Annotated in this window: 53 protein-coding genes (2 of these 53 running past the window's edge); 9 read left to right on the top strand and 44 right to left on the bottom strand. The window is 63.7% G+C overall.

The window, feature by feature from the left end; all coding sequences use genetic code 11:
• The 9 genes from paaK to paaA form a co-directional block, all read right to left on the bottom strand.
• Positions 1–520, bottom strand: partial view of a phenylacetate--CoA ligase PaaK gene (gene paaK / locus AC6LJY_RS09595; protein WP_046802761.1) — the beginning only. It extends 800 nt beyond the left edge of the window; only the first 520 of its 1,320 coding nucleotides appear in the window; the start codon lies at positions 518–520; the stop codon falls past the left edge of the window.
• A 101-nt stretch (positions 521–621) separates the two neighbouring features.
• On the bottom strand, positions 622–1,092 hold the full coding sequence (paaI, locus tag AC6LJY_RS09590) for a hydroxyphenylacetyl-CoA thioesterase PaaI (protein ID WP_046802881.1): 471 nt from the start codon (positions 1,090–1,092) through the stop codon (positions 622–624).
• Entirely contained in the window at positions 1,092–1,880 is a 789-nt protein-coding gene (gene paaG, locus AC6LJY_RS09585; protein ID WP_046802760.1) for a 2-(1,2-epoxy-1,2-dihydrophenyl)acetyl-CoA isomerase PaaG, read from the bottom strand. The genes paaI and paaG overlap by 1 nt, the downstream gene beginning before the upstream one ends.
• A 14-nt stretch (positions 1,881–1,894) precedes the next feature.
• Entirely contained in the window at positions 1,895–3,559 is a 1,665-nt protein-coding gene (paaN, locus tag AC6LJY_RS09580) for a phenylacetic acid degradation protein PaaN (RefSeq protein ID WP_104143163.1), read from the bottom strand.
• A 47-nt stretch (positions 3,560–3,606) separates the two neighbouring features.
• Positions 3,607–4,692 (bottom strand): 1,2-phenylacetyl-CoA epoxidase subunit PaaE, encoded by a 1,086-nt coding sequence (gene paaE / locus AC6LJY_RS09575; RefSeq protein ID WP_046802758.1) that lies wholly within the window; start codon positions 4,690–4,692, stop codon positions 3,607–3,609.
• A 13-nt stretch (positions 4,693–4,705) separates the two neighbouring features.
• Positions 4,706–5,212 carry a 1,2-phenylacetyl-CoA epoxidase subunit PaaD gene (gene paaD / locus AC6LJY_RS09570; RefSeq protein WP_046802757.1) on the bottom strand — a complete coding sequence of 169 codons (507 nt, stop codon included), beginning with the start codon at positions 5,210–5,212 and terminating at the stop codon, positions 4,706–4,708.
• Positions 5,209–5,973 (bottom strand): 1,2-phenylacetyl-CoA epoxidase subunit PaaC, encoded by a 765-nt coding sequence (gene paaC, locus AC6LJY_RS09565; protein WP_498135816.1) that lies wholly within the window; start codon positions 5,971–5,973, stop codon positions 5,209–5,211. Before paaC ends, paaD begins: the two co-directional genes overlap by 4 nt.
• Before the next feature lie 14 nt (positions 5,974–5,987).
• The gene (paaB, locus tag AC6LJY_RS09560; RefSeq protein WP_006218245.1) at positions 5,988–6,272 is read right to left on the bottom strand and encodes a 1,2-phenylacetyl-CoA epoxidase subunit PaaB; all 285 of its coding nucleotides are present in this window, start codon (positions 6,270–6,272) and stop codon (positions 5,988–5,990) included.
• 147 nt (positions 6,273–6,419) lie between these two features.
• Complete coding sequence (gene paaA / locus AC6LJY_RS09555) at positions 6,420–7,409, bottom strand: 1,2-phenylacetyl-CoA epoxidase subunit PaaA (RefSeq protein WP_050447890.1); 990 nt, start codon at positions 7,407–7,409, stop codon at positions 6,420–6,422.
• 172 nt (positions 7,410–7,581) lie between these two features.
• Between paaA and paaX the strand changes: the two genes are divergently transcribed.
• A complete protein-coding gene (gene paaX, locus AC6LJY_RS09550) occupies positions 7,582–8,511 on the top strand; it encodes a phenylacetic acid degradation operon negative regulatory protein PaaX (protein ID WP_104143160.1) in 930 nt (309 codons plus the stop codon).
• A gap of 151 nt (positions 8,512–8,662) precedes the next feature.
• On the opposite strand, the gene orn is transcribed toward paaX, so the two are convergent.
• Positions 8,663–9,208, bottom strand: coding sequence for an oligoribonuclease (gene orn / locus AC6LJY_RS09545; RefSeq protein ID WP_046802753.1), 546 nt, complete (start codon positions 9,206–9,208; stop codon positions 8,663–8,665).
• 60 nt (positions 9,209–9,268) lie between these two features.
• Between orn and AC6LJY_RS09540 the strand changes: the two genes are divergently transcribed.
• Positions 9,269–10,519, top strand: a complete 1,251-nt coding sequence (locus tag AC6LJY_RS09540) for a M48 family metalloprotease (protein WP_314361030.1) — start codon at positions 9,269–9,271, stop codon at positions 10,517–10,519.
• Between the two features lie 38 nt (positions 10,520–10,557).
• On the top strand, positions 10,558–11,472 hold the full coding sequence (gene rsgA / locus AC6LJY_RS09535) for a ribosome small subunit-dependent GTPase A (protein ID WP_104143357.1): 915 nt from the start codon (positions 10,558–10,560) through the stop codon (positions 11,470–11,472).
• Positions 11,473–11,596: 124 nt separating this feature from the next.
• Here rsgA and AC6LJY_RS09530 read toward each other — a convergent pair whose 3' ends face one another.
• Together AC6LJY_RS09530 and rplS are read right to left on the bottom strand one after the other, a co-directional pair.
• On the bottom strand, positions 11,597–12,328 hold the full coding sequence (locus AC6LJY_RS09530) for a CoA pyrophosphatase (protein WP_046802751.1): 732 nt from the start codon (positions 12,326–12,328) through the stop codon (positions 11,597–11,599).
• 123 nt (positions 12,329–12,451) lie between these two features.
• Positions 12,452–12,832, bottom strand: coding sequence for a 50S ribosomal protein L19 (rplS, locus tag AC6LJY_RS09525; RefSeq protein WP_006218237.1), 381 nt, complete (start codon positions 12,830–12,832; stop codon positions 12,452–12,454).
• Between the two features lie 218 nt (positions 12,833–13,050).
• Between rplS and AC6LJY_RS09520 the strand changes: the two genes are divergently transcribed.
• Positions 13,051–13,923, top strand: coding sequence for an EamA family transporter (locus AC6LJY_RS09520; protein WP_314361012.1), 873 nt, complete (start codon positions 13,051–13,053; stop codon positions 13,921–13,923).
• Between the two features lie 104 nt (positions 13,924–14,027).
• On the opposite strand, the gene AC6LJY_RS09515 is transcribed toward AC6LJY_RS09520, so the two are convergent.
• The 17 genes from AC6LJY_RS09515 to AC6LJY_RS09435 form a co-directional block, all read right to left on the bottom strand.
• Positions 14,028–14,525, bottom strand: coding sequence for a hypothetical protein (locus AC6LJY_RS09515; protein WP_498135815.1), 498 nt, complete (start codon positions 14,523–14,525; stop codon positions 14,028–14,030).
• Positions 14,526–14,587: 62 nt separating this feature from the next.
• On the bottom strand, positions 14,588–16,141 hold the full coding sequence (locus tag AC6LJY_RS09510) for a PA0069 family radical SAM protein (protein ID WP_498135814.1): 1,554 nt from the start codon (positions 16,139–16,141) through the stop codon (positions 14,588–14,590).
• A 212-nt stretch (positions 16,142–16,353) separates the two neighbouring features.
• Positions 16,354–17,652: a sulfate adenylyltransferase subunit 1 gene (locus AC6LJY_RS09505; protein ID WP_485804026.1), complete on the bottom strand. Its 1,299-nt coding sequence runs from the start codon at positions 17,650–17,652 to the stop codon at positions 16,354–16,356.
• Between the two features lie 40 nt (positions 17,653–17,692).
• Entirely contained in the window at positions 17,693–18,601 is a 909-nt protein-coding gene (gene cysD / locus AC6LJY_RS09500) for a sulfate adenylyltransferase subunit CysD (protein WP_120154436.1), read from the bottom strand.
• A 41-nt stretch (positions 18,602–18,642) separates the two neighbouring features.
• Positions 18,643–19,389 (bottom strand): phosphoadenylyl-sulfate reductase, encoded by a 747-nt coding sequence (locus AC6LJY_RS09495; RefSeq protein ID WP_498135813.1) that lies wholly within the window; start codon positions 19,387–19,389, stop codon positions 18,643–18,645.
• Between the two features lie 2 nt (positions 19,390–19,391).
• Complete coding sequence (locus AC6LJY_RS09490) at positions 19,392–20,456, bottom strand: sulfate/molybdate ABC transporter ATP-binding protein (RefSeq protein WP_046802744.1); 1,065 nt, start codon at positions 20,454–20,456, stop codon at positions 19,392–19,394.
• A gap of 27 nt (positions 20,457–20,483) precedes the next feature.
• Complete coding sequence (cysW, locus tag AC6LJY_RS09485) at positions 20,484–21,386, bottom strand: sulfate ABC transporter permease subunit CysW (protein WP_046802743.1); 903 nt, start codon at positions 21,384–21,386, stop codon at positions 20,484–20,486.
• A complete protein-coding gene (gene cysT / locus AC6LJY_RS09480) occupies positions 21,383–22,273 on the bottom strand; it encodes a sulfate ABC transporter permease subunit CysT (protein WP_332610468.1) in 891 nt (296 codons plus the stop codon). Before cysT ends, cysW begins: the two co-directional genes overlap by 4 nt.
• A 24-nt stretch (positions 22,274–22,297) precedes the next feature.
• Positions 22,298–23,326 (bottom strand): sulfate ABC transporter substrate-binding protein, encoded by a 1,029-nt coding sequence (locus AC6LJY_RS09475; protein ID WP_104143150.1) that lies wholly within the window; start codon positions 23,324–23,326, stop codon positions 22,298–22,300.
• 213 nt (positions 23,327–23,539) lie between these two features.
• A complete protein-coding gene (locus tag AC6LJY_RS09470; protein WP_046802740.1) occupies positions 23,540–24,181 on the bottom strand; it encodes a peroxiredoxin in 642 nt (213 codons plus the stop codon).
• Positions 24,182–24,332: 151 nt separating this feature from the next.
• Positions 24,333–26,159 (bottom strand): acyl-CoA dehydrogenase, encoded by a 1,827-nt coding sequence (locus AC6LJY_RS09465; protein WP_104143149.1) that lies wholly within the window; start codon positions 26,157–26,159, stop codon positions 24,333–24,335.
• Positions 26,160–26,231: 72 nt separating this feature from the next.
• Positions 26,232–27,932: an aspartate-alanine antiporter gene (gene aspT, locus AC6LJY_RS09460; protein ID WP_498135812.1), complete on the bottom strand. Its 1,701-nt coding sequence runs from the start codon at positions 27,930–27,932 to the stop codon at positions 26,232–26,234.
• A 22-nt stretch (positions 27,933–27,954) separates the two neighbouring features.
• Positions 27,955–29,781: a bifunctional aspartate transaminase/aspartate 4-decarboxylase gene (locus AC6LJY_RS09455; RefSeq protein ID WP_046802737.1), complete on the bottom strand. Its 1,827-nt coding sequence runs from the start codon at positions 29,779–29,781 to the stop codon at positions 27,955–27,957.
• A 115-nt stretch (positions 29,782–29,896) separates the two neighbouring features.
• Positions 29,897–31,588: an aspartate-alanine antiporter gene (gene aspT, locus AC6LJY_RS09450; RefSeq protein WP_314360996.1), complete on the bottom strand. Its 1,692-nt coding sequence runs from the start codon at positions 31,586–31,588 to the stop codon at positions 29,897–29,899.
• A gap of 198 nt (positions 31,589–31,786) precedes the next feature.
• Positions 31,787–32,716 (bottom strand): electron transfer flavoprotein subunit alpha/FixB family protein, encoded by a 930-nt coding sequence (locus tag AC6LJY_RS09445; RefSeq protein ID WP_046802735.1) that lies wholly within the window; start codon positions 32,714–32,716, stop codon positions 31,787–31,789.
• A 2-nt stretch (positions 32,717–32,718) separates the two neighbouring features.
• On the bottom strand, positions 32,719–33,468 hold the full coding sequence (locus AC6LJY_RS09440) for an electron transfer flavoprotein subunit beta/FixA family protein (RefSeq protein ID WP_046802734.1): 750 nt from the start codon (positions 33,466–33,468) through the stop codon (positions 32,719–32,721).
• 70 nt (positions 33,469–33,538) lie between these two features.
• Positions 33,539–34,462, bottom strand: coding sequence for a histone deacetylase family protein (locus AC6LJY_RS09435; RefSeq protein WP_082134324.1), 924 nt, complete (start codon positions 34,460–34,462; stop codon positions 33,539–33,541).
• Positions 34,463–34,472: 10 nt separating this feature from the next.
• Here AC6LJY_RS09435 and mltB point away from each other — a divergent pair, with 10 nt between their 5' ends.
• On the top strand, positions 34,473–35,627 hold the full coding sequence (mltB, locus tag AC6LJY_RS09430; RefSeq protein ID WP_046802733.1) for a lytic murein transglycosylase B: 1,155 nt from the start codon (positions 34,473–34,475) through the stop codon (positions 35,625–35,627).
• A gap of 92 nt (positions 35,628–35,719) precedes the next feature.
• Here the strand turns inward: mltB and cysM are convergent, their stop codons facing one another.
• The 15 genes from cysM to gyrA form a co-directional block, all read right to left on the bottom strand.
• Positions 35,720–36,628 (bottom strand): cysteine synthase CysM, encoded by a 909-nt coding sequence (gene cysM, locus AC6LJY_RS09425; protein ID WP_046802732.1) that lies wholly within the window; start codon positions 36,626–36,628, stop codon positions 35,720–35,722.
• Between the two features lie 81 nt (positions 36,629–36,709).
• Complete coding sequence (locus tag AC6LJY_RS09420) at positions 36,710–37,204, bottom strand: ComEA family DNA-binding protein (protein WP_498135811.1); 495 nt, start codon at positions 37,202–37,204, stop codon at positions 36,710–36,712.
• Between the two features lie 193 nt (positions 37,205–37,397).
• The gene (gene rfaD / locus AC6LJY_RS09415; protein ID WP_485857547.1) at positions 37,398–38,387 is read right to left on the bottom strand and encodes an ADP-glyceromanno-heptose 6-epimerase; all 990 of its coding nucleotides are present in this window, start codon (positions 38,385–38,387) and stop codon (positions 37,398–37,400) included.
• Positions 38,384–39,325 carry a D-glycero-beta-D-manno-heptose-7-phosphate kinase gene (gene rfaE1 / locus AC6LJY_RS09410; protein WP_498135810.1) on the bottom strand — a complete coding sequence of 314 codons (942 nt, stop codon included), beginning with the start codon at positions 39,323–39,325 and terminating at the stop codon, positions 38,384–38,386. Before rfaE1 ends, rfaD begins: the two co-directional genes overlap by 4 nt.
• Complete coding sequence (lapB, locus tag AC6LJY_RS09405) at positions 39,322–40,536, bottom strand: lipopolysaccharide assembly protein LapB (RefSeq protein WP_314360978.1); 1,215 nt, start codon at positions 40,534–40,536, stop codon at positions 39,322–39,324. The genes rfaE1 and lapB overlap by 4 nt, the downstream gene beginning before the upstream one ends.
• A 66-nt stretch (positions 40,537–40,602) precedes the next feature.
• On the bottom strand, positions 40,603–40,917 hold the full coding sequence (locus AC6LJY_RS09400; RefSeq protein WP_006225143.1) for a LapA family protein: 315 nt from the start codon (positions 40,915–40,917) through the stop codon (positions 40,603–40,605).
• Between the two features lie 177 nt (positions 40,918–41,094).
• Positions 41,095–41,454, bottom strand: a complete 360-nt coding sequence (locus AC6LJY_RS09395; protein ID WP_046802728.1) for an integration host factor subunit beta — start codon at positions 41,452–41,454, stop codon at positions 41,095–41,097.
• 3 nt (positions 41,455–41,457) lie between these two features.
• Complete coding sequence (gene rpsA, locus AC6LJY_RS09390) at positions 41,458–43,170, bottom strand: 30S ribosomal protein S1 (RefSeq protein WP_046802876.1); 1,713 nt, start codon at positions 43,168–43,170, stop codon at positions 41,458–41,460.
• Between the two features lie 251 nt (positions 43,171–43,421).
• On the bottom strand, positions 43,422–44,117 hold the full coding sequence (gene cmk / locus AC6LJY_RS09385; protein ID WP_104143140.1) for a (d)CMP kinase: 696 nt from the start codon (positions 44,115–44,117) through the stop codon (positions 43,422–43,424).
• 12 nt (positions 44,118–44,129) lie between these two features.
• The gene (gene aroA, locus AC6LJY_RS09380; RefSeq protein WP_046802726.1) at positions 44,130–45,452 is read right to left on the bottom strand and encodes a 3-phosphoshikimate 1-carboxyvinyltransferase; all 1,323 of its coding nucleotides are present in this window, start codon (positions 45,450–45,452) and stop codon (positions 44,130–44,132) included.
• Between the two features lie 5 nt (positions 45,453–45,457).
• On the bottom strand, positions 45,458–46,360 hold the full coding sequence (locus AC6LJY_RS09375; protein WP_498135809.1) for a prephenate dehydrogenase: 903 nt from the start codon (positions 46,358–46,360) through the stop codon (positions 45,458–45,460).
• A complete protein-coding gene (gene hisC / locus AC6LJY_RS09370) occupies positions 46,357–47,478 on the bottom strand; it encodes a histidinol-phosphate transaminase (RefSeq protein WP_046802724.1) in 1,122 nt (373 codons plus the stop codon). Before hisC ends, AC6LJY_RS09375 begins: the two co-directional genes overlap by 4 nt.
• A 9-nt stretch (positions 47,479–47,487) precedes the next feature.
• Positions 47,488–48,573 carry a prephenate dehydratase gene (gene pheA, locus AC6LJY_RS09365; protein ID WP_046802723.1) on the bottom strand — a complete coding sequence of 362 codons (1,086 nt, stop codon included), beginning with the start codon at positions 48,571–48,573 and terminating at the stop codon, positions 47,488–47,490.
• Positions 48,566–49,696: a 3-phosphoserine/phosphohydroxythreonine transaminase gene (gene serC, locus AC6LJY_RS09360; RefSeq protein WP_498135808.1), complete on the bottom strand. Its 1,131-nt coding sequence runs from the start codon at positions 49,694–49,696 to the stop codon at positions 48,566–48,568. The genes pheA and serC overlap by 8 nt, the downstream gene beginning before the upstream one ends.
• Entirely contained in the window at positions 49,696–52,380 is a 2,685-nt protein-coding gene (gyrA, locus tag AC6LJY_RS09355; protein ID WP_046802721.1) for a DNA gyrase subunit A, read from the bottom strand. Before gyrA ends, serC begins: the two co-directional genes overlap by 1 nt.
• Positions 52,381–52,793: 413 nt before the next feature.
• On the opposite strand from gyrA, the gene ompA reads away from it, so the two are divergent.
• The 4 genes from ompA to AC6LJY_RS09335 form a co-directional block, all read left to right on the top strand.
• The gene (gene ompA, locus AC6LJY_RS09350) at positions 52,794–53,375 is read left to right on the top strand and encodes an outer membrane protein OmpA (RefSeq protein WP_006225153.1); all 582 of its coding nucleotides are present in this window, start codon (positions 52,794–52,796) and stop codon (positions 53,373–53,375) included.
• A 154-nt stretch (positions 53,376–53,529) separates the two neighbouring features.
• A complete protein-coding gene (ubiG, locus tag AC6LJY_RS09345; protein ID WP_046802720.1) occupies positions 53,530–54,258 on the top strand; it encodes a bifunctional 2-polyprenyl-6-hydroxyphenol methylase/3-demethylubiquinol 3-O-methyltransferase UbiG in 729 nt (242 codons plus the stop codon).
• The gene (locus AC6LJY_RS09340; RefSeq protein WP_120154420.1) at positions 54,255–54,929 is read left to right on the top strand and encodes an HAD-IA family hydrolase; all 675 of its coding nucleotides are present in this window, start codon (positions 54,255–54,257) and stop codon (positions 54,927–54,929) included. The genes ubiG and AC6LJY_RS09340 overlap by 4 nt, the downstream gene beginning before the upstream one ends.
• 684 nt (positions 54,930–55,613) lie before the next feature.
• Positions 55,614–56,712, top strand: partial view of an MFS transporter gene (locus AC6LJY_RS09335; protein WP_498135807.1) — the 5' portion only. Its footprint extends 80 nt past the window's final position; 1,099 of the gene's 1,179 nt are visible here — the first part of the coding sequence; it begins with the start codon at positions 55,614–55,616; its stop codon lies beyond the right edge, outside the window.

Below are 56,712 nucleotides of genomic sequence, written 5' to 3'. Positions count from 1 at the left end.
GCACCTGCTTTTCGGTTTGCCCGCCCGACATCGGGATGACCGTGCAACCCAGGCGCTCGGCGCCGTAATGCGCGCCCAGCCCGCCGGTGAACAGGCCATAGCCATAGGCGATGTGCACCGTGTCGCCCGGCTTGCCGCCGGCCGCGCGAATCGAGCGCGCCACCAGGTTCGCCCAGTTGTCCAGGTCGCCCTTGGTGTAGCCCACCACCGTCGGTTTTCCCGTGGTGCCGCTGGACGCGTGAACGCGCGAAATGCGCTCGCGCGGCACGGCAAACATGCCGAACGGATAGTTGTCGCGCAGTTCCTTCTTGGTCGTGAAAGGAAACTTCGAAATATCGGACAGCTGCTTCAGGTCGTCGGGATGCACGCCCGCTTCGTCGAACGCTTTCTTGTAATGCGCAACATTGTCGTACGCATGCTTGAGCGACCACTTGAGGCGCTCGAGCTGCAGCGCGCGCAGCTCGTCCTGGCTGGCATGCTCGATGGGGTCCAGCCCCGGCTTGCTCATGGTGTTGGACATGGTTATCTCTCTCCTGAATTTCTCTTTACGCCGGTCCGCTCGGCGCGCGGGTTCTATCTTTGTTGGATGACGAATGTTCTAGTGGCGTTGGACCGTCATCCTCAGCCTTCGGCGGGAACCCCCACGATCTGGCCCTTGATGCGATAGGACCGCCCGCGAAACAGGGCGACATTGCGGCCGTCCTGGTTGGTAACGGTGACGTCGTACACGCCCGTGCGGCCGGCCAGCGAGCGCTCTTGCGCCACTGCCGTCAGCAAGTCGCCTTCGAAACCCGGCGCCAGGTAATCAATGGTGCAGCCCGACGCCACGGTGCTGACATTGCGGGAATTGCACGAGAACGCGAACGCGCTGTCGGCCAGCGCAAAGATAAAGCCGCCGTGGCAGGTCTTGTGGCCGTTCAGCATGTCGCCGCGCACGCGCATCGTCAGCCGCGCATAGCCGGGCGCCATTTCCTCGACCTTCATGTCCAGGCCTTGCGAGGCCGCGTCGCCCGCGTACATCACGGTGCCAACGGCCTGCGCCAATTCCTGCGGATCGCTGGGCGCTTCAATGGGGGGAACGTGCACGGTCATCATTGCCCCTTGAATTGCGGTTCGCGCTTGCCCAGGAACGCGGCCACGCCTTCGGCGTAGTCAGCGCTACGGCCCAGTTCGCGCATCATGTCGCGTTCCAGATCCAGCTGCGTCGACAGATCATTGCCCAGGCTGGCCTGCATGGCCCGCTTGGTGTATGCCAGGCCCTTGGTGGGTGCCGTGGAAAAGTGCTGCGCCAACCGTTCCAGGGTGGCGTCGAATTCCTCGTCCGCCACGCACTGCCAGATCAGGCCCCATTCCTCGGCCTGCTTGGCGCTGAGCTTGTCGCCCAGCATCGCCAGGCCCATGGCGCGCGCGCGGCCCACCAGTCGCGGCAGCGCAAACGTGCCGCCGGTGTCGGGGATCAAGCCCAGGCGGCAGAACGACTGAATGAAATTGGCCGACGCCTTGGCGATAACGATGTCGCCCGCGAACGCCAAGTTGGCGCCCGCCCCCGCCGCCACGCCGTTCACGCCGACCACAACCGGCATCGGCAAGGCGTTCAAGCGGCGCACCAGCGGCGCGTAGAACTTGTCGACGGTTTCGCCCAGGTCCGGCGGCGTACCGTCTTCGGCGGGCTTGCGCTCGCTTAAGTCTTGCCCCGCGCAAAAGCCCCGCCCCGCGCCGGTCAGCACCAACACGCGCGCGCCTTCGGTTTCCACGCGCGTCAACGCGTCGGCCACTTCGGCGTGCATGTTCGCGGTGAAGCTGTTCAGCTTGTCCGGGCGGTTCAGCGTCAGTCGGGCGATGCCGCCCGACAAATCAAATTGAATATCCTGATAGCTCATAAGCGTCGCCCTGCTTAGACGTGACGGCGGGTTTGCACCACGCGGAAGCGGTTCGACACGAAGGCGGTGTCGGACAGCGCGGCGTTGGCGGCCGGGTTGGCGCCGGTGCCGTGGAAGTCGCTGAAGGCCGCGGTCTGGTTGACGAACACCGCGCCCGTCAGGTTCAGCGACAGCGACACGCCGGACACTTCGGCCGCGTCCTGCACCTGGTCGGCCACTTGCGGGTCGGTGGTGTAGGCGGACAGCGACAGCGCACCGTGCTGAATGACGCTGTCACGCGCCAGCTGAACGCTGTGGGCGGTGGAATCCGTAGCCACCACGAAGGCGATCGGGCCAAACCATTCCTGGCTGATGGCGGCATTGCCGGCTTCCGTACGCAGCAGCAGCGGCGTGCGCACGCGGGCATTTTCAAACTGCGGGTGCGTCAGCGCCTTGCTGTCGGCCACCACCGGCAGGCCCAGCGCGCGGGCCTTTTCGATGCGCTCGACGATGCCGTCGTTCTGGATGGCGCCCGTCAATTCCACGGCGCGGGCGGCGTCGGCGCCCAGCTTCTCCAGCGCCACGCCCAGGGCGGCAGCGACGTCGTCAAAACTGACGCGGCCTTCCGGCGTGTTGATGCCGTCGCGCGGCACGTAGATGTTTTGCGGCGCCGTGCACATCTGGCCCGAGTACAACGCCAGCGAGAACGCCAGGTTGCGCGCCACGCCCTTCAGGTCGTCGGTGGAATCGATGATGACCTGGTTGACGCCGGCCTTCTCGGTGTAGACCAGCGCCTGGCGCGCGTTGTCTTCCAGCCAGTTGCCGTTGGCGGTGCTGCCGGTAAAGTCCACGATCTTGACGGCCGGGTCCAGCGCCAGCTTCTGCGCCGTGTCGTCGCCGGCTTCGTGCGCGGCCAACAACACCACATCGGGATCAAAGCCGGCTTCTTGCAGCACTTCGCGCGCGACCTTCACCGTGATGGCCAGCGGCAGGATCGCGCCCGGGTGCGGCTTGACGATAACGGTGTTGCCCGTGGCCAGGCTGGCGAACATGCCGGGGTAGCCGTTCCACGTTGGGAACGTCGAGCAACCGATCACCAGCGCCACGCCACGCGGCACCACGGTGAACTGCTTTTCCATGCGGATGGGGTCATTTTTGCCTTGCGGCTTTTCCCACATCGCCACGCCCGGAATGCGCGACATTTCCTGCCAGGCGTAGGTCACGGCTTCAAAGCCGCGGTCTTGCGCGTGCGGGCCGCCGGCCTGAAAGGCCATCATGAAGCCCTGGCCGGTGGTGTGCTGCACGGCGTAGGCAATTTCAAAACTCAGCTTGTTCAAGCGCGCCAGGATTTCCAGCGACACGCCCACCCAGGCTTGCGGACCGGCACGGCGCCAATCTTCCAGCGCGCGCTTGGACGCGCCGATCAGCTTGTCGACCGGCACATGCGGGTACGTAATGCCTAGGTCGAAACCGTAGGGCGATTTCTCGCCGCCCACCGTGCCGTCGGCGTCGTGCAGGTTCAGGGGAAACGGTTTGCCCTTGAGCGCTTCGAAGGCGGCGCGGCCGTCGTCGTTGGCGGTTTCGCCATAGTTGCGCGGGCTGGGCGATTCGGCAAACGGGCTCCAGTAGCCGCGCAGCGCGGCAGCCGCCAGGGATTGTTCCAGCACGGGCTGGTGACGCTCGAAGAATTTTTGGGACACGCTTGTCTCTCCAATGAATTAGGGGTGTCTGACCGGCACGGGCCGCGTCAGGTTTCCTGGTCGAAGTCGATGACCAGGCGGTCGCTGACCGGAAAGCTCTGGCAGCTCAGTACGAAACCGCGCGCCACTTCGTAGTCTTCCAGGGCGAAGTTGGCATCCATGTCCACTTCGCCTTCGATGACCTTGCAGCGGCAGGTGGAACACACGCCGCCCTTGCACGAATAGGGCAGCTCGATTCCCTGCGCCAGCGCCGAGTCCAGCACGCTGTCTTTATTCTTATCAATCACGAACATGCGGCTGTGGCCGTCTTGCACCACGGTCACTTCGCACTGGCCCTTGCCTGGCGCCTGCGGGGCGTCGTGGCCGGTACGCAGTGCGCGCGGCCCCTTGGGCGCGCCGAACAGTTCAAATTTGATGTTCGCCTTGGGAATGCCGCGCGCTTGCAGCCGCTCGACCACGCTTTCCGTCATGGTTTGCGGACCACAGACAAAAGCGTAATCGATGTCTTCGGGGCTCATCCAGGCCGACATCAGCTGGTCGACCTTATCGCCGTCCAGGCGGCCGTTGAACAGTTCAATGTCTTGCGTCTCGCGGCTCATGACGTAGACCAGCGAGAAGCGCTCCATGTACAGGTTTTTCAGGTCTTCGATTTCTTCGCGGAACAGCACGGCCGACGACGCACGGTTGCCAAAGAACAGCGTGAACTTGCTGCGCGGCTCGATCGACAGCGCGGTTTTCACCAGCGAGAACACCGGCGTGATGCCGCTGCCCACCGCGAAGGCCACGTAATGGCGCTGGTTCTCGGGCGAGAAATCCACCGTGAAGTTGCCGGCGGGCGCCATCACTTCCAGCGTCTGGCCGGGTTGCAGTTCATGGTTGGCCCAGCTGGAGAACGCGCCTTCGTCGACCTTCTTGATGGCCACGCGCAGCAGCTTGTCGTGCGGCGCGGAACAGATCGAGTACGAGCGGCGCAGCTCTTCGCCGTTCAGCTGCGTGCGCAGGGTCAGGTACTGCCCCGGCAGGAAGGCAAACTCGTCGGTCAGCGTGTCGGGCAGGTCAAAGGTCACCACCACGGCATCGCGCGTGTTGCGCGCCACCGAGGCCACCTTCAAGGAATGAAATTGGTTGCTCATCTTGAAACCGCTCTCAGTGAGTCTTGAAATAATCGAAGGGTTCGCGGCAAGACACGCAGCGATACAGCGCCTTGCACGACGTGGACCCAAAGTTGCTGACCATCCGCGTATCGCGAGAGCCGCAGCGCGGGCACGCGATGGCGGGCGCGACAGCGCGGCGGCTGATGCCCGAAATGTCGATGGCGCGCTCGGCGGGCGCGGCGATGCCGTAACCCTTGAGCGCTTCGCGGCCCTTTTCGCTCATCCAGTCGGTCGTCCAGGCGGGCGCCAGGCGGGTGTCGACACGGACGTCGGCCACGCCATGGCGGGCCAGCGTCTGTTGGATGTCCTGCGTGATTTCTCGCATGGCCGGGCAGCCGGAATACGTGGGGGTGATGACGACGACACAGGTGTCGCCTTCCCAATTCACCTCACGCACCACGCCCAGGTCCACCACGGACAGCACGGGGATCTCCGGGTCGGGGACCTCGTGCAGCCAGGCGTAGACCTGGTCGGCGGAAACGGGCGCCAGCGCGTTCACCAGGTGGCTCGCGGGTAGGCGCGCGGCAGGTACTGCATTTCGGCCAGCACGTAGCCCAGCTCTTCGGTGTGCTTGCCCTGGCGACCGCCCCGGTAGGCCAGATGGTTGGCCGCGGTTTCATCGGGAACGGTCAGCGTGGCTTCTTCCAGCACTTCGCGCACGTGCGCAAGCCACGGTTCGCGCAGCGCGGCCAGTTCACAGCCGATGCCGCGCGCGGCCACGTCCTGGTCCACGGCGTCGTCGGCGAACAGTTCGCCGGTAAAGCGCCAGGCGTCGTCGATGGCGGCCTGCATCTTGGCGTGGCTTTCGTCGGTGCCGTCGCCCAGGCGCACGACCAGGTCCGACGAGCGGCGCACGTGGTAAGTGACTTCCTTGATGGACTTGGCGGCGATGGCGGCCACGCGTTCGTCGGAGGATTGTTCCAGGCGTTGCAGCAGGAAGTAGTGCCAGACGTCGAACAGGAACTGGCGCGCCATGGTGTCGGCATAGTTGCCATTGGCGCGTTCAACCAGCAACACGTTATGGAACTGGTGAGCGTCGCGGTGATAGGCCAGCGCGTCTTCATCGCGGCCCGCGCCTTCGACTTCACCCGCCAGCGTCAGCCACATGCGCGCCTGCCCCAGCAGGTCCAGCGCGGTATTGGTCAGCGCCAGGTCCTCTTCCAGGATGGGGCCGTGCCCGGTCCACGCGCCCAGCCGCTGCGACAGGATGAGCGACGAATCGCCCAGGCGCAGCAGGTATTCAAACAAAGTCTTGTCCATGTCCGCCTGCCGCCTTACATGTGCTTGATTTCTTCGGGCATCGGGAAAAACGTGGGATGCCGGTAGACCTTGCTGTTGGCCGGCTCGAACAAGGGTTCCTTGTCGCCGGGGCTGCTGGCCGAGATGTCCGAGGCGCGCACGACCCAGATGCTCAGACCTTCGTTGCGGCGCGTGTAGACGTCACGCGCGTGATTGATCGCCATTTCGGCGTCCGGGGCATGCAGGCTGCCGACGTGCTTGTGGGCCAGGCCGTGCTGGCTGCGGATGAACACTTCCCACAAAGGCCAGTCTTTGCTCATGATGGATATCCTTGAAATGCCGGGCGCGCGCGGCGCGCACCGGTATGCAGTGAAGGTTGCGGTATGGGTTGCAGCAAGGGTTGCGGCGCGGGATGCGGACGCGGGTTGCAGGCGCGGGTTGCAGGCGGGCAGGCGTTGCAGACCGCTTCAAGCGGCCTTGCGTTGCGCCTTCTTGTCCGCGTAAGCGACCAATGCGTCGCGCACCCAGGCGCCGTCTTCGTGCGCCTTGACGCGCGCGGCCAGGCGTTCGCGGTTGCACGGCCCATTGCCTTTGAGCACGGCGTAGAACTCGCTCCAGTCGATCTCGCCGAAGTCGTAGTGGCCGCGTTCCGCGTTCCACTTCAGGTCGGGGTCCGGCACGGTCAGGCCCAGGTATTCGGCCTGCGGCACGGTCTGGTCCACCATCTTCTGGCGCAGCTCGTCGTTGGAGAAAAGCTTGATCTTCCAGGCCATCGATTGCGCGCTGTTGGGCGAATCGGCGTCCGACGGGCCGAACATCATCAGCGCCGGCCACCACCAGCGGTTCAGCGAATCCTGCACCATCGCCTTTTGCTCGGGTGTGCCATGCAGGCACATCTGCATCAACAGGTCATAGCCCTGGCGCTGGTGGAAGGACTCTTCCTTACAGACGCGCACCATGGCGCGCGCGTAGGGGCCGTAGGAACAGCGGCACAGCGGAATCTGGTTGATGATGGCCGAGCCATCGACCAGCCAACCGATCATGCCGATGTCCGCCCAGCTAAGGGTCGGGTAATTGAAGATGCTGGAGTACTTGGCGCGGCCCGCGTGCAGGTCGTCGATCAGGTCATCGCGCGACACGCCCAGCGTCTCGGCGGCGCTGTACAGATACAGCCCGTGGCCGGCCTCGTCCTGCACCTTGGCCAGCAGGATCGCCTTGCGCTTGAGCGACGGGGCCCGCGTGATCCAGTTGCCTTCGGGCAGCATGCCGACGATTTCCGAGTGCGCGTGCTGCGAGATCTGGCGCACCAGCGTCTTGCGGTAGGCATCGGGCATCCAGTCCTTGGCCTCGATGCGCACGCCATCGTCTATGCGGCGCTGGAACGTCTGTTCGGGGCCTTCAAGCTGGTCGGCGGTTTTGACCTGCTTGACGCCGGTTTCGACGAGTTGAGCGTACATGTTTGTCTCCTTGAGACGGTTTGCGAAATCGCAAGGCAAACGTTCCGCAGCGCCGTCATGTCATAGGCGGATTATTTAATACAAAAAAACCATTGTCAAACGCAAAGCTGTATCACATTGGATTTATGTATCATATTGCGGATCCTGATATCGGCCGCATGCGGCCCCCCTTATGGCAAACCCTACGTCGCCTTTGGACCGTTTCCTGTCCCGCTTGTTGAAAAGCGACCCGCCTCGCGCCAAATCGCTGTGCGTCAGCTTGCTGGGGGACGCGTTGGCCCCTCACGGGGGCGCCATCTGGCTGGGCGACCTGATCGAATTGCTGGCCCCGCTTGGTATCAATGAACGCCTGCTGCGCACCAGCGTTTTCCGGCTGGTGGCGCAAAACTGGCTGCAATCGGAACGACATGGCCGGCGCAGTCTGTACCTGATTTCGGAACAGGGGCTGCGACATACCGCACATGCCTCGCAGCGCATCTACGAAGGTGCAACGCAGGACTGGAACGGGGAATGGACCCTGGTGGCGCTACCGCGCACGGGCAACGGGCTAGCCGAGCGCGCCGAGTTGCGTCGGGAATTGGTCTGGGAAGGGTTCGGGATGATCGCGCCGGGCCTGTTCGCCCACCCGCACACCGAGGCGCGGGCCGCGCACGACATTCTTGAAAAGCTGGGTATCCCGGATCGGGCGCTGGTGCTGTCCGCCCGGGATCTGGCCGGCGCGGGCGGCCTGCCGATCGCCAGCCTGGCGTCGCAATGCTGGAACCTGGACGACGTGGCCGAGCAGTACCGCCAGTTCTCCCGCAACTTTGGCCCGCTGGAAAAATTGCTGGATGACGCGCCGCCGCCCGCCGACGCGTTCGTCGTGCGGGTCATGCTGCTGCACAATTGGCGCCGGATCGTTCTACACGACCCGCAGCTGCCCGGCCCGATGCTGCCCGACAACTGGCCGGGCCACGCCGCCCGCGCGCTGTGCGGAAGAATCTACTGGAAGGTTTTCGACGCGTCGGAGACGCATCTGAACGCGCGCGCCGGGCAAGATAATGCGCGCTATACGCCGCTGACGGCCGAGGTGGAATCCCGTTTCGGTGGTCGGCCGGCCTGACAGGTGTGGCGGCGGGCGGGTCAAGGACCCTGCCCGGTGCAGGCGGCCGAGTGAATGCAGGCCGAGTGAATGCAGGCCGAGTGAATGCAGGCCGATGAATGCGGCCCACTGCATCCGGCCCGATACATGCGCCCCCTGAAAACCGCCTGGCTTACACCTTCAGCAGGTGCTCGCGGTAGTACTTGAGTTCGTCGATGGACTCATAGATATCAGCCAGCGCTTCGTGGCGGCTCTTTTTCTCAAAGCCCTTGTACACGGCCGGCGCCCAGCGGCGCGCCAATTCCTTCAGCGTGCTGACATCCAGGTTGCGGTAGTGGAAAAACTGCTCCAGGCGCGGCATGTACGCAAACATGAAGCGGCGATCCTGGCTGATGGTATTGCCGCACAGCGGCGATTTACCCGCCGGCACATGCTGCGCCAAAAACGCCAAGAGCGTATCCTCTGCCTGCGCTTCGGACACCGTGGACGCGCGCACCTTGTCGATCAGGCCGCTTTTGCCGTGGGTGGATTTATTCCAGTTGTCCATGGCGTCAAGCAGGCTGTCAGGCTGGTGGACGACCAGCACCGGGCCTTCGGCCACGACCGTCAGGTCGGGTTCCGTCACCACGACGGCCACCTCGATGATGCGTTCTTTCTCGGGATCCAGCCCGGTCATTTCCATGTCGAGCCAGACCAGGCGATTTTCGTTCACAGCCATATAATTTGCCTATAAAACACGCGATTTTCGCACATCCCTACTGAGCAAAACGCTTCGCCCATGTTCACACTGCTGTTCGTTGCTTTCCTGCTGGCCGATATTGCCGTGCGCCTGTGGCTGGCCGGTCGCCAGATCCGCCACGTGGCGCGTAACCGCGATCGCGTGCCGGATGAATTTTCGCCTCGCATCGGCCTGACCAGCCATCAGCGCGCGGCCGATTACACCATCGCCCGCGTCAAACTAGGCATGCTTGAACGCACCTACGACGCCATTTTGCTGGTCTGCCTGACGTTGATGGGCGGCTTGCAATTCATCGACCTGATGGTTGGGCAGCTTACCAGCAATGATTTTTTGCGCCAGATGCTTTTGCTGGTCGTAGTGGCGCTGGTGCTTGGCGTGCTGGGCCTGCCTTTCACGCTGTGGCGGCAGTTCAAGCTTGAGGCGCGTTTTGGCTTCAACCGGATGACGCCCGAGCTATTCATTGCCGACACGGCCAAGGGCCTGCTGGTTGCCGCCGTGCTGGGCCTACCGCTGGCCGCGGCCGTGCTGTGGTTGATGGGCAGCGCGGGCGCCTACTGGTGGGTCTGGGCGTGGGCGCTGTGGACGGTGTTCAACCTGGCGCTGCTGATCGTCTACCCCATGTTCATTGCCCCGCTTTTCAATAAATTCACGCCGCTGTCCGACCCGGACCTGGCCGGCCGCATTCAACGGCTGGCGCAGCGCTGCGGCTTCGCGCTGAACGGCCTGTTCGTGATGGACGGCTCGCGCCGGTCCGCGCACGGCAATGCCTATTTCACCGGCTTTGGAAGGTCGCGCCGCATCGTGTTTTTCGACACCCTGCTGGCGCGCCTGAACGGCGATGAAATTGAAGCGGTGTTGGCCCACGAACTGGGTCATTTCGCCAAGCGTCATATCATCAAGCGCGTTGTGTTCAGCTTTGGCGCCGCGCTGGCCTTTTTTGCCATCCTGGGCTGGGTATCGCAACAACCCTGGTTCTACATGGACCTGGGTGTGGTGCCCCAACTGGGCGGACGCAACGACGCGATGGCGTTGCTGCTGTTCTTCCTGGTCATTCCCGTTTTTACTTTCATGTTCACGCCGTTGGCCAGCTGGTACTCGCGTCGCGACGAATTCGAAGCGGACCGCTATGCGGCCGAGCAGAGTTCGCCGCAACATCTGGTGTCCGCGCTGGTCAAACTCTACGACGACAACGCCGCTACGCTGACTCCCGACCCTGTGCATTCCGCCTTCTACGATAGCCATCCCCCCGCCGCCGAGCGCATCCGCCACCTGATGGCGCCCACCGCATGAGCGCCCCGCGCAATGCCAGAAACGGCGTGGCAGCGCCCATGACCGACGCCGTGGACGGCCAGCTGGACGGCCGCATCATCGCCGCGCACGGACGCCACTACACCGTTGAGCTTGCCGACGGATCGCTGCGCAAGTGCTTCCCCCGCGGCAAAAAGGCCGGCGCCGCCGTCGGCGACCGCGTGCGCATTGCCCCCCAAGGCAAGGACGAAGGCGCGATCGACGCGATCCTGCCGCGCACCAACCTGCTGTACCGGTCCGACGAGATGCGGTCCAAGCAGTTCGCCTCCAACGTCGACCAGTTGTTGATCGTGATCGCGGTGCAGCCGACCTTCTCCGACGACCTGACCGGGCGAGCCCTGGCCGGCGCCTGGAGCGCAGGCATCTCGCCGCTGATCGTCTTGAACAAGACCGACCTGACGGAAGAATTGCCCGCCGCCCGCGCCCGCCTGGCGCCGATTGCGGCGTTGGGCGTGCCCGTGGTCGAGCTCAGCGCGCTGGAACCTGAAAAGGTGCACACGCTGCTGGCGCCTCGTCTGGCCGGCCGCACCAACCTGCTGCTGGGTCAAAGCGGCATGGGCAAGTCCACGCTGCTTAACGCGTTGATCCCGGATGCGCGCGCGGCCACGCGCGAACATTCCACCGCGTTGGACATGGGCAAGCACACCACGACCAGCACGCGGCTTTATCACCTGCCCGATCCCGGCGGTGACCTGATCGATTCGCCCGGGTTCCAGGCGTTCGGCTTGCAACACCTGACGCGCGACGACATCATCCGCGGCTTCCCTGAATTTGCGCAGCCTATCGAGGAATGCCGCTTCTACAATTGCACGCACCGCCGTGAACCGGGCTGCGGCGTAGTGGCCGCCTTGCAGGCAGGCAAGATCAACCCGCTGCGCTACGCGCTATACGAGCGCATTCTTGAAGAGAATCTGGCGGGTCAGCAGCGCTATTGATTTTGGGCTGCTCGCGAACGCCGCGATGGCCATAAAGGCCACGGCAACAAAAACGGCCCGCAAGGGCCGTTTTCTATTGCACGGACAAAGAGCGCCATTGTCTGGCCCGCTTTCGGCCATACCGTCAGCGCGGCTGCAATCCGTGGCGCAGCAGGTGATAGAGGTTGCGCAACATGCCCGCCGTTGCCCCCCAGATGAAATGCTTGCCGTAGGGCATCCCGTAGTAATTGCGTACGCGCCCGTCATCCAGCCTGGCCTCGTACAGCCGATGATTGGCCGGGTCCATCAGGAACGACAACGGCACTTCAAACACTTCAGCTACCTCGAACGCGTCGGGCGCCAGTTCAAAACCGGGCCGTACCAACGACACCACCGGAATGATCGAAAAACCCGTCGCCGTCAGGTAGGGCGGCATGCTGCCCAACACTTCCACATGGTCTTCCGGCAGTCCGGTTTCTTCCTGCGCTTCGCGCAAGGCAGCGGCCACGGGCGTAGGGTCGCTGGTTTCGATGCGGCCACCTGGAAAGCTGATCTGCCCCGCGTGGTCATGCAGATGCGCGGCGCGCTGGGTCAGCATGATGTGTACGCCGTCGTCGCGCGTGACCAGCGGAATCAACACGGCCGCGGGCACCGGTGTGCCCTCGCGGCCGGGGTATCGCAGATCGTTGTCGCGCGAAAGCTCCAGCGTCCAGGTGGATGGCTGGTTCAGCGTGCCCCGCAGGCGATCCGGGGTCAACAGGCTGGCAGGTACGGCCGGCAGAGAATCATTGGCCACTACCCACGGTTGCGTTGCCGGATCGAAGCCCGGGCGCACAAGCGGCCGTCGAGGCCGCGCAGAATACGAGGAATCAGACATACGGCTTTGCTAAAAGAAAAAGGCACCCTCGCAGGTGCCTTTTTAACCCGGAAACCCGTGCCGGACGGAAACGCTGAATGGCGCGAACGTCCGACACTGGTAGGGCCGTGTGCCGATAAGCGATCAAGCCGCCGAGGCTTGCTTGCTGACCAGCTTTTCCTTGATACGTGCCGACTTGCCCGAGCGGTTGCGCAGGTAGTACAGCTTGGCGCGGCGCACGTCGCCGCGGCGCTTGACTTCGATGCCGGCGATTTGCGGCGAGTACAGCTGGAACGTACGTTCCACGGCTTCACCCGACGAAATCTTGCGCACGGTGAACGCGGAGTTCAGGCCGCGATTGCGCTTGGCGATAACAACGCCTTCGAAAGCCTGCACGCGCTTGCGGGTGCCTTCAACGACGTTCACGCTCACGATGACGGTGTCACCAGGAGCAAATTCAGGCTTGGCTTGGCCGCCGGTCAGACGGGCAATTTCTTCCTGTTCCAGGATAGCGATAAGGTTCATGAGAACTCCTAGATCATCATGTCTTTGCGGGCTAAAACTTTTGCCGTTCGTTTTTTACCGATGTTGTTACTGGTGCCGCAAGCAGAGGATGAGATTTGGCAAACCAATGATTCTACACCAAAAGTTGGCTAGGCCGTCGAGTAGAATGGCGCCCTTCCGGCAGCTTGCTGTACCCTAGCGGCTTCTGTAACAAACACGTCATTCGGCGCTGTTCCCTCATGTCGTATACGTCCCTGATATTGGTCGTCCTGGCGGCGATGGCCCACGCTACGTGGAACCTGCTTGCCAAGCGCGCGGCCATGGTGGGCGCGCCTTTTGTGTTTGCCTACGGGCTGTGCGCCTCGTTGCTGTACGCCCCCTGGGTCATCTGGGTGCTGATCCACGACGGCATGACATGGACGTGGCCCGTCGTCGGCGCCATCCTGACATCCAGCCTGTTGCATCTGGGCTACAGCCTTTGCCTGCAACGCGGCTATCAGGTTGCCGACCTGTCCGTGGTGTATCCCATTGCGCGAGGCACCGGCCCGCTGCTTTCCACGACGGGGGCATTCCTGCTGCTGGGCGAACCCGCCACCGGCACCGGCATTGTCGGCATGCTGTGCGTGGTGATCGGCGTGCTGATGATCGCCACCCAAGGGCGTCTGACCATCTTCAAGCAGGCCCAAGCGTGGATCGGCGTGCGCTGGGGCGTCGTGATCGGCCTGTTCATCGCCGCCTACACCGTGGTGGACGCCTATGGCGTGAAGGTTCTGTTGATCAGCCCCGTGCTGTTCGATTGGTTCACATGCGTAACGCGCACCGCAATGATGACGCCCCACATGATGGGCCGGCGCGCACAAGCCTGGCAGTCCATGCGCGGGCACTGGCACCTGGCGCTGGCCGTGGGCCTGCTGTCTCCGTTGGGGTACATCCTGGTGCTATATGCGCTGCGCAACGGCGCGCCATTAAGCCTGGTGGCGCCTGCCCGCGAAATGTCGATGATGCTGGGCACCCTGGCCGGCATGTTCCTGCTGCGCGAAAAGGTCGGGCCGGGCCGGTTGGCCGGTTGCATATCCATTCTGGTGGGCGTGGTGCTGCTGGGCTCCAGCTAAGCCTGCCACGCTGAGCTCGCCGACGTGAAGCTTGGCGCTCGCCTAGCCTGCCGTGGCCGTTCAATGTATCAGTCGTGATTGTTTGAAAATCGAGCCCGGGCGATTCAGAAGCCAGCGGCGGCTCCAAGCCACATCAGGCCGGGGATGATTGCCCCCCACGCCAACACCATCACCACATCCAGCACCATGGCCTTCATGGTGACTTGCGCCGTTACGGGTTCAACGGTGGCGTTGCCCAGACTGCGCTCGCGTACCGCCGACACCGGCAAAGCGGGGGCCATGGCAGGTGACACGGCGGGCGCCATCGTGGGGGTGACGGCAGGCACCGGCAACGGTGTCACGACCGATGGGATCCCGCGCGTTGCCGCGCGCTCGACCAAGCCGCCCTCTTGGGCCGGCGTGGGCGGGAACGGCCAGCGCGCGGGAGACGTGCCCGAGCGGCTGCGCTGGCGCGGTTCGTCACCGGCGGACGCGGTATTCCACGGCATGGCCAGGCCCGCCAGCTTGGCGCAAGCGGCGCGGGCTCGATACGCGCCACGGCGCAGCGGGTTCAACGAGACGATGAGCTCATCTGACAAAACGGAAAAATCAGCGGTGTTCATGAGAACTCCTTGAAGAAACGATTCCACGCCGCCGCAGCGGCCGACACGGCGAGCGGCCGTGATCAATCGAACAGCGACAACTGGCCGGCGGCCAGCGCCTGCAACTGGCGCGCCCCACGGCCATAGCCGCCGGAAACTGCCGGCAGGCCGTCAGAAAGGGGGACCCCTGAAGACGCTTGCGCGCCAACCGGGGATAGGAAAGCGGTAGAGGAAGGGGTAGCGGGCACAGTCACCGCAGAGCCGGCCGACGACGCCACTGCTGCGGACACAACCGAAGACGCCGCGCCCTGCCCTGCAAGCGGGCCCGCCGAAAACAGAGACGGCGTGGCGCCCGCCGCCAGCGGCGGCTGGAAGCGATCGCAGTCCAGCGCGAGCCTGTGGCGGTTCAGCCCGAGCTTGCGGGTCGCGACGGCGAAGCGCTGGCGCAGCAAGTCTGCCCAGATGCCGGTGCCACGCATGCGCGAGCCAAAATTAGGGTCATTGCGGCGACCGTTGCGCAGGTCTTCTATGCGGTGCAGCACGCGCTGGGCGCGGTCGGGGTAATGGGCGTTAAGCCAATCCTCGAACAGGGTTTTGACCTCCCAGGGCAGGCGCAAGACGGTGTAGCTGGCGTAATGCACGCCGGCCGCCTTGGATTCCTGGAGGATGTGTTCCATGGATTCATCATTGATGAACGGGATGACGGGCGCCACCAGCACGCCGACCGGCACGCCGGCATCCGTAAGGCTGCGCACGGCTTCCAGCCGCCGCCACGGCGCTGCGGCACGCGGCTCCAGCGTGCGCGCCATGCCGGCGTCCAGCGTGGTGATGCTGATATAGACCACCACCAGATTCTGCTCAGCCAGCGCTGCAAGCAGATCGAGATCCCGGGCGACCAGCGCGTTTTTCGTGACGATGGTGACGGGATGCCGGGTTTCCAGCATCAGTTCCAGCATGCCGCGCGTCAGCCGCCAATCGCGTTCGATGGGCTGGTAAGCGTCAGTGGCGGAACCGATATTGATGGGCGACGGCTTGTAGCCAGGGCGCCCGAGTTCAGCGCGCAGCGCATCCACGGCGTTTGCCTTGGCCACCAGGCGGGTTTCGAAGTCCAGCCCGGGCGACATGCCCAAATACGAATGCGTGGGCCGCGCATAGCAGTACACGCAGCCGTGCTCGCATCCGCGATACGGGTTTACCGCAACGTCGAAGGGGATATCGGGCGAGTCATTGCGCGACAGCATCTTGCGCGCTTCTTCGGCCGTGACGGTTGTCTTGGGTGCGGGCGGAGCCAGCCGCGTATCAGGAATGATGGGGATGACCGTGGCGCCAGGGCGCGCGCCAGCCACCGGCGCGTGCGCGGACCCGGATCCGGACCCGGACCCGGACCCGGCTTCAGGCGAATCCCCAGAAGCGGAATCCGTGAATGTATCGGAAAAGGAGTCGGAGAAAGAGTCGGGGACGGATTCTACGAAATCCGCCGGCAGGCCTGAACCGGACCAACCGTCGTCGACCTGCACACGGTCATCGCGCTGAAAGCGATGCCGAACATTAGTAACCGCACCCCGACCGCGCAAGGCGGCGGGGGCGGCAGCCGGGGACCCAGAACCGGCGGGAAAAGAATGATCGGTGCGTGCCATAAAAACTACTGTACAAAAACACAGTGGTTTTGACAAGCACCAAAAGCCTTTCCGTAAGACAGCCCCACTTTACCGCAAGACGCGAGGCGCGTCTGAACAAATCGATTTCATCAGGCGATATCGCCCGCAAACCCGCACCAGCATTAGGTTTGGAAGAAATACAACATCAAAAATCGGGCCGAAAGTCCGTTGTTTTCCGGCCCGATTCCAACCTAGCGCAACATACCCGCCGCAGCCGTCTGATGCGTGGCTTCATCGATCAGAATGAAGGCGCCGGTCGTTGGCACATCAGCGTATCGATCCACCGCCAGCGCCTCGCGCGTGGTGAACGTCACGCGACCGATGTCGTTCATCCGCAAGGTGCCTTCGGTGTTCTCGACTTCCTGCAATTCGTGGATGTCGCGATGCGAGAGCACCGCGCGAATCTTTGCCGACGTAAGCCGCGTGCCCGACTTCAACAGATACTTGCGCGCCGGGTTCAATGCTTGCGCATCCAGCCAGCACAGCTCGGCTTCGAACTCGCGCGTGACTTGCGCCGGCGCCGCCGTGTGCACGATGACATCACCGCGCGACACGTCGACATCGCGATCCAACACCACCGTGACCGAGTCGCCCGCCACCGCCTCGTCCAGCACGCGGTCAAAGACGCGGACTTCGCGCACCACCGCACTGACGCCCGACGGTTGCACGGTGATGGCGTCGCCCGCGCGCAGCACGCCGCTGGCCAACCGGCCGGCATAACCGCGAAAGTCTTCTTTCTGATCTCCCCCGTGCCGCGCCACCCACTGCACGGGAAAGCGCAGCGGCAAGGCACGGCCGTCACTGGCAAGGTCCAACGATTCCAGCAGCGCCAGCAAAGGCTGGCCCTCGTACCAGGGCGTCTTGGGTGACAGCGTCACGACGTTGTCGCCGTTCAGTGCCGACAGCGGCAGCGCATCGAAATGTGCGATGCCAAGCTTGGCGGCGAGTTCGGCATACGCATCGCGAATGCGCTCGAACACGGCGCGATCCCAATCGACCAGGTCCATCTTGTTCACGGCCACCACGATGTGGCGGATACCCAGCAGCCGCGCAATGGTGCTGTGCCGCTTGGTCTGCGGCAGCAGCTTGCCGTCGGCCGCGCGCGTGGCGTCGATGAGGATCACGGCCACGTCCGCCGTGGACGCGCCCGTGACCATATTGCGCGTGTATTGCTCGTGGCCGGGCGCATCGGCAATGATGAATTTGCGCGCGGGTGTAGAAAAGTACCGGTAGGCCACGTCAATCGTGATGCCCTGCTCGCGCTCGGCTTCGAGCCCGTCGGTCAAGAGGGAAAAGTCGATGCCGTCGCCCGCCACGCGCTTGTGCTTGGCGCGCGAGATCGCATCCAGCTGGTCGGCGAATACGCCCTTGCTGTCGTACAGCAGGCGGCCGATCAGCGTGGATTTGCCATCGTCGACGGAGCCCGCCGTGATCAAGCGCAGCACGCCCGTGCCGGCGCCGGAAAGGAAAGAATCGTTCAGTGCGTTCATGGTGCGTCCCCTGCCGCCGGCCGCAGCCGGCGTTTTGCATTCAGAAATAGCCTTCCTTCTTGCGGCGCTCCATCGAGGCCTCGGAAGTCTGGTCGTCCATGCGCGTGGCGCCGCGCTCGGTGATGTCGGTCACCGCCGTCTCGGCGATGATGGCGTAGGTGTCGGCGGCGTCGGAAGCCACCGGGCAGGTGCACGAAATATCGCCCACCGTGCGAAAGCGCACCGGCATCCGCTCGACCTGCTCGCCGTCTTGCGGCGGCGTCAGGCGGGTCACCGGCACCAGCAGGCCCTTGCGCCGGACCACCTCGCGCTGGTGGCTGAAGTAGATCGACGGCAACGCCAGCTGCTCGCGCTGGATGTATTGCCAGACGTCCAGTTCCGTCCAGTTCGAAATCGGGAAGACGCGCATGTTCTCGCCGCGATGCACGCGCGTGTTGAACAGGTTCCACAGTTCAGGGCGCTGTGCCTTGGGGTCCCATTGGCCGAATTCATCGCGGAACGAAAAGATGCGTTCCTTGGCGCGGGCCTTTTCCTCGTCGCGGCGCGCTCCGCCGATGCAGGCGTCAAAGCCGAATTCCTCGATGGCTTCCAGCAGCGTCACCGCCTGCGCCGCATTGCGCGAGTCGGTTTCGCGCCGCAGCACCACGCTGCCACGCTTGATGGAGTCCTCGACACTGCGCACGATCAGGGTCTCGCCCAGTTCGGCTGCGCGCTGATCGCGAAAGGCGATGACTTCATCAAAGTTGTGGCCCGTGTCGATGTGCATTAGCGGGAAGGGAAAGCGGCCCGGGCGAAACGCCTTTTCCGCCAGGCGCAGCAGCACCACGGAGTCCTTGCCGCCCGAGAACAGCAGCACGGGCTTTTCGCTTTCGGCGGCCACCTCGCGCATGATGAATATCGCTTCCGATTCCAGCCAATCCAGGTGGCTGCGTTGGATCACAGCAGACATAGGTTATTCCCCTAAGACAGAATTTGAATTCATGGACGGCGTCATTCGCCGCGCGTCACGACACTGATGACGCGGTTGCCCGCGTGCAGACCGCATTCCTTGGAATCCGACGATTCCCACCACCATCTTCCGGCGCGCACGTCCTCGCCCGGCCGGATGGCGCGCGTACAGGGCTCGCAGCCGATGGACGGGTAGCCCTGGTCGTGCAGGGGGTTGTAGGGCACATCCAGCGCACGGATCACTGCCCACACGTCGTCCTCGCTCCATTCGGCCAGCGGGTTGAACTTGGTCAGGCCGAACACGGGGTCTTGCTCTTGCAAGGGCAGTTCGCCGCGCGTGGTGGATTGCTGGCGCCGCTGCCCGGTGACCCAGGCGCTGCGCCCGGCCAGCGCGCGTCGCAGCGGCTCGACCTTGCGAATCTGGCAACAGGCTTTGCGCAGGTCCACGCTTTCATAGAATGCATAGGCGCCATGCTGGGCAACGTGCTGCTCCACCGCCGCCGCCACGGGCCGGTACACCGTGACATCGCGCCCATAGCGCGCGCGAACGGCGTCCAGCACACCCAGCGTTTCCGCATGCAAGCGGCCCGTATCCAGCGTGAACACTTCCAGGTCCAGGCCCGAGTCGTAGATGGCATGCGTCAACAACATGTCTTCAGCGGCCAGCGACGACGCCAGCGCGGCGTCCGGGTGACGCTGCTGAATATCGGCCAGACGCCGCACCAGCGCCTGCCAACGCTGCGCCAGCGCGGCGTCCTGGATGGAAGGAAAATCAACAGAGGTTGTCATGGTCATGGTTGCACCGCGAAGATCCGGGCGCGCCGGGGACGCGCCAACAACGTATCGCCATCGCGCAGGTCCAGTTCCCGATACAGGTGCTCGGGCACTTCCGCTTCGATGATGGCGTCGGAATCCTGGCGCGCCAGTTCCAGATAGGCGCTGGGGCCGGCCAGATAGGCGTGCGACAGGCGCACCGCAATGCCCTGCCCGCCCGCGCGATAACGCTCGATCTCGAACTCGTGCGGACGAACGTAAGCGGTGGCGCGCTGCGCATGGGCTTGCGCCAGGTCAGGCGCCGGCAGCGACAAGCCGGCGCCTTCCCAGACACCGCCCGTCGCCACGCCTTGCAGCTGGTTCACATCGCCAAGAAAGCCGTACACAAACGGCGTCGCGGGCTGCTCCCAGACTTCACGCGGCGTGCCCACCTGCTCGATACGGCCGGCGTTCATCAGCACCACGCGGTCCGCGACCTCAAGCGCCTCTTCCTGGTCGTGCGTCACAAACACGCTGGCCACGTTCAGCTCGTCATGCAGCCGGCGCAACCAACGACGCAGTTCCTTGCGTACCTTGGCGTCCAGCGCGCCGAACGGCTCGTCAAGCAGCAACACGCGCGGCTCGACGGCCAGCGCGCGTGCCAGGGCGATACGCTGACGCTGGCCGCCGGACAGCTGCGCCGGATAACGATCCGCCAGCCAATCCAGCTGCACCAGCGTCAGCAGGTCATGCACCTTGCGCTGGATCTGGTCTTCGGACGGGCGCTGCGACCGGTGCTTCACGCGCAGGCCGAACGCCACGTTCTCGAACACCGTCATGTGCTTGAACAGCGCGTAATGCTGGAATACGAATCCCACCTGGCGCTGGCGCACGTCCACGTCCGTGGCGTCTTCGCCGCCGAACAGGACGCTGCCCGAATCCGGCAATTCCAGCCCGGCGATGATGCGCAACAGCGACGTCTTGCCGCAGCCGGACGGCCCCAGCAACGCCACCAGTTCGCCGGTTTCGATATGCAGCGACACGTCATTCAGCGCCTGGAACTGGCCGAAGCGCTTGGATAGATTACGTACTTCGATACTCATGCCTGTCTCCGTCTGGGCCGTCGCGCGTTACGCGATGGCCGGCTTGATCGTTGCGGCCGCTGCACCGGGATACTCGACCGGCAGGTCGGCGGCGCGCAGCATGCGCGCGTTGCGCCACTCGACCAGGTTTTTCGCCACCAGCGTCACCAGCGCCAGCAGAGCCAGCAACGAGGCCACGGCGAACGCGGCCGAGTACTGGTATTCGTTGTAGAGAATTTCCACGTGCAGGGTCATGGTGTTGGTCAGCCCGCGCACCTGGCCGGACACCACCGACACCGCGCCAAATTCACCCATTGCCCGCGCGTTGCACAAGATGGCGCCGTACAGCAGGCCCCACTTGATATTGGGCAGCGTCACGCGCCAGAAGATCTGCCAGCCGCTGGCGCCCAGCGTCAGCGCCGCCTGTTCTTCTTCGCTGCCTTGCGCCTGCATCAACGGGATCAGCTCACGCGCCACAAACGGAAAGGTCACGAACAGCGTGGCCAGGATGATGCCGGGCACGGCGTAGACGATCTTCCAGTCGTGGTCCTGCAACCAGCCGCCCAGCCATCCTTGCGTGCCGAACAACAGAATGAAAACCAGGCCGGCCACCACGGGCGATACCGAGAACGGCAGGTCGATCAACGTGATCAGGAACTGCTTGCCGCGAAACTGGAACTTGGTGATGGCCCATGCCGCCGCCACGCCAAACACCAGGTTCACCGGCAACGCGATGGCAGCGACCAGCAAGGTCAGCCGGATGGCGGACAGCGCATCGGGTTCCACGATGGCATCCAGATACAGCTGCCAGCCTTTCTTGAAGGCCTCGGCGAACACTGCCGCCAGCGGCACCAGCAGGAACAGGGTCAGGAATGCCAGCGCAACAAACAGCAAGATGCCGCGCACCCAGCGCGGTTCGGTCAAATGGGCGGGACGATCCGCTGCGCTCATGCCAGCCTCCCAAGGTTGCGGCGGGCTTGCCAGCCTTGCAGCAGATTGATGACCAACAGCATGACGAAGGACAGCACCAGCATCACGGTCGCGATGGCGGCGGCGCCGGCGTAGTCGAATTGTTCCAACTTGGAAATGATCAGCAGCGGCGTGATCTCGGACACCATCGGCATGTTGCCGGCAATGAAAACCACCGACCCGTACTCGCCGACCGCCCGCGCGAACGCCAGCGCAAAGCCCGTCATCAACGCCGGCACCACGGTGGGCAGCAGCACGCGGCGGATGGTCTGCCAGCGGCTGGCACCCAGGCTGGCCGCCGCCTCTTCGATTTCGCGTTCTACGTCTTCCAGCACCGGCTGCACCGTGCGCACCACGAAGGGCACGCCGATGAAGATCAGCGCAATCACGATGCCCAGCGGCGTGAACGCCACCTTCCATCCAAACCATTCGGACAGCGGCCCGCCCAGCCAGCCTTTTTGCGAATACAGCGCGGTCAGCGCAATGCCCGCCACCGCTGTGGGCAATGCGAAGGGCAGGTCCACCAGAGCGTCCAGGATCTTCTTGCCGGGAAAGCGATAGCGCACCAGCACCCAGGCCACCACGGACCCGAACACCAGGTTGACCAGCGCAGCGATCAGCGAGGCGCCAAAGGTCAGTTGATACGACGCCATCACGCGTGGCGCCGTCACGGTGTCCCAAAACCCTTGCCACCCGAGTTCGGCGCTTTTGATGGGCAGCGCAGCCAGGGGAATCAGCACAAGCACGCTTAGGTACAGCACGGCGTAGCCCATGGAAATACCGAATCCGGGCAGCACGCCCGGGCTGTTGCGCCGAACGGCAAAAGGCGCTTGCGCGCCGATTGCCGTCGGGGGGGAGGCAGTTGTCATAGCCGTCGTCCGAAGGTCGTGTCGTTATTTCTTTTGCGGCAGGTAGATCTGGTCGAAGGTGCCGCCATCACTGAAGTGATCTTTCTGCGCCTTGCGCCAGCCGCCAAAGATCTTGTCGTCGATGGTGACGAGCTTGACCTTGGGGAACTTGCTTTCGTACTTGGCGGCCACCGTCTTGTCGATGGGCCGGTAATAGTTCTTGGCGATGATTTCCTGCGCGGCGGGCGTGTACAGGAATTCCAGATACGCCTGGGCGGCGGCGCGCGTTCCCTTCTTGTCCACGATCTTGTCCACGACGGCCACCGGTGGTTCGGCCAGGATGGACAGGGACGGCACCACGATGTCGAACTTGTCGGGACCCAGTTCTTCAAGCGCCAGGAAGGCTTCGTTTTCCCAGGCCAGCAGCACGTCGCCCACGCCGCGTTCCACGAACGTGGTCGTGGCGCCGCGTGCACCGGTGTCCAGCACCGGCACGTGCTTGAGCAGGTCGCCGACATAGGCGCGAGCCTTCTCTTCGCTGCCGCCGTTCTTTTCCAACGCGTAGGCCCAGGCAGCCAGATAGTTCCAGCGCGCGCCGCCGGAAGTCTTCGGGTTGGGCGTGATGACCTGCACGCCGTCCTTGATCAGGTCGTCCCAGTCCTTGATGCCCTTGGGGTTGCCCTTGCGCACCAGGAACACAATGGTGGACGTATAGGGCGAACTGTTCTGCGGCAGGCGAGACTGCCAGTTTTCGGGAATGAGCCCCCGGTCGGCAATGGCGTCGATGTCATACGCCAGCGCCAGCGTCACCACATCGGCTTCCAGCCCATCGATGACCGAGCGCGCCTGGCGACCCGATCCGCCGTGCGACTGGCGTATGGTCAGATCGACGCCGGCCTTGTCCTTGTACTGCTTGATGAAGGCATCGTCGATGGCGCGATACAGCTCGCGCGTGGGGTCATAAGACACGTTCAACAGCGTTTGCTTTTGCTGCGCTTGCGCCGGCGCCACGGCCGTCAGAGATACCGCCACCGCTGCCAGCGCGGCCAACCAACCCGCTTTTCCGAAAGACATCCCTTGCTCCCTGTATTTTCAATATGGAAGCAAGTGTGCTGGCTGCGCATTCTGAACGGAACGAATCATTATTTGATTGCTCATCGCTCGCAGGCATATAGGACCGCCGTCCCAGCCATGAAAAAACCGCCGCGTTCTCCTATGGAGAAGGCGGCGGTTCGGGCGGCTCAACGCCGCGTTTTTTACCGGGAGGCTACCCCCCGGAATTCGAATTTACTTATTCGGTTGGGGCGTGATGCGCAGGTAAGGACGCACGGCCTTGTAGCCTTTGGGGAACTTCTCTTTGATGACGGCCTCGTCCTGCAGGGACGGAACAATGATCACGTCGTCGCCATCTTCCCAGTTGACCGGCGTGGCCACGCTGTGGCTGTCGGTCAATTGCAGCGAGTCAATGACGCGCAGGATTTCATTGAAGTTGCGGCCCGTGCTGGCCGGATACGTGATGATCAGCCGCACCTTCTTGTTCGGGTCGATGATGAACACCGAACGCACCGTCAAGGTGGCGTTGGCGTTCGGGTGGATCATGTCGTAAAGCTCGGAGACCTTGCGATCCTTGTCGGCCAGGATCGGAAAGTTGACCTTGGTGGACTGCGTGTCGTTGATGTCTTCGATCCACTTCGAATGCGAATCGGCGCCGTCCACCGACAGGGCCAGCACCTTCACATTGCGCTTGGCGAATTCGTCAGCGAGCTTGGCCGTGTAACCCAGCTCGGTCGTGCACACCGGCGTGAAGTCGGCCGGATGCGAAAAAAGCACCCCCCAGCTATTGCCCAGGTATTCGTGGAAGCGAATGGGACCGGCCGAGGAATCCTGTTCGAAATCGGGGGCGGTATCGCCCAGACGTAGATGACTCATGGTGTCTCCTATTTGAGGATTCAGTGGGGAGGAACTGGCCGCCCGCCTTGCAGGGGGCAGCGCAGGATGGCGTTTCAAAGCCGAGCTTACTGCTTGCGAAACGATTCTTCCATCAAACCTTCGGTCGAGGAAATACGCAAGCCATATAACCTTATGCAATATCCGCGGCCGCCCCGCAGGCGTCCGCGACCACGCCCGCGCGCACCGCCGCCGACAGCGCCAGGGCGCGCGGAAGGATGTGGGCGGCATAGAACAGCCCGGTCGCGATCTTGGTTTTGTAAAACGGGTCTGACGAACCGGCAGCGATATGCCGACGGCACGCCAATACGGCGCGTGCCATCTGCCAGCCGCCATGCACCACGCCGGCCAGCATCAGGTATGGCACGCTGCTGGAAAACACCGCACGCACGTTGGCGGCGGATTGCTCAAGAATGAAACCCACGCCGGCCTCATAGGCCTGGATGGCGCCATCCAGGTTGTCGCGCAACAGGCGTAGCGCATCGCGTTCCGGCGCTGCCGCGCGCGTGGACTCGGCCTCGACGGCGCGCAAGGTCTCGCGCATGGCGGCGATGGCCGCGTAGGCGGTGGCGCCGCCGTCGCGCTGCGTCTTTCGACCCACCAGGTCGTTGGCCTGGATGGCGGTGGTGCCTTCGTAGATCGGCAGAATGCGGGCATCCCGGTAAAACTGCGCCGCCCCCGTTTCCTCGATGAAGCCCATGCCGCCATGCACCTGGATGCCCAGCGAGGCGACCTCAACGGCGATTTCGGTCGAGTAGCCCTTCACCACGGGCACCATGTATTCATAGAACGCGCGGTTGCGCGAGCGCTGTTCGGGGTCGGGGTGATGCGTGCCCTTGTCGTGGGCGGCGGCCGTCACGTAGGACACGGCACGCGCCGCCTCGGTCAGGGCCTTCATGGTCAGCAGCATGCGCTGCACGTCCGGATGGCGCACGATGGCCACCGGCCCCGCCGAGCCTTCCACCGCGCGGCCCTGCACGCGTTCACGCGCATAGGCCAGCGCATGCTGGTAGGCGCGTTCGGATACGCCGATGCCCTGCTGCCCCACCGAATAGCGCGCCGCGTTCATCATGATGAACATGTATTCCAGGCCGCGATTCAGTTCGCCGACCTGATAACCGACGGCGCCCTCGCCGACATCGCCCTTGCCCGAGCCATACAACAACACGGCGGTGGGGCTGCCATGGATGCCCAGCTTGTGCTCCAGCGAGGCGCACCAGACATCGTTGCGCTTGCCCACGGCGCCGTTGGCGTCGACCAGGAACTTGGGCACGATGAACAGCGAAATTCCCTTTACGCCGGCGGGCGCGTCCGGCGTGCGGGCCAGCACCAGGTGGATGATGTTTTCAGCCAGATCATGTTCGCCGAAGGTAATGAAGATCTTCTGGCCGAACAGGCGGAACGTGCCGTCGTCCTGGCGCACGGCGCGTGTGGCGACCTGCGCCAGATCCGAACCCGCCTGCGGCTCGGTCAGGTTCATGGTGCCCGTCCATTTGCCCGCGATCAGGTTCGGCACGTACTCGCGGCGTTGCGCGTCCGAGCCCACGGTCAGCAGGGCTTCGATCACCCCGTCCGTCAGCATGGGGCACAAGGAAAATGCCAGGCTGGCGGCCTGGATGTTTTCACCCGGCGCGGCGGCGACCAGCTTGGGCAGGCCTTGCCCGCCCCACTCTTGCGGATGCTGCAAGCCCTGCCAGCCGCCGGCGGCGTAGTCCTTGAAGCCCTGCGCATAACCGGGCGTGGTCGTGACATGGCCGTCTTTCCACACAGGCGGCTGCGTGTCGCCGGGCACATTCAAGGGCGCGACGGCCTGCTCCACAAACCGGCCGTTCTCTTGCAGAATGGCGTCAACCAGATCGGGCGTGACGTCACCGAAGCCGGGCAATGCAAGGATGTCGTCCAGGCCGGCCAGTTCGTTCAGCGTAAAGCGGAACTCCTGTAGCGGGGTTACGTAGGGCATGATGTCTCCGTGTGCAAAACGACAGCGAGGCGCCAAGCGCCTCGCCTCTGCTGCGTCTTTCAGATACGCGTCTTAACTCAGATGGTACGCCAACGACACAATGATGGGTCCCAGCACGGGCAGCAGCACGTTGGCGATGGCATAGGTCACGGTGTAACCCAGCAGCGGCACGGAGCTGCCGCTGGAGTTCAAGATGGCGCTGATGGCGGGCGTGCTGACGTGCTGCCCGGCAATGGCGCCCACCAGCAGCGGGCCTTCAATCTTCAGTATCTTGTGGCCCACCCACAATGACAGGCTGGCAGGCCCCAGCGAAACCAGCAAGCCGATCAATGGCAGCACGGCGCCGTGTTCGCGGATCAGCGATACGGCTTCCGGTCCGGCCGACAAGCCCACGCAGGCCACAAACACCGCCAGCCCCAGGTCCTTCAACAGCTGCACGGCGTGGTCCGGAATGTGGCCCAGCGACGGCCGCTTGGCATTGATCCAGCCACACACCAACCCGCTGACGAGCGCCCCGCCGCCGCTACCCAGCGACACCGGGATGCCCCACATGCGCGCACTGAGGCTGCCGATCATCAAGCCCGCCAGAATGCCGAAGGCCAGGAACACCAGATCGGTGACACCGCTGCGGCGCAGCTCGCTGCCCAGGGCTGCGCCCGCCTGCGCCAGCTCGGGTTCGGCGCCCACCAGCGTGACCAGGTCACCGTATTGCACGATAGTGGCCGGCGTCAACGGCAAGGCGTGCCCAGACCGCATGATCGACTGCACGAAGACGCCACGCGCCCGCTTGGCGCCCGGGCGCTTGCCCAGCTCGCCCATGGTGATTCCATTGACGTTCTTTTTGTTGACGATGACCGCAAGCTCGCGCATTTGCAGATCATCGGCGTGCGCTTCCGGCAACTGAATTTCTGGCCCGACCACCGCGCCCGCCCGCAACGCAAAACGGCGCAAGCCCAGCACTACCACGATGTCGCCCGTGGCAAGCGTGTCCTCGGGGGTAACGTCCAGCGCCGCGCCGTTGCGCAGGATGCGGCTGATCACGGTACGGCCACCCAACTGGGCCTCGACGTCGCCCACCTTCATGCCGTCGGCGTCCTTGACCACGTGGGCACGCCCCACCAGACGCGGCAAGGTGGGCAGGTTGATGTCTTCGTCTTCACCGGACGCGACGCCCAGCTTGGCCTCCAGCGCCTTGGACGCCTGGCGCAAGTTGATGCGCAACAACGCCGGGGCCACCTGACTGGTAAAAAACACAATGCTGATCAAGCCCACCAGATAGGTCAGCGTGTAGGCCGTGGCGATGTTGGCCTCCATGCGCTGCACCTCTGCATCCGGCAAGCCCAGGTGCTTGAGCGCTTCGGCAGCGGTGCCGACCACCGCCGATTCGGTTGCCGCGCCTGCCGCCAGCCCCGCCGCCGTGCCGGCATCCAGGCCAAACAGCGGCACGGCCGACAACACGATGGTCAGCACCAGCAACGCTTCAATGATGGGCAGCGCGATATAGCGCAGGCTGGAACGATTCAGGTTGGCAAAGAACTGCGGGCCGCCCGAATAGCCCATGGCGAAGATGAACAGCGCGAAGGCCACCTCTTTCAGGTCCCCGCGCATCTGGCAGCCCGTCTGGCCGATCAGCAGGGCGACGATCAGCGTGCCGCACACGCCGCCCAACTGAATCGGCCCGACCTTGAGCTTGCCGATCAGGTATCCCAAACCCACCGTGACGAACAACACCGCGATGGGGACACTATTGAAAAACCCGATCGAGCACGTCATAGCTCATGTCGCCTGTGGTTGCCTACTTGCGGGCGGTCGCCTTCTTGGCGGATTTGGCCGCCGTGTCCGCTTGCTTGACGGCTTTCTTCACCGCCTTCTTGGCGACCTTCTTCGTGGCCGTCTTTGCCGCGCGCTTGGCCGCGCCGGCTTTCACCGTCTGGCCCTTGCCGGCAGTCGGACCCGAACGCACCAGTTCGGACGCCTTCCATGCCTCGACGTACTCGGTCGCGCACTCGACCATGTACTTGCCGATCTTGGCATAATCGGCATCATCCAGGTTGGCCAGCGAGATACGGATCGACCAGGGCGGCCCGCCGAAGCCGCCGCCATCCATCAGCACCACGCCCGTCTTCTCGGCCAGGCGGAACAGGAAGTCCACGGGCTCGTAGTTCGACGTCATGTACTTGCAGAAGGCATCGCCATACATGACCTTGGCCCAGACCATGAAGTCCAGTTCCACGTAATACCAGGCGCGCATGGGATCTTCCGGGGGCACCGGGATACCCAGCCCGCTCCACAGCGAGTCGCGGCGCGCACGCACGATCTCCATCGTCAGGTGCTTGTAGGCGTCCTTCAGGTCCAGCAAGTGGGACAGCGCAAAAAAGCACATCTGCACCTGCTGCGGCAGGGACAGGCCCGCCGTGTGGTTCAGCGCCACGTTGCGGCTGTCGGCCACCATGCGGTCGATGAACTTGAGCTTTTCCGGCTCCATCGTCATGGCGCCGTAGCGCTTGTTCAGACGCTGCTTCCACGCCGCGGGCAGTTCGGCGATGCGCCGGTCCATGGTGTTTTTCTCGTGCGTGGCAATCACGCCCAGACGCCAGCCCGTGCAACCGAAGTTCTTGGAAAAGGAGTAGACGCAGATGGTGTTGTGCGGCACTTCGGCCATCAGCGAACGGAAGTTCGGCACGAACGTGCCGTACACATCGTCCGTGACCAGCACCAGATCGGGATTCTTGCGGATCAGGCGCACGATCTGCTTCATTTCGACCGGGCTGAATGCCACCGATGGCGGATTGCTGGGGTTCACCGTCACGGCCAGCTTGATCTTGGGATTTTCCAGCTTGGCAATTTCAGAGGCGGGATAGTGCCAGTCGTGCGTGCCGTCGGCCCGCAGGCTGCTGGCGTTGATGGCAACGATCTTGAACTGGAAACGCTCAAGGTGCGCGATTTCGATATAGGGCGTGAAGGTCGGCAGGAACAGCGCGATAGTGTCGCCCTGCTTCAACAGGCCGTTCTGCATCATCGAGTCGAAGATGTAGCACATGGCGGCCGTGCCACCCTCAACCGGGAACAGGTCGAACTTGCCCTTGGGCGGCCGGCCGTCGCACATTTCCTTGATCAGGTAGTCGTGCACGATCTGTTCGGTGTGCACCAGCGCGCGCGGCGGCACGGGGTAGTTGTCCCCGATGATGCTGTCGGTCAGTTCATGGATCCATTCGTCGGGGTCGAAACTCTTGACCTTGACGCCGTATTCAAGCACGCCAACCAGGAAGTCGTAGCCGTCCTCGCCCTTGTGCTTGGACAAGAACTTTCGCAGGCGGTCGGCGCAGCCTTTCTTGGCGGGCATGCCCGCCAGGATGGCGTCATCACGCACTCGACGCGCCTCTTTCATGGCGAACTGGCCCATCAGGAAGAAGGCGTCGCGCGGCTCGGTGGCGATCCAATTCGGGTTGCCGCGACCGGCGTTCAACATGGTCAAGGCGGCCGTGTGCTGATTCTCCTTGGCCAAGGTAATCAGATAATCCTTCAATTCGAAGGGCGACAGCTGTTCAAGGTCGCGTTGACGCGAGCGGGTTGTCTTCAAGGCGGAAGCCAGACTGACAGTGAGAGGCGCGGTGGAAGCCATTTTTAGGTACTCCTGGTTTGCGTTTTGACAAGCGCTGGCGGAGCGGCGCGGGCGGGTACGCCCGCCGCCACGATGTGCTGCCCGCAAGCCCTGAACAGGCTTGCGGGGCGTCCCACTAAGTCATCAGCATGACAATGACAATGCCCCAGATAATGAGCAGGGTATTGCCGATTGCATAGGGCACCGTGTAGCCCAGGGCGGGCACCTGGCTTTTCGCCGTCTCGGTGATTTGGCCGATCGCCGCCGTCGTGGTGCGGGCGCCAGCGCAGACGCCCAGCACGATGGCGGGATGGAATTTGAAGACATATCGGGCGATGAACACGCCCAGGATCATCGGCACGCTGGTGGCGATGATGCCGGCCACGAAAAGCTTGGCGCCCAATTGTTGGAAGCCCTGCACGAAGCCCGGCCCGGAGGTGATGCCCACCACCGCCACAAACGCCGTCAGCCCGACAGACGTCAGGAACCAATGCACCGGTTCCGGCACGCGGCCGAAGGTGGGATGCACGGATCGCAGGTACCCGAAGACCAGGCCCGATATCAGCGCACCGCCGGACGTCGACAAGGTAATGGGAATGCCGCTGACCGTCAGCACCAGCGAGCCGAACAACCCGCCCAGCAAGATGCCGAAGCCGACGAACACCATGTCGGTCTGCTCGGTGGCCCGGTCCACATAGCCCAGCTTGGCCACGACGCGCTCGACGTCGCGCTTGGCGCCCAGCACGAACAGGCGATCGCCGCGGTCCAGTTTCAGCCCCCAATTGACCGGCATGTCGTGACCGCCGCGCACAACCTTGCGCAGGAACACGCCCCGGCCCAGCTGACGCACGGTTTCGTTTTCGGCCAATTCCTTAAGCGTCTTGCCGGCCACATTCTTGTTGGTCAGCACCACCTCGACAATCTCGGCGGGCAGGTTGATGACGTCCCTGTCCTCGACTTCATTGCCGATGATGCCGCCGGCCTGCAACACCAGCGCGTCGTGGCGCCCCGTCACGCCCAGCACATCGCCCGCCTGCAGCACGGTGCTGGAATCGTTATCGATGATCTGGTCGCCGCGGCGGATGCGTTCCACAAACACGCGCGCGTCGACAAAGCGCGCTTCCAGATCGCCCACCGTCTTGCCCACCAGATCGGTGTGATCCAGCTTGTAGGCGCGGGCCGTGAACTTGCGGTAGCCGGACAGTTCCATGGAATCGGCGCCACCGGACATCTTGGCTTCGTATTCCTTGCACTCTTTGACGATGTCCACGCGCATCAGCTTGGGGCCCAGCGAGGCCAGCAACCAGGCGCTGCCGACCGTGCCGAAGATGTAGCAGACGGCGTAGGCCACCGGGATGCTGTCAATCCACTTCTTCTTCGTCGCGGCGTCCACGCCCAGCCCGTTGATCGTGTCCGTGGCCACGCCCATTACCGCCGAAATGGTTTGTGCGCCGGCCAACAGCCCGGCGCCGGTACCGGCGTCAAAGCCAAATCCGACGGCGGTGGCCCAGGTGACCAGCAAGCAGATGACGCAGATGATGACCGCGAAGATGACCTGGGGAAGGCCGTCGCTTTTCATGCCGCGGAAGAATTGTGGCCCGACGCCGTAGCCAAGACCAAAAAGAAAAAGCAGGAAGAACACCTGCTTGAGAATCGGGGCAATGGTGATATCAAGTTGGCCGACCAACACACCTACCAACAACGTGCCTGTTACTGCGCCCAGATTAAAGCCAAAAATTTTTTTCGCTCCGATCCAGTAGCCCAATCCAAGGGTTAGAAAGACCGCCAACTCTGGGTACTTCCGCAATGTGTCAAAGAACCATTCCATCCCGAATCTCCTTCGTTCTGTACAGGTCGAGCACGTACGCGAAAAATCCTGCTGCGCGCGGAACACATTATCAGAATCTTTCAGAAATTCAAAAGAAATACTACATAGATATCAAACTATCGCGGATCATCGCAGACCAAAAAAAACCCCGCGGACGATGCTTCCGCGGGGTTTTCATACTGACGACAGCGCTGAGTTTTACAGGGCGCCGGTCAGTTCAGGTACGACCTGGAACAGGTCGCCCACCAAGCCATAATCGGCCACGCCGAAAATCGGGGCTTCGGGATCCTTGTTGATGGCCACGATGACCTTCGAATCCTTCATGCCGGCCAAATGCTGGATGGCGCCGGAAATACCAACGGCCACGTACAGCTGCGGCGCAACGATCTTGCCGGTCTGGCCGACTTGCCAGTCGTTCGGCGCATAGCCGGCGTCGACGGCGGCGCGCGAGGCACCCAGGGCGGCGCCCAGCTTGTCGGCCAACGGGTCCAGGATCTTGAAGTTCTCGGCGCTGCCCAAACCACGGCCGCCCGAAACCACGACGCGAGCGCCGGCCAGTTCGGGGCGATCGCTCTTGGCGACTTCACGGCCCACGAAGGTGGACTTGCCCGAATCCGCCACGGCAGCCACGTCTTCCACAGCGGCCGAACCGCCTTGCGCGGCAACGGCGTCAAAGCCCGTCGTGCGCACGGTGATGACCTTGACGGCGTCGGCCGATTGCACGGTGGCAATGGCGTTACCCGCGTAGATGGGGCGCTGGAACGTGTCGGCCGATTCCACGCCGATGATGTCGGAAATCTGCGCGACGTCGAGCTTGGCAGCCACGCGCGGCGCCACGTTCTTGCCCGACGCGGTGGCCGGGAACAAGATGTGGCTGTAGTTGGAGGCCACGGCCAGCACTTGCGCCGCGACGTTTTCCGCCAGGCCGTCAGCCAGTTGCGGCGCGTCGGCCAACAGGACCTTGGCGACGCCTGCGGCGGCAGCGGCTTGGTCGGCCACGGCACGCGCATTGGCGCCGGCGACCAGCACGTGCACATCGCCTCCGATTTTGGCGGCGGCGGCGACGGCGTTCAGGGTTGCGCCCTTGAGCTGGGCGTTATCGTGTTCGGCAATAACCAGCGTCGTCATGTTCAGACCACCTTCGCTTCGTTCTTGAGTTTGTCCACCAGGGCCGCAACGTCGGCCACCTTGATGCCGGCCTTGCGGGCGGGCGGCTCGCTGACCTTCAGCGTCTTCAGGCGCGGCGCGGGATCAACACCCAATTCTTCGGGCGTAACGGTGTCCAACTGCTTCTTCTTGGCCTTCATGATGTTGGGCAGCGTGACGTAACGCGGCTCGTTCAGGCGCAGGTCGGTGGTGACGATGGCCGGCAGCGTCAGCGTCAGCGTTTCCAGCCCGCCGTCCACTTCACGCGTGACCGTGACCTTGCCGTCGGCCAGTTCAACCTTGCTGGCGAACGTGGCTTGCGGCCAGTCCAGCAGCGCGGCCAGCATCTGGCCGGTTTGGTTGGCGTCATCATCGATGGCTTGCTTGCCAAGGATCACCAGTTGCGGCTGCTCTTTGTCGACCAAGGCCTTCAACAGCTTGGCGACGGCCAGCGGCTGGAGTTCGGCATCGGTCTGAACCAGCACGCCGCGATCGGCGCCAATGGCCATGGCGGTGCGCAGCGTCTCCTGGCATTGCGCAACGCCGCAAGAAACCGCCACGACTTCAGCGACGGCACCCTTCTCTTTGAGCCGGGTCGCTTCTTCGACGGCGATTTCGTCAAAGGGGTTCATGGACATCTTCACATTGGCGATATCCACGCCAGTCTGATCCGACTTGACGCGCACCTTGACGTTGTAGTCAACGACGCGCTTGACAGGTACCAACACCTTCATCCCGCTGCCTCCAAATGGAAATAAATACCCGGCATGCGCCGGGATCGCATTGCACAATTTTTTCCTGATTCTACAGCTTCGCCAGCGCTCGTATATGCGCAACGACACTGCGTCCCAGTGCAGATAAGTTGTAACCACCTTCAAGCGTGCTGACGATCCGGCCCTGACTGTGCCGTTCAGCCACCTCGACCAGCTGCTCGGTGATCCAGGCGTAGTCGGCCTCGACCAGGCCCATCTGGCCCATGTCGTCTTCCCGATGCGCATCGAATCCGGCCGACACCAGGATCAGTTCCGGGCGGAAAGCTTCAAGCCGGGGCAGCCACTGATCGGTGACGATCGTCCTGACCGCCGGCCCCACGGTATACGCCGGCACGGGCACGTTCAGCATGTTGTCCGCGGGCTGGTCGGCGCCGCTGTTGGGAAAGAGCGGATGCTGAAAAAAGCTGCACATCAGCACGCGCTCGTCGCCCGCGAAAACGTCCTCGGTGCCGTTGCCGTGGTGCACGTCGAAATCAACGATGGCCACGCGCGACAGGCCATGAAAGTCCAGCGCATGGCGCGCCGCGATCGCGACGTTGTTCAAAAAGCAGAAACCCATGGCCTGCGACCGGCAGGCGTGATGCCCGGGCGGACGCACCGCGCAGAACGCCGTGCGGGCCTCGCCGCCCATGACGGCATCCACGGCCGCGACCCCCGCGCCCGCCGCGTACAGGGCCGCTTCGTAGGTGTGGGGATTCATCAGCGTATCGGGATCGATTGGGTAATACCCTTGGTCCGGCGTATGTTCGCGCAAACTGTCCAGATACTGGACGGTGTGCACGCGCAAAATGTCGTGGCGCGACGCCTGCGGCGCTTGCCGGTCGTCCAGATAGGGCATCAGGCCGCTGGCCAATAGCTGGTCGGAAATGGCATCCAGCCTCTGCGGGCTTTCGGGGTGCCAACTGCCCATTTCATGCAAGCGGCAAGCCGGGTGGGTAAGATACATGGTCTCCATAAGGAAGATTATGTTCATCTGTCGGCGATTACTGCAACTCGGAACGCTTTCCGCCCTGCTGGCGGGCTGCTCCACCACCGCCCCCTCTGCTCCAAATACCCTTTCGGCCCAGCCCGCGGCCGCTTCCGCAAACGCCGCTATCCGCATCGGACCCGCCACGCCGACACCCGGCTCCGAGTTGCCGGATGACGCCCCTGCCACGCTGACCGCCACCGGCGCGCTGCGTCCGGAAGTGCGCAGCTTCGTGCAGGATCTGGCGGCCGAACGCCAATTGCCGCTGGACCCGATGGTCAAGGCTTTGGAAAGCTCGCGCTACAACGCCACGGTATCCAGGCTGATCGCGCCGGCGCCGCCGGGCAAGAAAATCTGGCGCAGCTGGCTGACGTATCGCTCGCGCTTCGTGGAACCCAAGCGCATCGGCTGGGGTGTCGAGTTCTATAACGAAAACCGCGACCTGCTCAATCAGGCCGCCCAGCGCTTTGGCGTGCCGGCCCCCATCATCGCGTCCATCATCGGCGTCGAAACCCTGTACGGCCGCAACATGGGCAACTTCCGGGTGCTGGACGCGCTGGCGACGCTGGCCTTTGACTATCCCGATCCCAACAAGCCCGAGCGCGCCGCGATGTTTCGGGGCCAACTGGCCGACTTCCTGACGCTGGTCATGAAAGACAAGCTGGATCTTGAAACGCAGGGCTCGTACGCCGGTGCCATCGGCATGCCGCAGTTCATGCCCACCAGCATCATGCATTACGCGGTGGACGGCGACGACAACGGCCATATCGACCTGACCAATAACACGCAGGACGCGATCATGTCCGTGGGCAGCTTCCTGGCGCAGCACGGCTGGCAGCGCGGCTTGCCCGTGTTTGCACCGGTGGTGTTGCCGGCGGACCCCACCGCTTTGGTCGACGGCGGTCTTGAACCCAAACAAACCTGGGGCACCCTGTCGGCAGCCGGCGCGCGCTTGCAGCCGGGCGCCAGCAGCAATGGCTGGGGTACCCAACCGCTGGGGGTGGTGGACCTGGTCGAGGAAGCGCGCGGCACGGCGCAATACCGGGTCGGCACGCCCAACTTCTTCGCGCTGACCAAGTACAACCGCAGCTACTTCTACGCGACGTCGGTGGCGGACCTGGCGTACGAGATCGAAGCCCGCGTCGCGCGCTGATCTGCCCGTCCGGAAACGAAAATGCCCCGTCGGGATGAACGGGGCATTTTTTTATTGTGGGGCTGCATGCGCCCCACCACTGCCGTGCGTGATCAGTTGAAAACGCCCGTGGACAGGTAGCGGTCGCCGCGGTCGCAAACGATGAACACGATGGTGGCGTCGTTGACTCTTTCCGCGACACGCAAGGCGGCCACCAGCGCACCAGCGGACGAAATTCCGCCAAAGATGCCTTCTTCGGCAGCCAGCCGGCGCGCCATGGTTTCAGCTTCCGATTGCTCGATGGATTCGTAGGCGTCCACGCGGCTGCGGTCGAAAATCTTGGGCAGATAGGCCTCGGGCCACTTGCGGATACCCGGGATCTGCGAGCCCTCGGCCGGCTGTGCGCCGACGATCTGCACGGCGGGGTTGCGGGATTTCAGGTAAGTCGACACCCCCATGATCGTGCCCGTGGTGCCCATGGCGCTGACGAAATGCGTGATGCGCCCTTCGGTTTGCGTCCACAGTTCGGGGCCGGTGGTTTCCACGTGCGCGCGGGGGTTGTCGGGGTTGGCGAACTGGTCCAGTACCACGCCCCGGCCGTCGGCCTGCATTTCGGTGGCCAGATCGCGGGCGTATTCCATGCCGCCCTTGTCTGCGGGCGTCAGGATAAGCTCGGCGCCGTAGGCGGCCATGGCCGCCCTGCGCTCCACGGACAGGTTGTCGGGCATGATCAAGATCATGCGGTACCCCTTCATCGCCGCCGCCATGGCCAGCGCGATGCCGGTATTGCCGCTGGTAGCCTCGATCAGGGTATCGCCTGGCTTGATGTCGCCACGCGCTTCGGCGTGCTGGATCATCGACAAGGCCGGGCGGTCCTTCACGGAACCGGCGGGATTATTGCCTTCCAGCTTGGCCAGGATGACGTTGCCACGCGCGTCGCCCGCGGCACCGGGAATGCGCTGCAAACGCACCAGCGGCGTATTGCCGACGGTCTGCTCGATAGTGGGGTAGGTAGTAGTCATGCAAAAGATAATAACTCTGCCTGGCGCCGGGCGCGGGCAAAAGCCGCGCTCGCGCCAGGGGTTAGCCGCCGACCCGCCTCATCAGGGTCGGGCGGGCGCCGGTGCCGTGCTGGGTTTGCCCTTGGCCGGTTTGGCAGTGGGCGCCGCCCCGCCCTGGCTTTGGCTTTGGCTTTGGCTTTGGCCCGATCCTGCCGCGCCGTCGCCCTCGCCCACCTGCAAGCCGGCCGCCTTCAAGGCTTGCGCTTTTTTCTCGCCAATGCCGCGCACGCGCTCGGCCAGATCTTCGAACGAATCGAAGCGGCCGCCGCGATCGCGTTCATTGATGATGATCTCGGCCGTGCGCGGGCCGATGCCGCGGATGGTCTCCAACTGCTGCGCGGTGGCTTGGTTGACGTCCACCGCCCGGGCTTCTGGCGCCGTGAAGCCCAGCGCGGCGCTCACCAGCATGACGCCCAGCACGTGTTGCCACAGGCGGCGCCCCTTGTGTGCGCCTGCCGGCGCCTGCGGCAAGCGCGCTTTGCGCCACGGCATGGACGCGCCGCGACGGACGATGGCGGGTACAAGAAAAGGGTTCATGAGGGTCTCCGGAAAATAAGGGTGCGGCGAATGCCGAACCACCCCCGGATCATGGACGTTTGCCCTGCCTGCGGGCCGCGCAGTGAACGGATTGATCCACCTCGGAAACTACGGGTGCAAAAAAAGGCCACCCCGAAGGGCGGCCTGGATTTCGCTCGGTGCGCGGCGTAGGGCCGCGCTTTGGTAGCCCGTTTCAGCGGCGTGCGCGCCAGTAGCGCACGTACTCGGCAACACCAGTCTGCACGTCTCGCATCGGCGCATAGAAGCCGGCGGTGCGCAGCTGGGTGACGTCCGCCTGCGTATAGCTTTGGTAGCGGCCCTTCAGGTCTTCCGGGAACGGGATGTAGCGGATCAGATCCAGCTCGACCAACTGCGCCAACGTCAGCTCGGCCTCGCCGCGTTCGGCACGCAACGTGTTCACCACGGCAGCGGCCACGTCATTGAAGGGCTGCGCCCGACCCGTGCCGCAATTGAAGATGCCGGATTGATCGGGATGGTCCAGAAAATGCAGGTTGACCGCCACGACGTCTTCAACCGAGATGAAATCGCGGCTTTGGCCACCGTCCACATAACCGTCCCAGCCCGCGAACAGACGCACATGGCCGTGTTCCAGAAACTGGTTCATGTTGTGGAACGCCACCGAGGCCATGCGGCCCTTGTGCTGTTCGTGCGGACCATAAACGTTGAAATAACGCAGGCCGACCACCTGCGCGGTCAGGCTGTCCATGCGCTTGCGCAGTACCTGATCGAACAGCAGCTTGGAGTACCCGTAGACGTTCAGCGGCCCTTCGTTGGCCGGGTCCTCGACGTAGACGGACGAGCCGCCATAGACGGCGGCGGACGAGGCATACAGGAAGGGAATGCGTCGTGTCTGGCAGAACTCGAACAGTTCAAGCGTGACGCGGTAGTTGTTGTCCATCATGTAGCGGCCGTTGCGCTCGGTGGTGTCCGAGCAGGCGCCCTGATGCAACACCGCCCGCACGGCGGGCAGGCTGCCGTCGGCCACGCGGCGGCGGAAGTCGTCCTTGTCCATGTACTCGGCGATCTGGCAGTCGACCAGGTTGACGAACTTGTCGCCTTCGGTCAGGTCGTCGACCGCGATGATGTCATGGATGCCACGGCGGTTAAGCCCGCGCACCAGGTTGCTGCCGATGAAGCCCGCGGCTCCGGTTACGACGATCATGAAATTTCTCCTGCGAGTTCCGCGGCGGTGACGACGGAGGTGCCCAACTTGCCCACGGCGATGCCGCCGGCCTTGTTGGCCCAGCCCATCGATTCGGCCCACGGCAAGCCAATGGCGCGCGACACCGCCAACGTGGCCAATACCGTATCGCCGGCACCTGACACGTCGAACACTTCGTGCGCCTGCGCATCGATGTGGTCACGTCCCGCATCGGTAAACAATGTCATGCCCTGCTCGGACCGTGTCACCAGCAGGGCTTCAAGATCCAGATCGGCGCGCAGGCGTTGCGCGCGATCGGTAAGTTCGGCTTCGGAATTCCAGCGGCCCACGGCCTGCTGCATTTCGGCCCGGTTGGGCGTGACCAGGGTCGCGCCACGATAGCGCGAATAGTCGTCGCCCTTGGGGTCCACCAGCACCGGTATGCCTGCATGGCGCGCCATGGAGACCAACGTTTCGACGCGCGTCAGCACGCCCTTGGCGTAGTCGGACAACACCAGCACATCGTGGTTGGCCAGATGACGCGCCAGTGCGGCGTCCACGCTGTCCAGGGCGGCTTGCTCGGGATGCTGCTCGAAGTCCACGCGCAGCAATTGCTGCTGACGGCCCAGCACGCGCATCTTCAACGTGGTGTGCAGCGAGAGGTCGGCAATCAGATCGGCACGGATACCGGCTTCGGCGGACAAGCGGCGGATGCTGTCGCCCGCCTCGTCTTCGCCCAGCACGCCCACCAGGGTCACCTGCCCGCCCAGCGCCGCGACGTTGCGCGCGACGTTGGCGGCGCCGCCCAGGCGGTCTTCACGGCGCGCGACCCGCACCACGGGCACCGGTGCTTCCGGCGAAATGCGTTCGACTTCGCCAAACCAGTAGCGGTCCAGCATCACGTCGCCCACGACAAGGACGCGGCTTTGGGAAATGGCTTCGGCGGGAAAAGGCTTCATTCAAGTTCTTCCAGGCGGCGCGGCGCGTAGGTCTCCCAGGCGTTGCAGCCGGGACATTGCCAGTAAAAACGACGCGCTTGAAATCCGCAACTACGACACGCATAGCGGTCCAGGCGTTGCGTATGCTTGTGAATCAGGCTGCGCAGCAGCGTCAGGTCGGCGCCAGGCACCGGCCCGCCTTCCGCGCCGCTTTCCGGGTTGGCCAGTTCGGCTTCCAGCAGGCGGTCCAGGCCGAGCAAGGACGGATGGCTGCGCAACGCACCGCGCGCGAACGTCCACGCCACGTCAGCCCCCTGCTGCACGCGCAGTTCGCGAAACACCACGTTGAACAGGTCCAGCGACGCGTGCCGTTGATATTGCTTGAGCAGAAAATCAAGCCCCGCCACGACCTGATTGGCGGCGCGATAGTTGGCCAGAAGCGGCTCGGCCACCAGCCCGGCGAATTCCGGCGCGTCGGTCATGACCGATTCCAGATAAAGCCGCTCGCGCTTGGGGTCCTGTTCCAGCGACGCCAGGCGCGCACGCAGCATCGCCGTACGCACCTTGGCGCCCTTGCCCACCGCCGCATCGGTGGTGGACAAGGCATGGTCGGCGGCGTCCAGCGCTTTGTGCGCCGCGTCCACGTCGGCCGGCTTTGCCGACAGCGCGGTCTGCGCCTGCTCGCAGTAGTAATGCACAATTTGCGGGACAGGTTCATCAACCAGGCCCTGCAAGGTCTTGACCGCTTCGATTGCGCGCGGCCAGTCGTGTTCGGATTCAAAGATACGGATCAAGGAGCGCAGCGCCGGCAAGGCGTAGCGCGTGTCCTTGAGCTGTTCGAAACCGCTTTCGGCGCGGTCCAGCATGCCGGCCTTCAGGAAGTCCTGCGCCAGTTCATGCTGCGCATGTTCGCGCTCGGCCTCAGGCAGATCGGAACGGCTGAGCAGGCTTTGATGCACGCGGATGGCGCGTTCCATTTCGCCACGGCGACGGAACAGGCTGCCCAGCGCGAAGTGCAGTTCGGTTGTTTCCGGGTCCAGCTTGGCCACTTCGACGAAGGCGTCGATGGCACGGTCCGGCTCTTCGTTGAGCAGGAAGTTCAGCCCGCGGAAATAGGAATCGGGCAGGCTGCGCGTTTCGCGAAGCATTTGCCGGATGTCAAAGCGCGCGGCCAGCCAGCCCAGCGCGAACAACACCGGCACGAAAATCAGCCACCAAGGTTCAAAATCCACGTTTCGGGCTCTTGCTGTTATTCAGTGCGGGATGCGAGTGCGGCACGTACGGTGATCGGCGCGCCATCAAAGCGGCGACATCGGGGCAACGGCTTCGGGGGGCACGACGGGCGTGGTGCCGTTGACAGCGGCCTGGACGCGGTCCAGTTCGCGGCGCAAGCGCATGGCTTCGCGGCGGCGGCGCATGGCGGCGGGCACAGTCAGCAACAGGCCGAACAACGCGCCGGCAACGAACACGACCAGCATCACGACAATCAGCGGCACATCTTGCACGACGTAGTCAGCGTAGAACTTCACGGCGACCGGGTCGGTGTTCTTCAAGGCGAACATCAACACCGCAATAAACACGAGCAATCGCAGGGCCCAGACTAGATAGCGCATGACGCATGCTCCAGAGAATTCAAGACTGCCAATTGTAAGCGACGTCTTAAGCGTCCAAGAAAAAAAATCCCCGCAAAAGCGGGACGAATCCCAAGCGGAAAAAACAAAGCCCCTTGATTTCTCAAGGGGCCTGTTCTCGGTCCGATCTGCCCGTAGGCAGCCTTACTAGCCGATTCGTCAGTGCATGGCATGCAAACTTGCCATTGACGTCATCGGTTCACCCGATCCAGAAGACTGGGCGTCCTCGTCATTGCCGCCGACCAGGTCAACCCGTTCGCGCAATTCCTTGCCTGCCTTGAAGTGCGGTACCTGTTTACCAGGCACCAGCACCTGTTCGCCGGACTTCGGATTGCGGCCGATGCGGGGAGACCGCTGCGACAACGAGAAGCTGCCAAAGCCGCGAATCTCGATGCGCTGACCCGAGGCCAGGGCCTGGGTCATCGCATCCAGCACGGTCTTGACGGCGTAATCGGTGTCGCGGGCGGCCAGCTGAGGATAGCGGGCCGCCAAGGCGGCGATCAGCTCCGACTTGGTCACGAATTAACCGTCGTTGCGCTGTTGGTCCAGCTTGGCCTTCAGCAGCGCGCCGAGGTTGGTGGTGCCGGACGAAGCGCTGGCGTCGGACATGCGCTGGATCGTATCGGCGGTCTCGGCGTTGTCACGGGCCTTGATCGACAGTTGGATCGAACGCGTCTTGCGGTCGATGTTGACGATCATGGCTTCGATGTTGTCGCCGGCGTTCAGCACGGTGGTGGCATCTTCAACGCGACCCGAGGAGATCTCGGAAGCGCGCAGGTAGCCTTCAACGTCCACGGACAGCGTGACAACAGCGCCCTTGGCTTCGACGGACTTGATGGTGCCCGGAACAACCGCGCCCTTGTCAAACGTGGCGACGAAGTTGTTGAAGGGGTCGCCTTCCAGCTGCTTGATGCCCAGCGAGATGCGTTCCTTGTCGGTATCGATGCCCAGAACCACGGCTTCGATCTCGTCGCCCTTCTTGAAGTTGCGCACGGCTTCTTCGCCCGTTTCCGTCCAGGACAGGTCGGACAGGTGAACCAGGCCGTCGATGCCGCCAGGCAGACCAACGAACACGCCGAAGTCGGTGATCGACTTGATGGCGCCGCGGACCTTGTCGCCGCGCTTGAAGTTCGTGGCGAACTCTTCCCACGGGTTTTGACGGCACTGCTTCATGCCCAGCGAGATACGACGACGGTCTTCGTCGATTTCCAGGACCATGACTTCGACTTCTTCGCCCAGGGTAACAACCTTGCGCGGGTCGACGTTCTTGTTGGTCCAGTCCATTTCGGACACGTGGACCAGGCCTTCGATGCCGGCTTCGACTTCGACGAACGCGCCGTAGTCGGTCAGGTTCGTGACCTTACCGAACAGGCGGGTGCCTTGCGGGTAGCGACGAGCCAGGCCCACCCACGGGTCTTCGCCCAGCTGCTTGACGCCCAGCGAGACGCGGCTCTTTTCCTGGTCGAACTTGAGGACCTTGGCTTCGACTTCTTGACCCACTTGCAGAACTTCGGACGGGTGACGCACACGACGCCATGCCATGTCGGTGATGTGCAGCAGGCCGTCGATGCCGCCCAGGTCAACGAACGCGCCGTAGTCGGTGATGTTCTTGACCACGCCCTTGACCACAGCACCTTCGTGCAGGGTTTCGAGCAGCTTTTGACGTTCTTCGCCCATGCTGGCTTCCAGCACTTGGCGACGCGACAGCACAACGTTGTTGCGCTTGCGGTCGAGCTTGATGACCTTGAATTCGAGGGTCTTGCCTTCGTACGGGGTGGTGTCCTTGACCGGACGCAGATCCACCAGCGAACCGGGCAGGAACGCGCGGATGCCGTTGGTCATGACGGTCAGGCCGCCCTTCACCTTGCCGGTGATGGTGCCGGTAACCAGCTCGCCGTTTTCCAGGGCCTTTTCCAGTTGCAGCCAGGCCGACAGGCGCTTGGCGCGGTCACGCGACAGGATGGTGTCGCCGTAGCCGTTTTCCAGGGAATCGATGGCCACCGAGACGAAATCGCCGGGTTGCACTTCGAGCTCGCCCTGGTCATTCAGGAACTCTTCCAGGGGGATCAGCGCTTCGGACTTCAGGCCGGCGTTGACGACGACGAAATTATGGTCGACGCGCACGACTTCGGCGCTGATGACCTCGCCGGACTTCATGTCCTGGCTCTTGAGGCTTTGTGCGAAAAGGTCGGCGAAACTTTCGCCGCCGGTGGCGGTAGTGGAAACGGAAGACATGGGGTTGAAATCCATTGGGCCGAAATGGCCGTTAAGAACACACCGCAGCGGATTGCCCGCCACAGTGGAGTCAAAATACCTGCCTGCCGGTTTGCCCTGCGGGGTGGCCCGTGGGGGTTGCGCCTGGCGAGGACAGGGCCTAATCAAATAAAACTAGGCCCGGACGTTGTACGTTCGTAATACGTTGTACCGTCCGGGCGATTTTGCAGCGCAGAATCCGACAAATCGGCTATTTGCCTGGGCTTGTAGCCTCAGCTATCTGCCTTATTGCCGGCCTGCTGCCAAAAATCCAGTATTGCCTGCACCGTTTCTGCAATCGTCAAATCAGAGGAATCCAGTACGTGTGCGTCTGCTGCGGGAGCCAGCGGCGCCGTGGCGCGTTCGGTATCGCGGGCGTCTCGCTCGCGCATGTCTCGCAGAAGGTCGTCTAGATTAGCAGAAATTCCCTTTTCGATCAACTGCTTACGCCGCCTCTCGGCCCGGGCCACCACATCGGCAACCAGGAACACCTTCAGCGACGCGTCCGGGAAGACCACGGTGCCCATGTCGCGGCCGTCGGCGACCAGCCCGGGAGGCCGCCGAAACGCGCGCTGGCGCTCCAGCAGCGCCCGGCGCACGCCCGGAAACGCGGCGATACGAGAAGCGAAATTACCGACTTCCTCGCGCCGGATGTCGTGCCCGACATCGACGCCGGCCAGGTATACGTGCGGGCCGTCAAAGCGGACGTCCAGCGTTTCGGCCACGCGCGCCACACCGGGCTCATCGTCGACGGACACGCCTTGGTTCAAGGCTGCCAGGGCGGTCAGGCGGTACAGCGCGCCACTGTCCAGCACTGCCCATCCCAGCGCCTTGGCAACGCGATGAGCCACCGTGCCCTTGCCGGACGCGGTGGGGCCATCGATCGTGATGACGGCGGCAAAAGAGTCAGTCAATGAAGAGGAAGTCATGGTGAAAGTGCGCTAGGCCGACACGAGGCTTGCGTAAACATCAAAATAACCCGGGAACGTCTTGCTGACGCAACCCGGGTCCAAAATTCGAACGGCGGCGGGCCCGAAAGCCGCCAATGAAAAGCACATGGCCATGCGGTGATCGTCCCACGTGCCAATGTGCGCGTCGCGCCAGGCGTCCTGGGCCGGCGGGATGACCCGTAGCCAGTCGGGCCCGGATTCCACCGTTGCCCCCAGCTTTTCAAGCTCGGTCTGCATCGCATGAATGCGGTCCGTTTCCTTGACGCGCCAGCTGCCGATGTTACGCAGCCGGCAAGGGCCGTCGGCATACAAGGCCAGCGCCGCAGCCGTCATGGCCGCGTCCGGAATCAGGTTGAAGTCGGTATCGAAGGCCTTCAGACGCGCCCCGTCCGCCACGCTTACGCCGGCAACCTCGATCCAATCGGGCCCGTAGGTGACCGTGGCGCCCATTTGCGCCAGCGTGTCGGCGAAGGCGACATCGCCCTGAATGCTGTCCGCGCCCACGCCGGTCACGCGCAACGGGCCGCCGCCGATCGCGCCCAGCGCAAGAAAGTAGGACGCTGTCGAGGCATCGCCTTCGACCGCGATCTGGCCCGGGCTACGGTAGCCCGCCCCGCCTTCGATCACGAAGCGGCTCCAGCCGTCGCGCTGCACCTGCACGCCAAACCGCGCCATCAGGTTCAGCGTGATTTCGATGTAAGGCTTGGAGATCAGCTCGCCCACCACTTCGATGGTCACGGGCTTGCCACTGCTGCCGGCCTGCAACGGCGCGGCGAGCAACAAGGCCGTCAGGAACTGACTGGAAACCGAGCCCTGCACGCGCGTAACCGCCTCGTCGGCGATCTGGCCGCGGCCGATATGCAGCGGCGGATAGCCGGGCTGGCCCAGATAATCGATGCGGGCGCCCAGCGCATTCAGGGCATCCGCCAGATCACCAATGGGCCGTTCATGCATGCGCGGCACGCCCGACAGTCGGTAGTCACCGCCCATCAGCGCCAACGCGGCGGTCAGCGGACGGATCGCAGTGCCCGCATTGCCCATGAAAAGATCCGCGCTTTCCACCGGGAAACGACGCACGCCCTCTACCGTGACGCGACCGGCATCCAGGTCGGACACCTGCACGCCCAATTGGCGCAAGGCGCCAAGCATGACGCGCGTGTCATCGGAATCCAGCAGCCCGGTGATCAGCGTGCTGCCTTCGGCAATGGCCGACAACAGCAACACGCGGTTGGAAATACTTTTTGAACCGGGCAAGGCCATTACGCCGTGCGCCTGCCGCACGCGCGGCAGGTCCAGATAAGGCAAAGCGCCCATGTCAGTTACTCCTGTTGCCACTTGCGGCGCGCCTGGGCCGCAGTGTCCAGCAAAGCCAGCAAGGCCGCGTCGTCGCCATTGGCAATGGCGCGTTCGGCTCGGTCCAGCACGGCGCGCACCTCGGCAAGCTCGGCCAGCATCGCGTCGCGATTGGATAAAAAGATATCGCGCCACATCTCGGGCGAACCCGCCGCGATGCGCGTGAAATCGCGAAACCCACTACCCGCCAGTTCAAGGCGCGTGCGGGCATCGGCGGCCGTGGCCACCTGCTCCATATAGACGGCGGACAGCAGATGCGGCAGGTGGCTGACCGACGCAAGCACGCGGTCGTGCGCGTCGGCGTCCATGTCGATGACGCAGGCGCCGCAGGCTTGCCACGCACGACGCACCAGCGCGATGGACGCGGCGCTGTTCTGCGGCAACGGCGTCAAGATGACGGTGCGGCCGCGATACAGCGAGGCATCGGCGGCGTCGGGGCCCGTGCGCTCGGCGCCGGCAATCGGGTGCCCCGGCACGAAGCGCCCGATTTGCTCGCCCAACGCTTGGCGCGCCGCATCGACCACTTCGGCCTTGGTGCTGCCCGCATCGGTGACGACGGTGTTGGCGCCCAGATGGGGAAGCATCCGCGACAACACGTTTTTCAGGCCACCGACCGGTGTGGATAGAAGAACCAGATCCGCGCGTGCGACGGCATCTTCGGCGCTGACCGCTTCGTCGATCAGTCCCAGCTCAACAGCGCGCGCCAGCGATGCGGCGTTACGCCCCACGCCCAGCACGCGCCCCACCTGCCCTGCCTGGCGCAGCGCGGCGGCAAACGAACCACCGATCAAGCCCACACCCACCACGGCCAATACAGGAATCAGGGGGCCAGCGGCCCCCTGATCGGAAGAAGGTAACGCGTCGTTCATGTGGCCAGGATGTCGGTCAGGGCATCAATAAAGCGGGCGTTCTCTTCAGGCAGCCCGATCGACACACGCAACCATTCCGGCAGGCCATCGCCCGCGACGGGACGAACGATTACGCCACGCTTGAGCAATTCCAGATTGATGCGGGGCGCGTCGCCCACGTGCACCAGCACGAAATTGCCGAAGCTGGGCACATAGCGCAGCCCAAGCCGATCGAAGGCGGTGCAAAGCTGCGCCTTGCCCGACTTGTTCGATGCGTAGGCTTCTTCCAGGTAGGCCGCATCGCCCAAGGCGGCGATCGCCGCTGCCTGTGCCAACGTGTTCACGTTGAACGGCTGACGCACGCGATTAAGCAAGTCGGTCAACGGCGGTTGCGACACCGAAAAGCCCACCCGCAACCCCGCCAGCCCATAGGCCTTGGAGAACGTACGAGAAATGATCAGGTTCGGGAAACGGCGTGCCAGCGCGGTGCTGTCGAAGCGATATTCCGGATCCAGGTATTCGTTGTAGGCCTCGTCCAGCACCACGGTGACGCGATCGCCGTGAGCAGCGTGCACGCGCTCCAGGAAAGACGCAATCTTGTCGCCAGGCACGAACGTACCGGTGGGATTGTTCGGGTTGGCAATGAACAGCAAGCGCGTGTCGTCGGCAATGGCGTCGAACATGGCGTCAAGGTCATGACCGTAGTCTTTTGCCGGCACCACGATGTGGCGCGCACCGCGCGCTTGCGTGGCAAGCCGATAGACCGCAAACGAATGTTGCGCGTAGACGGCCGACGAGCCCGGCTCCAGCAGCGCCAATGCCGCGATTTCCAGGATGTCGTTCGAGCCGTTGCCCAACGTGATCCAGTTCATCGGCACGCCATAGCGTTCGGCCAGCGCGGCCTTCAGATCGAAGCCGTTGGGGTCCGGATAACGCGCCAGGGACTCGGCTGCGGCCAACATCGCGGCGCGCGCCGACTTGGGCATGCCCAAGGGGTTTTCGTTAGAGGCCAGCTTGACGATGCCCGCCGGATCCAGCCCGAATTCACGGGCCAGTTCTTCAATGGGCTTGCCCGCCTGATAGGGCGCAATGGCGCTGACGTGCGCCGGGGCAACGAGGGGCTTGGATGCGGTGGTCATGGTGTGGGCTCACGGCGCCGGGTACGAACCCAGCACCTTCAGGTAGGCAACCTGCGCCTGCAACGTGGCAAGCGCGCGCTGAACGTTCGGATCATTACGATGACCCAGGACGTCTACGTAAAAATAATATTCCCACTGGCCGGTGCGCGCGGGGCGCGACTCGAAGCGGGTCATTGACACGCCGTTGTCCGCCAGGGGCGCCAGCATTTCGTAGACGGCGCCGGCGCGGTTGGGCACGGCCAGGATCAGGCTGGTCTTGTCCTTGCCGCTGACCAGCGGCTGGATATTGCCGATAGCCAAGAACCGGGTGCGGTTGTGCGGATCGTCCTGAATGCCGGCCGCGATGACTTGAAGATTCCAGGCGGGCGCGGCCACTTCACCGGCAATCGCCGCGATGGTCGGGTCGCCCGCCGAGGCGCGCGCCGCTTCGGAGTTGCTGGACGCGGCAACCCGTTCCACATCGGGATAGTTGCGTGTCAGCCAACCCTGGCACTGCGCCAGCGCTTGCGGATGCGCGGAAATGGTCTTGATGCCGTCCATGGTGCCCGACTGCGACATCAGGCAATGGCGGATCACCAGCGAGCGCTCGCCCAGGATCGTCAGCGGCGTATTCAGCAGCAGATCCAGGCTGCGGTTGACGGCGCCTTCGGTGGAGTTTTCCACCGGCACCATGCCCACATCGGCCTGCCCGCCCTCGACGGCGCGGAACACCTCGTCAAACGACGCGCAAGGCAGCTTCTGAACGGCGTGGCCAAAATGCTCCAGCGCCGCCTGCTCGGAAAACGAACCTTGCGGGCCCAGGTAGGCAACTGTCATGCCACGTTCCAGGCCTCGGCAGGCCGAGATGATTTCGGTCCAGACCGACGCCACGCCCGCATTCGGAAACGGGCCGGGGTTGATCTGCTGCAAGCGGCGGATGACTTCGGCCTCGCGCTCGGGGCGCAGCACCGGGCCATCGGCTTGTGCGGCGTGCTTGGCTTCGCCGACTTCCAGTGCGGCGCGGGCGCGCTGCGACAGCAGGTCGAGGATCTGCGCGTCCAGCGCATCGATGCGTTCGCGCAAGGGGCGCAACTTGCGTTGCAGGTCTTCATCCATAGCGGCGCTCGAATTCCTTCAGGTACTCGACCAACGCTTCAACCCCCGCAAGAGGTACGGCGTTGTAGATGGACGCGCGCATGCCGCCCACGCTCTTGTGACCCTTCAGTTGGGTCAGCCCCGCCGCATCGGCGCCTTGCAGGAAGGTGTCGTTGAGCGATTCGTCGCGCAGCACAAACGGCACGTTCATGCGCGAACGCACGGGCGCGTGAATGGGATTGCGGTAGAACCCACTGCTGTCCAGGTAGCCGTACAGCAGATCGGCCTTGGCCTTGTTCGCGGCTTCCATGCCCGCCACGCCGCCGTTGGCCTTGACCCACTTGAACACCAGGCCCGCGACATAGATCGCGAAGGTAGGCGGTGTGTTGTAGCGCGAATGTTCGGCGGCCACGTTGGCGTAGTCGAACGCCGACGGGCAGATGGGCAAGGCGTGGCCGATCAGGTCGCGGCGGGCGATGACCATGGTCACGCCTGCCGGGCCTGCGTTTTTCTGCGCGCCGGCATACACCATGCCGCAGCGCGTGACGTCCATGGGCCGGGACAGGAAATGCGACGACGCATCCACCACCAGCGGCACATCGGGCGCGCCCAGCGCGGCGGTGTCGGGCCAGTCCATGAACTCGACGCCGCCAATCGTTTCGTTGCTGCAAAGATGCAGGTAGGCCGATTCCTGGCGCACGTTCCAGGTGTCGACCGGCGGCACCCAGGTCAACGGCGCCTGCTCGCGGCCATCCAGCTGGATGGCTTGCTCGCTGCTGGCCGCCACGTGGGTGCTGCCGTAGCGAGCCGCTTCCTTGTACGAACGCTTGGACCAATGGCCCGTCACGACGAAGTCGGCGGCCGGCGTGCCCCGGCGCCCCATGAGATTCATGGGGACGATGGCGTTCTCCCCGGAACCCCCGCCTTGCATGAACATGACCGCGTAATCAGCGGGCAAGCCCAGCAGATCGCGCAAATCGGATTCAGCTTCGTCGCAGATCTGCACGAAGTGCTTGCCGCGATGGGACATTTCCATCACCGACATGCCACTGCCATGCCAATCCAGCATCTCAGCTGCTGCTTGCTGCAATACCACCTCGGGCAAGGCCGAGGGGCCTGCCGAGAAGTTCCAGGGGCGGGCCATTATTGCTCCGTAGGTTCCGTCGAATCCGTCGAGTCCGCTGCGCCGTTGCTATCGTCGCCGCCTTCCGTCTGACCGTCTTCGGCCTGAACGTCGTCGTCCAGTTCGCCGTCGTCGTCCGCGTCGCTTTCCACAACACGACGCACGCCGGACAGCGTGCTGCCGTCGTCAACGTTGATCAACGTAACGCCCTGCGTGGCGCGACCCATTTCGCGGATTTCCGCGACACGGGTACGCACCAGCACGCCGCCGGTGGTGATCAACATGATTTCGTCGGTCGGGTTGACCAGCACCGCGCCCACCACCTTGCCGTTACGCGAGGTGGTCTGGATGGCGATCATGCCCTTGGTGCCACGGCCGTGGCGCGTGTATTCGCCGATCGGGGTGCGCTTGCCGTAACCGTTTTCGGTTGCGGTCAACACGGTCTGCGTTTCGTCGCCGGCCACCAGCAGCGCGATGACGGTCTGCGTTTCTTCCAGCATCATGCCGCGCACGCCGCGGGCGTTGCGGCCCATCGGACGGACGTCGTTTTCGTCAAAGCGCACGGCCTTGCCCGAATCCGAGAACAGCATGACGTCGTGCTTGCCGTCCGTGAGGTCGGCGCCGATGAGGTAGTCGCCGTCGTCAAGGTCCACGGCAATGATGCCGGCCTTGCGCGGGTTGGAGAAGTCGGACAGCGGGGTCTTCTTGACCGTACCGCGCGAGGTCGCCATGAAGACGTAGTGATCTTCGCTGAATTCCTTGACCGGCAGCACCACCGTGACCTTCTCGCCATCAGCCAGCGGGAACATGTTGACGATCGGCTTGCCGCGCGAGTTGCGCGTGCCTTGCGGCACTTCCCAGACCTTCAGCCAGTACACACGGCCGCGGTTCGAGAAGCACAGGAGGTAATCGTGCGTGTTCGCGATGAACAGCTGGTCGATCCAGTCGTTTTCCTTCATCGCCGTGGCTTGCTTGCCGCGTCCACCGCGCTTTTGCGAACGGTATTCGGACAGCGGCTGGCTCTTGATGTAGCCACCGTGCGACAGGGTCACGACCATGTCGGTCGGCGTGATCAGGTCTTCGGTGTCGAGCTCGGTCGCATTCAGTTCGATTTCCGAACGGCGCGAATCCTTCGTGTTCGTCGAGAATTCGGCCTTGATGGCCTGAAGCTCGTCGCTGATGATGGTCGTGATGCGCTCGGGGCGTGCCAAGATGTCGAGCAGGTCGGCGATGGTGGACATGATGTCCTTGTATTCGCCAACGATCTTGTCCTGCTCAAGCCCGGTCAGGCGTTGCAGGCGCATGTTCAGGATTTCCTGAGCCTGCGTGTCGCTCAAACGGTACAGGCCGTCGCCTTGAAGACCGAACTCGTCGCCCAGGTCATCCGGACGGAAGGCCGCGCGGCCTCCCGGCGTGTCGCCATCGGCGCGCGAGAGCATGTCGCGAACCAGCGACGAATCCCACGATTTGGCCATCAATTCCTGGCGCGCGACGGGAGGCGTCGGCGCGGCCTTGATGATCGTGATGAAGTCGTCGATGTTTGCCAGCGCAACGGCCAGGCCTTCCAGCACGTGGCCGCGTTCGCGAGCCTTGCGCAACTGGAACACCGTGCGGCGCGTGACCACTTCGCGGCGATGCTGCAGGAAGTAGTCGATCATTTGCTTCAGGTTGAGCAGGCGCGGCTGGCCATCGACCAGTGCCACCAGGTTCATCCCGAAGGTGTCTTGCAACTGCGTATTCTTGTACAGGTTGTTCAGCACAACCTCGGGCACTTCACCGCGCTTGAGCTCGATGACCAGGCGCATGCCGTCCTTGTCGGACTCGTCGCGAATATCGGAGATGCCTTCGATCTTCTTGTCGTTGACGAGTTCGGCGATACGTTCCTGCAGCGTCTTCTTGTTGACCTGGTAGGGGATGGCGTCGATGACGATGGCTTGGCGGTTGCCCTTTTCCATGTCTTCGAAGTGCGTCTTGGCGCGCATGATGACGCGACCGCGACCCGTGCGATAACCCTCGCGCACGCCGGACATGCCGTAAATGATGCCGCCCGTGGGGAAGTCCGGCGCCGGGATGATCTCGATGAGTTCATCGACCGTGCAGGCCGGATTGCGCAGGCAGTACAGGCAGCCGTCGACCACTTCCTGCAAGTTGTGCGGCGGGATATTGGTGGCCATGCCCACGGCAATGCCAGAGCTGCCGTTCACCAGCAGGTTGGGCAGGCGCGAAGGCAACAGCAGCGGTTCTTGTTCGCTGCCGTCATAGTTGGGGCCGAAGTCCACCGTCTCCTGGTCGATGTCGGCCAGCAGCTCGTGGGCGATCTTCGCCAGGCGGATTTCGGTGTACCGCATCGCCGCGGCGTTATCGCCGTCGATGGAGCCGAAGTTACCTTGGCCGTCCACAAGCATGTAGCGCATGGAGAAATCCTGCGCCATGCGGACGATGGTGTCGTACACGGATTGGTCACCGTGGGGGTGGTATTTACCGATTACATCCCCGACGATACGCGCCGACTTCTTGTAAGCGCGGTTCCAATCGTTGTTCAGCTCATGCATCGCGTAGAGCACGCGCCGGTGGACGGGCTTGAGCCCATCCCGCACATCCGGTAGCGCCCGCCCAACGATCACGCTCATTGCGTAATCGAGGTAACTGCGGCGCATCTCTTCTTCCAGCGAAACCGGAAGCGTCTCCTTGGCAAAGGAATCCATATATATAACGACAGAATCGTGTAAGGAGGAACCCGGGCCGGGTAAACAGGAAATTCTATCATTCGATTTCGTTCCCGTTTGCCCGGCTTGCTTGCGGTGTGCCGCAAGGCGTCGGCCCGGGTGGCCGGTCGGACAGGTCCTTGGACCGCCGGGCCACGCCCTCCGCCCCTGTTGTCAAAAACCAACATGGAAAACCGAACGAGCGCCGAAAACGCCGTATCCAGCATTAATGCGCCTCTCCAGGGAAGCCAAAGGTGCCCAAATGCCTTAAGATTGTTTCCAGCACGCAGGAAACCCAGTAGCTAATCCTTTGAACCAGCTCTTGGCGTTGCTATACTGGCCCCGTTTTCCTGATATGCGGCGGGGGTTCGCTGCGAGTCACTTATCCAGCTTCAAGCTCAACGAGGAGAAACATGAACAAACCCTCCAAATTCGCTCTGGCGCTCGCCTTCGCCGCCGTCACGGCCTCTGGTGTAGCTTCCGCGCAAACCGTGGACAACTGGCGCAACCCGTTCGGTAACGTTTGGAAAAACGGTACGAACGAACTGTGCTGGCGCGATGCTTTCTGGACCCCTGCCACCGGTATCCCCGGTTGCGACGGTGTCCCGGTTGCACAACAGAAGGCGAAGCCGGCCCCGATGGCGGCAAAGGTCGTGTTCAATGCTGACACGTTCTTCGACTTCGACAAGTCGACCCTGAAGCCCGAAGGTCGTCAGCTGCTGGATCAAGTCGCCCAGCAAGCTCGCGGTATCGAGCTGGAAACCATCATTGCTGTTGGCCACACCGATTCGATCGGTACTGACGCCTACAACCAGAAGCTGTCCGAGCGCCGCGCCGCTTCGGTCAAGACCTACCTGGTCAGCAAGGGTATCGACCCCAACCGTATCTACACGGAAGGTAAGGGCGAGTCGAACCCGATCGCTTCCAACAAGACGAAAGAGGGCCGCGCCCAAAACCGTCGCGTTGAAATCGAAATCGTGGGTAGCCGCAAGTAATTGCCGGACTAGCTACAATAAGGGGCCTCGCATAGCGAGGCCCTTTTTTTCGCCCGTCATGCACCGGCTTGGTGCCATGGCCTGCGGCTTGCCTCGCCCTTGGGCGTCAGCCGCCCCTCTATATATATAGCGTCGCCTTTCGCTGGACCTTCCCATGACCACGCAAATTCACGACTCCGACCGCCCTGCCGTCAACGCCGACCAAGCCGAACTGGACAAGTTCAGCGCCCTGGCCAGCCGCTGGTGGGATCCCGAAAGCGAGTTCAAGCCGCTGCATGCCATCAACCCGCTACGGCTGGAATGGATTCAGGAATGTGCGGGCAACCTGGCGGGCAAGAAAGTGCTGGACGTCGGTTGCGGCGGAGGCATCCTGGCTGAAGCCATGGCGCGCGGCGGCGCGGAAGTCACGGGTATCGACCTGGCGGACAAGTCCCTTAAAGTGGCTCGCTTGCACGGATTGGAATCGGGCGTAAAGGTGGAATACCGCAACGTGCCGGTTGAAGAGTTGGCTGTCGAACAGCCCGGCCAGTACGACGTGGTCACCTGCATGGAAATGCTGGAACACGTGCCGGACCCGGCGTCCATCGTGCGCGCCTGCTCAACGCTGGTCAAACCGGGTGGCTGGGTGTTCTTTTCGACACTGAATCGCAACGCCAAGGCCTTCCTCTTCGCTATCATTGGCGCCGAATATGTTCTGCGACTGCTGCCGCGCGGCACGCACAGCTACGACCAGTTCATCAAGCCCAGCGAACTGTCCGCCGCCGCCCGCGCTGCCCAGCTTGAGCCGGTCAGCATGCGGGGCATGGAATACAACCCGATTACACAGATCTACTCGCTGTCGTCCGACACCTCGGTCAACTACCTGATGGCTACCCGCAAATGAGCGCCCTGATCCTGTTTGATTTCGACGGCACCCTGGCCGACACCGCCCCCGATCTGGCCGCCGCCGCCAACCAGCAGCGCACGCGTCGCGGCCTGGAGCCCATGCCGTATGAAGCCTTGCGTCCGGTAGCGTCGCAAGGCGCGCGTGGCCTGCTTCGGGTGGCGCTGGACCTGGCGCCCGGCGATCCGGATTACGAGCCGACCCGCCTCCAGTTCCTGGAAGACTACGCGGCCAGCTCCACGGTGCACAGCAAGCTGTTTCCCGGCATCGAGCAATTGCTGGCGAATATTCGCGAACGCGGCCTGTCGTGGGGCATCGTCACCAATAAAGTGACGTATCTGACGCTGCCCATCGTCGAGTTCCTGGATCTGACCCGCGACAGCGCCGTGCTGGTCTGCGGCGACACCACCGCCCACGCCAAGCCGCACCCGCTGCCCCTGCAACATGCGGCTCGTGAAGCCGGGTTTGCCACGGACCGCTGCGTCTACGTGGGCGACGACCTTCGCGATATTCAGGCGGCGCACGCCGCGGGCATGCCCGCCGTGGCAGCCGCGTACGGGTACGTGGGCGAAGACGACGACATCATCAGCTGGCAGGCCGAAACCTGCGCCAATACCCCGGAAGAGCTCTGGGCCGCCATCCAACCGTTGCTGCCCAGCGACGTGCGCTGAAGCGGGCTGGTGGCGGACCCAGGGTCCGCCGCCTTTCACGACCGGCCTCACTCGACCGGCCTCACTCGACCGGCCTCACTCGACCGGCCTCACTCGATCGGCCTGTCCCAATCGGCCTGGCCCGATCGGCGTCCCCCAATCGGCCTGTCCCGGCCGGCCTGTCCCCATCGGCCTGTCCCCATCGGCCTCTCCCTTCAGCCTCTCCCTTCAGCCTCTCCCTTCAGCCTCTCCCTTCAGCCTCTCCCCTCAGCCTGCCTGATTCATCCCCCCTTACGCGCCGCCTCCCGATCGCCCTACTCGCGCTGATCATCCCAAGCGTCCCGTCCGGCCCGGGGCTGCGCTGGTATTAGCGCTGGTATTAGTTGATCGGTGCGAACAATCTTTCCGCGCGTGCCTGCTTTATCCCGATTTCGAACTCCCTTAAAGTGTGAACCATCCCCGGCAATCAGGAACTTCCCGATAACCGACTCGGCCTTTGCCGGCGCAGGACTGCGGTTTTATCCGCCCCGCTTCCTTCACCGCACACGCATCACCGCACACGCTTTACCGCACACGCCTTTCCGCAGGCGGACATAGCGCCGCCAGCAGCGCGCCACGCTAATTCCGCGGCGCATACCTGACCTTTTCGACCACAACGCCCTGCCCCCGCGCGCCGCCAGTCGGCATCGCGCTAGAGGAATGCCTATGCTTTTGCCCATCCTGCTACTTTCCGCCGCCGGTTTCACCATCCTGACCACCGAATTCCTGATCGTCGGCCTCTTGCCCGGCCTGGCCCGCGATCTGGATGTGACCGTTTCACAGGCAGGCCTGCTGGTCACGCTGTTTGCTTTCACGGTTGCCGCCACGGGTCCCTTATTGACGGCCTTGATGGCCAACGTAGAGCGCAAACGCCTGTTTATCGGCGTCTTGGCGTTGTTCGGCGTGTCAAACGCCGTAGCCGCCATAGCGCCAAACATCTGGGTCATGGCCGTGGCCCGCTTCGTGCCGGCCTTGGCTTTGCCCGTATTCTGGTCGCTGGCCAGCGCCACCGCCGTTGAACTGGTGGGCCCCGCGCGTGCCGGCCGAGCCATCTCGCTGGTCGCCTTCGGTATCGTGGCGGCCACCGTGTTCGGCATCCCGATCGGCGTGCTGATATCGGACGCTTTCGGTTGGCGTGCCGCGTTCTGGGTGCTGTCCGGCGTGGCGTTCGCCAAAGCCCTGCTGCTGCTGCTGACCTTTCCCAGCACCCGTATCCGCGCCGACAGCGTCAAGCTGGTGACACAGCTACGCATCCTGCGCGACCCGATCGTGCTGGGCCATGTTGTGCTGTCGCTGCTGGTGTTTACCGGCATGTTCACGGCCTACACCTATTTGGCCGATATGCTTGAGCGGCTGGCAGGGTTCAACGGCCAGATCGTGGGCTGGACAATGATGGCGTTTGGCGCCGTGGGCTTGATCGGCAACACGCTGGGCGGCCGCATGGTGGACCGCAGCCCCCTGGGTGCAACGGCGCTGTTTTCTTCCATGATGGCGGCCGGACTGGTGTTCGTCGCGCCGGTGATGCAATCGCACGGTTTGCTTGCGGTGGCCCTGGGGCTCTGGGGTATCGCCCAGGCGGCGCTGTTTATTGTGTGCCACGTCCGGCTCATGAAGGCGGCTCCGCAGGCGCCGGCCTTTGCCGCGTCGCTGAATATTTCCGGCGCCAATATCGGCATCGGGCTGGGCGCCGTGGTGGGCGGCCATGTCATCGATAACTATGGGCTGGCATCGTTGGGCTGGGCGGCCGCGCTGATCGTGGCGATTT

It is taken from the genome of Achromobacter sp. RT286_PF (assembly GCF_059760425.1).
Note: the sequence above shows the minus strand (reverse complement) of the source record. Positions and strands in the feature narration are given on the sequence as shown.

What these genes read in the sequence shown, in the direction of transcription:
- paaI (WP_046802881.1), bottom strand. Translation starts at nt 1,092, where the DNA reads ATGACCGTGCACGTTCCCCCCATTGAAGCGCCCAGCGATCCGCAGGAA.
- paaG (WP_046802760.1), bottom strand. Translation starts at nt 1,880, where the DNA reads ATGAGCTATCAGGATATTCAATTTGATTTGTCGGGCGGCATCGCCCGA.
- paaE (WP_046802758.1), bottom strand. Translation starts at nt 4,692, where the DNA reads ATGAGCAACCAATTTCATTCCTTGAAGGTGGCCTCGGTGGCGCGCAAC.
- paaC (WP_498135816.1), bottom strand. Translation starts at nt 5,973, where the DNA reads ATGGACAAGACTTTGTTTGAATACCTGCTGCGCCTGGGCGATTCGTCG.
- paaB (WP_006218245.1), bottom strand. Translation starts at nt 6,272, where the DNA reads ATGAGCAAAGACTGGCCTTTGTGGGAAGTGTTCATCCGCAGCCAGCAC.
- paaA (WP_050447890.1), bottom strand. Translation starts at nt 7,409, where the DNA reads ATGTACGCTCAACTCGTCGAAACCGGCGTCAAGCAGGTCAAAACCGCC.
- paaX (WP_104143160.1), top strand. Translation starts at nt 7,582, where the DNA reads ATGGCAAACCCTACGTCGCCTTTGGACCGTTTCCTGTCCCGCTTGTTG.
- orn (WP_046802753.1), bottom strand. Translation starts at nt 9,208, where the DNA reads ATGGCTGTGAACGAAAATCGCCTGGTCTGGCTCGACATGGAAATGACC.
- AC6LJY_RS09540 (WP_314361030.1), top strand. Translation starts at nt 9,269, where the DNA reads ATGTTCACACTGCTGTTCGTTGCTTTCCTGCTGGCCGATATTGCCGTG.
- rsgA (WP_104143357.1), top strand. Translation starts at nt 10,558, where the DNA reads ATGACCGACGCCGTGGACGGCCAGCTGGACGGCCGCATCATCGCCGCG.
- AC6LJY_RS09530 (WP_046802751.1), bottom strand. Translation starts at nt 12,328, where the DNA reads ATGTCTGATTCCTCGTATTCTGCGCGGCCTCGACGGCCGCTTGTGCGC.
- rplS (WP_006218237.1), bottom strand. Translation starts at nt 12,832, where the DNA reads ATGAACCTTATCGCTATCCTGGAACAGGAAGAAATTGCCCGTCTGACC.
- AC6LJY_RS09520 (WP_314361012.1), top strand. Translation starts at nt 13,051, where the DNA reads ATGTCGTATACGTCCCTGATATTGGTCGTCCTGGCGGCGATGGCCCAC.
- AC6LJY_RS09515 (WP_498135815.1), bottom strand. Translation starts at nt 14,525, where the DNA reads ATGAACACCGCTGATTTTTCCGTTTTGTCAGATGAGCTCATCGTCTCG.
- AC6LJY_RS09510 (WP_498135814.1), bottom strand. Translation starts at nt 16,141, where the DNA reads ATGGCACGCACCGATCATTCTTTTCCCGCCGGTTCTGGGTCCCCGGCT.
- AC6LJY_RS09505 (WP_485804026.1), bottom strand. Translation starts at nt 17,652, where the DNA reads ATGAACGCACTGAACGATTCTTTCCTTTCCGGCGCCGGCACGGGCGTG.
- cysD (WP_120154436.1), bottom strand. Translation starts at nt 18,601, where the DNA reads ATGTCTGCTGTGATCCAACGCAGCCACCTGGATTGGCTGGAATCGGAA.
- AC6LJY_RS09495 (WP_498135813.1), bottom strand. Translation starts at nt 19,389, where the DNA reads ATGACAACCTCTGTTGATTTTCCTTCCATCCAGGACGCCGCGCTGGCG.
- AC6LJY_RS09490 (WP_046802744.1), bottom strand. Translation starts at nt 20,456, where the DNA reads ATGAGTATCGAAGTACGTAATCTATCCAAGCGCTTCGGCCAGTTCCAG.
- cysW (WP_046802743.1), bottom strand. Translation starts at nt 21,386, where the DNA reads ATGAGCGCAGCGGATCGTCCCGCCCATTTGACCGAACCGCGCTGGGTG.
- cysT (WP_332610468.1), bottom strand. Translation starts at nt 22,273, where the DNA reads ATGACAACTGCCTCCCCCCCGACGGCAATCGGCGCGCAAGCGCCTTTT.
- AC6LJY_RS09475 (WP_104143150.1), bottom strand. Translation starts at nt 23,326, where the DNA reads ATGTCTTTCGGAAAAGCGGGTTGGTTGGCCGCGCTGGCAGCGGTGGCG.
- AC6LJY_RS09470 (WP_046802740.1), bottom strand. Translation starts at nt 24,181, where the DNA reads ATGAGTCATCTACGTCTGGGCGATACCGCCCCCGATTTCGAACAGGAT.
- AC6LJY_RS09465 (WP_104143149.1), bottom strand. Translation starts at nt 26,159, where the DNA reads ATGCCCTACGTAACCCCGCTACAGGAGTTCCGCTTTACGCTGAACGAA.
- aspT (WP_498135812.1), bottom strand. Translation starts at nt 27,932, where the DNA reads ATGACGTGCTCGATCGGGTTTTTCAATAGTGTCCCCATCGCGGTGTTG.
- AC6LJY_RS09455 (WP_046802737.1), bottom strand. Translation starts at nt 29,781, where the DNA reads ATGGCTTCCACCGCGCCTCTCACTGTCAGTCTGGCTTCCGCCTTGAAG.
- aspT (WP_314360996.1), bottom strand. Translation starts at nt 31,588, where the DNA reads ATGGAATGGTTCTTTGACACATTGCGGAAGTACCCAGAGTTGGCGGTC.
- AC6LJY_RS09445 (WP_046802735.1), bottom strand. Translation starts at nt 32,716, where the DNA reads ATGACGACGCTGGTTATTGCCGAACACGATAACGCCCAGCTCAAGGGC.
- AC6LJY_RS09440 (WP_046802734.1), bottom strand. Translation starts at nt 33,468, where the DNA reads ATGAAGGTGTTGGTACCTGTCAAGCGCGTCGTTGACTACAACGTCAAG.
- AC6LJY_RS09435 (WP_082134324.1), bottom strand. Translation starts at nt 34,462, where the DNA reads ATGGAGACCATGTATCTTACCCACCCGGCTTGCCGCTTGCATGAAATG.
- mltB (WP_046802733.1), top strand. Translation starts at nt 34,473, where the DNA reads ATGTTCATCTGTCGGCGATTACTGCAACTCGGAACGCTTTCCGCCCTG.
- cysM (WP_046802732.1), bottom strand. Translation starts at nt 36,628, where the DNA reads ATGACTACTACCTACCCCACTATCGAGCAGACCGTCGGCAATACGCCG.
- AC6LJY_RS09420 (WP_498135811.1), bottom strand. Translation starts at nt 37,204, where the DNA reads ATGAACCCTTTTCTTGTACCCGCCATCGTCCGTCGCGGCGCGTCCATG.
- rfaD (WP_485857547.1), bottom strand. Translation starts at nt 38,387, where the DNA reads ATGATCGTCGTAACCGGAGCCGCGGGCTTCATCGGCAGCAACCTGGTG.
- rfaE1 (WP_498135810.1), bottom strand. Translation starts at nt 39,325, where the DNA reads ATGAAGCCTTTTCCCGCCGAAGCCATTTCCCAAAGCCGCGTCCTTGTC.
- AC6LJY_RS09400 (WP_006225143.1), bottom strand. Translation starts at nt 40,917, where the DNA reads ATGCGCTATCTAGTCTGGGCCCTGCGATTGCTCGTGTTTATTGCGGTG.
- rpsA (WP_046802876.1), bottom strand. Translation starts at nt 43,170, where the DNA reads ATGTCTTCCGTTTCCACTACCGCCACCGGCGGCGAAAGTTTCGCCGAC.
- cmk (WP_104143140.1), bottom strand. Translation starts at nt 44,117, where the DNA reads ATGACTTCCTCTTCATTGACTGACTCTTTTGCCGCCGTCATCACGATC.
- aroA (WP_046802726.1), bottom strand. Translation starts at nt 45,452, where the DNA reads ATGGGCGCTTTGCCTTATCTGGACCTGCCGCGCGTGCGGCAGGCGCAC.
- AC6LJY_RS09375 (WP_498135809.1), bottom strand. Translation starts at nt 46,360, where the DNA reads ATGAACGACGCGTTACCTTCTTCCGATCAGGGGGCCGCTGGCCCCCTG.
- hisC (WP_046802724.1), bottom strand. Translation starts at nt 47,478, where the DNA reads ATGACCACCGCATCCAAGCCCCTCGTTGCCCCGGCGCACGTCAGCGCC.
- pheA (WP_046802723.1), bottom strand. Translation starts at nt 48,573, where the DNA reads ATGGATGAAGACCTGCAACGCAAGTTGCGCCCCTTGCGCGAACGCATC.
- serC (WP_498135808.1), bottom strand. Translation starts at nt 49,696, where the DNA reads ATGGCCCGCCCCTGGAACTTCTCGGCAGGCCCCTCGGCCTTGCCCGAG.
- gyrA (WP_046802721.1), bottom strand. Translation starts at nt 52,380, where the DNA reads ATGGATTCCTTTGCCAAGGAGACGCTTCCGGTTTCGCTGGAAGAAGAG.
- ompA (WP_006225153.1), top strand. Translation starts at nt 52,794, where the DNA reads ATGAACAAACCCTCCAAATTCGCTCTGGCGCTCGCCTTCGCCGCCGTC.
- ubiG (WP_046802720.1), top strand. Translation starts at nt 53,530, where the DNA reads ATGACCACGCAAATTCACGACTCCGACCGCCCTGCCGTCAACGCCGAC.
- AC6LJY_RS09340 (WP_120154420.1), top strand. Translation starts at nt 54,255, where the DNA reads ATGAGCGCCCTGATCCTGTTTGATTTCGACGGCACCCTGGCCGACACC.